We start from the raw sequence: 54762 nt of genomic DNA, 5'->3' as shown, positions 1-54762 counted from the left end.
GACGGCGCACTTCAGCGAGCCTCTGGCGCTGGCGTGCGGTCGTTCGTTGCCGGCCTATGACCTGATTTACGAAACTTACGGTCAGCTCAACGCCGCACGCAGCAATGCCGTGCTGATCTGCCACGCGCTGTCCGGGCATCACCATGCTGCAGGCTTCCACAGCGCCGATGACCGCAAACCGGGCTGGTGGGACAGTTGCATCGGCCCTGGCAAGCCTATCGACACCAACACGTTCTTCGTCGTCAGCCTCAACAACCTGGGCGGCTGCAACGGCTCTACCGGCCCGAGCAGTATCGACCCGGACACCGGCAAGCCGTTTGGCGCCAACTTCCCGGTGGTGACCGTGGAAGACTGGGTCAACAGTCAGGCCCGGCTGGCGGATCTGCTCGGCATCGACACGTGGGCAGCGGTCATTGGCGGCAGTCTGGGTGGCATGCAGGCACTGCAATGGACCATCAGCTACCCGGATCGCGTGCGCCATTGCCTGGCAATCGCCTCGGCCCCCAAGCTGTCGGCACAGAACATCGCGTTCAACGAGGTGGCACGTCAGGCCATTCTCACCGACCCTGAATTCCACGGTGGCTCGTTTCAGGAGCGCGGTGTGATCCCCAAACGCGGCCTGATGCTGGCACGGATGGTCGGGCACATCACCTACCTGTCGGATGACTCGATGGGCGAGAAATTCGGCCGTGGTCTGAAGAGCGAAAAACTCAACTACGACTTCCACAGCGTCGAGTTTCAGGTCGAGAGCTACCTGCGTTATCAGGGTGAAGAATTTTCCGGGCGTTTCGACGCCAATACCTACCTGTTGATGACCAAAGCGCTGGACTACTTCGACCCTGCCGCCAACTTCAACGATGATCTGGCAAAGACCTTCGCCAATGCCACCGCCAAATTCTGCGTGATGTCGTTTACTACCGACTGGCGCTTCTCGCCGGCCCGCTCGCGGGAACTGGTTGACGCACTGATGGCCGCGCGCAAGGACGTCTGCTATCTGGAAATCGACGCACCTCAAGGCCACGACGCCTTTCTGATCCCGATTCCGCGCTACTTGCAGGCTTTCGGTAATTACATGAACCGAATTTCGTTGTGAGGACGTCATGAGAGCCGATCTGGAAATCATTCAGGAATGGATTCCCGCGGGCAGCCGCGTGCTCGACCTTGGCTGCGGTGACGGCGAATTGCTGACCTGGCTGCGTGACCACAAGCAGGTCACCGGTTACGGACTGGAAAACGACGCTGCCAACATTGCCGAGTGTGTCGCCAAGGGCATCAACGTCATCGAGCAGGACCTCGACAAAGGGCTGGGCAACTTTGCCAGCAACAGCTTCGATGTCGTGGTCATGACCCAGGCCCTGCAAGCTGTGCATTACCCGGACCGAATCCTCGACGAGATGCTGCGCGTCGGGCGTCAGTGCATCATCACCTTTCCGAACTTCGGTCACTGGCGCTGCCGCTGGTATCTGGCGAGCAAGGGCCGCATGCCGGTGTCCGAATTCCTGCCGTATACCTGGTACAACACGCCGAACATCCACTTCTGCACCTTCGGCGATTTCGAAGAACTGTGCCGTGAACGCGATGCAAAGGTGCTCGACAGGCTGGCCGTCGATCAACAGCATCGCCACGGCTGGGCTAGCAAACTCTGGCCCAACCTGCTCGGTGAAATCGGCATCTACCGGGTCACCAGCCCAGGGCTGACGGACCACAGGATTGCCGTTTAACCGACCGTTTTCAAGCACCACGACAGGCCAACCATGAACCTCACACAACTCGTACTGGCCAGCCACAATGGCGGCAAACTCAAGGAACTCCAGGCCATGCTCGGCGGCAGCGTAACGCTGCGCTCGGTCAGTGAGTTCAGCCTGGTAGAGCCGGAAGAAACCGGCCTGTCATTCGTCGAGAATGCAATCCTCAAGGCACGCAACGCCGCGCGTCTGTCCGGCCTGCCTGCGCTGGCCGACGACTCGGGGCTGGCGGTGGACTTTCTCGACGGTGCGCCGGGTATCTATTCCGCACGCTACGCCGAGGGCAAGGGCGATGCCGCCAACAACGCCAAGCTGCTGGAAGCGCTCAAAGACGTGCCGGACGAGCAGCGTGGCGCACAATTTGTCTGCGTATTGGCACTGGTGCGTCACGCCGACGACCCGCTGCCGATTCTGTGTGAAGGCCTGTGGCATGGGCGCATCCTGCACGCAGCCAGCGGCGAACACGGTTTTGGCTACGATCCGCTGTTTTGGGTACCGGAGCGCAATTGCTCCAGCGCCGAACTCGGCCCGAGCGAGAAAAACCAGCTCAGCCATCGCGCTCGCGCCATGGTCCTGTTGCGGCAACGCCTGGGTCTGCAATGACCCACGATTCGCCTGCGCAGCCGCTGTTTCTCGGCGAGAGCGGTTTCTCGTCAGAAAGCCCACGCCCTGCGCTGCCGCACCTGCCACCGCTGTCGCTGTACATCCATATTCCGTGGTGCGTGCGCAAATGCCCGTACTGCGACTTCAACTCGCACACTGCCAGCCCGGTGCTGCCGGAACAGGAATACGTCGACGCCCTGCTCGCCGACCTGGACCTGGACCTGCCGCACGTCTACGGCCGCGAGCTGCAATCGATCTTCTTTGGTGGCGGTACGCCGAGCCTGTTCAGCGCCGATGCGCTGGGGCGCCTGCTGCAAGGCGTCGAACAGCGCATCCGCTTTGCCAGCGATATCGAGATCACGCTGGAAGCCAACCCCGGCACCTTCGAGCAGGTCAAGTTCAGCGCCTATCGCGGCCTGGGCATCAATCGACTGTCGATCGGCATTCAGAGCTTTCAGGAATCCAAACTCAAGGCGCTGGGCCGCATTCACAATGGCGACGAAGCAATTCGTGCCGCCGATATGGCGCGTCAGGCTGGTTTCGACAACTTCAACCTGGACCTGATGCACGGCCTGCCGGATCAGTCCCAGGACGAGGCGCTGGCCGATCTGCGCCAGGCCATTGCCCTCGCGCCGACCCACCTGTCCTGGTATCAACTGACCCTGGAGCCCAACACGGTGTTCTGGAATCAGCCACCGGTGCTGCCCGAAGACGACATTCTTTGGGACATTCAGGAAACCGGACAGCAGTTGCTGGCCACTCATGGCTACGCGCAGTACGAAGTGTCAGCTTATGCACAGCCCGGAAAACCGGCGCGGCATAACCTCAACTATTGGGCGTTCGGTGATTTCATCGGCATCGGCGCAGGTGCACACGGCAAGCTGAGCCACCCGGACGGGCGCATCATGCGCACCTGGAAAACCCGGCTGCCCAAGGATTACCTGAACCCGGACAAGCCGTTTCAGGCCGGTTCCAAGCTGTTGCCGCTGGATGAATTGCCGTTCGAATTCCTGATGAACGCACTGCGACTGACAAATGGTGTGGACGCTGCGTTATTTCGCGAAAGAACCGGTCTAAGCCTCGATTCGCTGGCCGAGGCGCGTCGACAGGCTGAACAAAAGGGGTTGCTGCACCAGGACCCGACACGCCTGATCGCCACGCCACAAGGCCAGCTGTTCCTCAACGACCTGCTGCAATACTTTCTGATCTAAGGACCCTGCATGGATTTCGTACTCGATTTGCTCGCCACCGTCTCGCGCTGGAGCCGCAGCAATCTCTCGGAAATCGCGCTCGCGCTGGTGGGCTGCCTGCTGGTGCTGTTCGGCTCGGACATCAAAGGCTGGCTGGAACAGCGAATCAGCGGCATTACCGGTGCCCTGCGCATCCCGCTCATCGCCCTGCTGTGCGCCGTGGGCAGCGGCGCGGCGCTGATCTATGCCACGCCTTGGGTAGTGCGCGGCCTGAGCCAGTTCAACAACTACAGCCTGGCACCGGTGCTGTTGGTGGTGCTGGTGCTGATCGGGGTAATTGCGGACCGCAAGTAAGCGCTGCTTTTTCAAACGCAGCAAAAAGCCCGGCATCTCTGCCGGGCTTTTTAGTGTTGCCGATGCAGATCAAGGCACCAGTTTGTCCAGCAACGCCTTGTCACGCACCGCGCCCTTGTCAGCGCTGGTCGCCAGCAGGGCGTAGGCCTTGAGGGCGGTGGTCACTTTGCGTGGACGCGACTCGACAGGTTTCCAGCCTTTCTTGTCCTGTTCGGCGCGGCGCTCGGCCATTTCCGCATCGTCGATCAGCAGGTTGATCGAGCGGTTGGGGATGTCGATCAGCACTTTGTCGCCATCGCGCACCAGACCGATCGCTCCGCCTGCCGCCGCTTCCGGTGAGGCGTGACCGATGGACAGGCCGGACGTACCGCCCGAGAAGCGGCCGTCAGTCAGCAGTGCGCAATCCTTGCCCAGCCCTTTGGACTTCAGGTACGACGTCGGGTAGAGCATTTCCTGCATGCCCGGACCGCCTTTCGGGCCTTCGTAACGGATGATGACGATATCGCCAGCCTTCACTTCGTCAGCAAGAATCCCGCGTACTGCGCTGTCTTGGCTTTCGAAGATTTTGGCGTTGCCTTCGAAAACGTGAATCGACTCGTCGACACCGGCAGTTTTCACTACGCAGCCATCCAGCGCGATGTTGCCGTACAACACGGCCAGGCCGCCTTCTTGCGAATAAGCGTGCTCTACGCTGCGGATGCAGCCGTTTTCACGGTCATCATCCAGACTGTCCCAACGGGTCGACTGGCTGAACGCGGTCTGCGTCGGGATGCCCGCCGGGCCTGCCTTGAAGAAGGTGTGCACGGCCTCGTCGTCAGTCTGGGTGATGTCCCATTTGGCGATGCCTTCGGCCAGGGTCTTGCTGTGCACGGTCGGCAGGTCGGTGTGCAGCAGGCCGCCACGGGCCAGCTCGCCAAGGATGCTGAAGATCCCGCCAGCGCGATGCACGTCTTCCATGTGGTACTTCTGGATGTTCGGCGCGACCTTGCACAGCTGTGGCACCTTGCGCGACAGACGGTCGATGTGGCGCAGGTCGAAATCGATCTCGGCTTCCTGAGCGGCGGCCAGCAAGTGCAGGATGGTGTTGGTCGAGCCGCCCATGGCGATGTCCAGCGTCATGGCGTTTTCGAACGCCTTGAAGTTGGCGATGTTGCGCGGCAACACCGAATCGTCGTTTTCCTTGTAGTACTGACGGCACAGGTCAACGATGGTGCGGCCAGCCTGCAGGAACAGTTGCTCGCGGTCGCTGTGGGTGGCGAGAGCCGAGCCATTGCCCGGCAACGCCAGGCCCAGTGCTTCGGTCAGGCAGTTCATCGAGTTGGCGGTGAACATGCCGGAACACGACCCGCAGGTCGGACAGGCGCTGCGCTCGTACTCGGCGACTTTTTCGTCACTGGCGGTCGAGTCAGCAGCGATGACCATCGCATCGACCAGATCCAGGCCGTGGCTGGCCAGTTTGGTCTTGCCCGCTTCCATTGGCCCGCCGGAGACGAAGATCACCGGAATGTTCAGGCGCAACGACGCCATCAGCATGCCCGGGGTGATCTTGTCGCAGTTGGAAATGCACACGATGGCGTCGGCGCAATGCGCATTGACCATGTACTCGACGGAGTCGGCAATGATCTCGCGGCTCGGCAGCGAATAGAGCATGCCGTCGTGGCCCATGGCGATGCCATCGTCGACCGCAATGGTGTTGAATTCCTTGGCCACGCCACCGGCGCGCTCGACTTCACGCGCGACCAGCTGGCCCATGTCCTTGAGGTGGACGTGGCCGGGTACGAACTGGGTGAAGGAGTTGGCGATGGCGATGATCGGTTTCTTGAAGTCTTCGTCCTTCATGCCCGTGGCGCGCCACAGGGCACGGGCGCCGGCCATGTTGCGGCCGTGGGTGGACGTTTTCGAGCGGTAATCAGGCATTGAAACACTCCGGCAAAAATAAGGCTGATCAGGAAGGGAGTGAGCTTCTATTGACGTCGCGAACGAGCGGCAGTGACCGCAGGCAGCGAAGAAACCGAACACCACGGGATCACCGTGTATTCGGCCTGAGCTCATAAACCCGCCGGGGATGACTGGCGATGAATAGCGCCGATTCTACACCGCCGGGTGGTTTGATGGGGTCCGAATATCGCCATCGGTGCCGCGCTGCAAATCCCGATGGACAAAATGCTATCAGGGCATTTATCTTCCTCGGCAGGCCGCCTCATGTGGCCACGTCGCTCGGACGGTTCCGGGCGCTTACGTTTGCGAGATACTCATGGCTGACCAAGGTTCGCCGCGCCGCTTTGCGCGCATCGATCGACTCCCCCCTTATGTGTTCAACATCACCGCCGAGCTGAAAATGGCTGCTCGTCGTCGTGGTGAGGACATTATCGACCTGAGCATGGGCAACCCCGACGGGGCCACACCGCCGCACATTGTCGAAAAACTGATCACCGTCGCCCAGCGCGAAGACACCCACGGTTACTCCACCTCGCGGGGCATTCCGCGCCTGCGCCGGGCCATTTCCAACTGGTACAAGAAGCGCTACGAGGTCGACATCGACCCTGAAAGCGAAGCGATCGTGACCATTGGTTCCAAGGAAGGCCTGGCCCACCTGATGCTCGCCACGCTGGATCAGGGCGACACGGTGCTGGTGCCCAACCCCAGTTACCCGATCCACATCTACGGTGCCGTGATTGCCGGCGCCCAGGTGCGATCGGTGCCGCTGGTGCCAGGCGTGGACTTCTTCGACGAGCTGGAAAAAGCCATTCGCGGCTCGATTCCCAAGCCGAAGATGATGATTCTGGGCTTTCCGTCCAACCCGACTGCGCAATGTGTGGAGCTGGATTTCTTCGAGCGCGTGGTGGCGCTGGCCAAACAGTACGACGTGCTGGTGGTGCATGACCTGGCGTACGCCGACATCGTCTACGATGGCTGGAAAGCCCCGTCGATCATGCAGGTGCCCGGCGCCAAGGACATTGCCGTGGAGTTCTTCACCTTGTCCAAGAGCTACAACATGGCAGGCTGGCGGATTGGCTTCATGGTCGGCAACCCCGAACTGGTGAATGCACTGGCGCGGATCAAGAGTTACCACGACTACGGCACCTTCACGCCACTGCAGGTGGCGGCGATTGCCGCGCTGGAAGGCGATCAGCAGTGCGTGCTCGACATTGCCGAGCAGTATCGCCAGCGCCGCAACGTACTGGTCAAAGGCCTGCACGAACTGGGCTGGATGGTCGAAAACCCCAAGGCGTCGATGTACGTCTGGGCGAAGATTCCCGAAGCCTACGCGCATCTGGGCTCGCTGGAGTTCGCCAAGAAGCTGCTGGCCGAAGCCAAGGTGTGTGTCTCGCCGGGCATCGGTTTCGGTGAGTACGGCGACGATCACGTGCGCTTCGCGCTGATCGAGAATCAGGACCGCATCCGTCAGGCCGTGCGCGGCATCCGCAGCATGTTCAGGGCTGACGACAAGCTCAAGTCCTGAGTTCCTTCTGAGACACCGCGCCTGCTGACCGACTGCGCTCGGCAGGCGTGGACGCTGCAACCAACCGCCTCTCCACACCTGACCGACAGTCGCCTCGGCAATTTTTGATTTCTGCAAATCGCTGCAGACCGGTATGATCGCGCGCCCCGATACACCCGGAAGCCTGACCTAAAATGAAACCCACCTTGATCGCCGCCGCAGAACTCGATCGTATCGACACCTGGGCCAAATACTCCAGCCACATGTGCGGGGGCTGCGTGTCCAGTTGCTGCACGTTGCCGGTAGAAGTGAAGATCAAGGACCTGATCCGCATCGGCATCGTCGATGAGTTCGAACGCGGCGACCCGGCCAAGAACATCGCCAAACGTCTGCAGAAAGAAGGCATCGTCGAGCGTTACAACCAGAAGTCGGAAATCTTCACGTTGCAGCGCATGAGCAACAACGACTGCCTGTACCTGGACCGTAAAAGCCGCCTGTGCACCATCTATGACAAGCGCCCGGACACCTGCCGCAACCACCCGAAAGTCGGACCGCGTCCCGGTTATTGCGCGTACAAGCCCAAAGAAGTCGTGCGTCAGGAAAGCGGCTCACTGAGAAACGCCACCAGCGCGCCAGTGCCGAAGTTCTGACCCCTTGAAGGGCTGCGCAACGCGCAGAATATCGGCTCACATCAATCAAGCCCCGCACAGGGGCTTTTTTGTGGGCGATGGAAAAAGCCTATCGATGTTAATTTTTGTGAAAAATAAAAATACTTCACATTATTTACTCATTGATTCACTATCCGATTCACAGATCAGAACAATAACGCTCGAATGCCAGCGACACAGGCATCGGCACTGACTTTGAGGATTACTGCATGACCAGCAAAAACGTTGGCGTTATCGGCCTGGGTGCGATGGGTCTGGGCATTGCCCGCTCGTTGCTGCGTAGCGGCTTCACTGTGCATGCCTGCGATGTGCGCAGCAGCGTGACCGAAGCGTTTGCCCAGGAAGGCGGCGTTGCCTGCCAATCCCCAGCCAGCATGGCCGCTGCCTGCGATGTGATCATTACCGTCGTGGTCAATGCCGAGCAGACCGAAACCGTCCTGTTTGGTGAAAACGGCGCGGTCGCGGCGCTGCGTCCGGGCAGTCTGGTCATCGGTTGCGCCACTGTCGCACCGACCTTCGCCGTCGAACTGGGCGAGCGTCTGGCCGCACAGAACCTGCTGTACCTCGATGCACCGATCTCCGGCGGCGCCGCCAAGGCCGCCGCTGGCCAGATGACCATGATGACCTCCGGCCCGGCCGAGTCTTACGCCAAGGCCGAAGCCATCCTCAATGGCATGGCCGGCAAGGTCTATCGCCTGGGTGACGTCCACGGGCTGGGCTCGAAAGTCAAAATCATCAATCAGTTGCTCGCTGGCGTACACATCGCCGCCAGCGCCGAAGCCATGGCCCTCGGCCTGCGTGAAGGCGTCGATGCTGACGCGCTGTACGAAGTGATCACCAACAGTGCCGGTAACTCGTGGATGTTCGAAAACCGCGTGCCGCACATCCTCAATGCCGATTACACGCCGCTGTCGGCTGTGGATATCTTCGTCAAAGACCTCGGCCTGGTACTGGATACCGCACGCAGCAGCAAATTCCCGCTGCCGCTGTCGGCCACCGCACACCAGATGTTCATGCAGGCCTCCAGCGCCGGTTTCGGCCGCGAGGATGACTCGGCGGTGATCAAGATTTTCCCGGGCATCGAGTTGCCGAAAGCCAAGCCAGAAAAAGCCTGAGGAGCGACTGATGAGCCTGAACAACGCTCGCCCGCTGCTGGGCTGCATTGCCGATGACTTCACCGGCGCGACCGACCTTGCCAACATGCTGGTGCGCGGCGGTATGCGCACCGTGCAGAGCATCGGCATCCCCAGCGCCGAAATGGCTGCCGGCCTGGACGCCGACGCGATTGTCATCGCCCTGAAATCGCGTACCACACCAAGCGCCGACGCGGTGGCTGAATCCCTCGCTGCGCTGGAATGGCTGCGCGAGCGCGGCTGCGAGCAGATCTTCTTCAAATACTGCTCGACCTTCGATTCCACCGCCGCGGGTAACATCGGCCAGGTCAGCGAAGCACTGCTGGAGCAACTGGACAGCGACTTCACCCTCGCCTGCCCGGCCTTCCCGGAAAATGGCCGCACGATTTTCCGTGGTCATCTGTTCGTACAGGACCAGTTACTCAATGAATCGGGCATGCAGAACCACCCGCTGACGCCCATGACCGACGCCAATCTGGTGCGTGTGCTGCAAGCGCAGACCCGCCACAAGGTCGGCCTGTTGCGCTATGACAGCATTGCCCAGGGCGTCGAAGGCGTGCGCAACAGAATTGCCGAGCTGCGCGCCGAAGGTGTGAGCATGGCGATCGCCGATGCCCTGTCGGATGCCGATCTGTACACCTTGGGCGAAGCCTGCGCCGACTTGCCGCTGCTGACCGGTGGCTCGGGTCTGGCGCTGGGCCTGCCGGGTAACTTTCGCAAGGCAGGCAAGCTGCGCGATATCGATGCCGCCAAACAGGTCGCCATCAGTGGCGGCGAAGTGGTGTTGGCGGGCAGCGCTTCGGTTGCCACCAATGGCCAGGTCGCGGCCTGGCTGGAAGACAATCGCCCTGCACTGCGCATCAATCCGCTGGATCTGGCCGCAGGCAAGCCGGTGGTCGAGCAGGCGCTGGCCTTTGCCAGAGACGCCGGGCAGACCGTATTGATCTACGCCACCAGCACGCCGGATGAAGTCAAAGCCGTGCAGAAAGAGCTGGGTGTTGAACGCTCCGGTGCAATGGTCGAAGCCGCGTTGGGCGAGATCGCCAAAGGGCTGCTGAACGCTGGTGTGCGCCGCTTTGTGGTCGCCGGTGGCGAAACCTCCGGTGCCGTGGTTCAGGCGCTGGGCGTGCAACTGTTGCAGATCGGCGCACAGATTGATCCGGGCGTTCCGGCCACGGTGAGCAGCGGCGCACAACCGCTGGCTCTGGCCCTCAAATCCGGCAATTTCGGTGCGCGCGACTTCTTCGCCAAGGCGCTCAAGCAACTGGCGGGGGCGGCTTGATGATCGACGAAAACGCATTGCGTCAGGAAATCTGCGACGTCGGCCGTCTGCTGTATGGCCGTGGCTATACGGTGGGCAGCGCCGGCAACATCAGCGCACGACTCGACGACGGCTGGCTGATTACCCCGACCGACGCCTGCCTGGGCCGCATGGACCCGGCCGATATCGCCAAGGTCAATCTGGCCGGTGAATGGGTGTCCGGCAGCAAGCCGTCCAAGACCCTGGCCCTGCACCGCGAAGTCTACGACCGCAACCCGCAGGTCGGCGGCGTGGTGCATACGCACTCGACGCATCTGGTCGCCCTGACCCTGGCCGGAGTGTGGCAGGAGGACGACATTCTGCCGCCGCTGACGCCGTATCAGGTCATGAAGGTCGGGCATATCCCGCTGATCCCTTACGAGCGTCCGGGCTCGCCGAAAGTCGCCGAGCGCGTGGCGGAGCTGGCCAACAGCGTGCGCGGCGTGATGCTCGAGCGGCTCGGCCCGGTGGTCTGGGAAAGTTCGGTGGCCAAGGCCTGCTACGCACTGGAAGAGCTGGAAGAAACAGCGCGTCTGTGGCTGATGAGCAATCCCAAACCTGCGCCGCTGGACCCGGCGGCGCTTGAAGAACTGCGTCAGGTGTTCGGCGCGAAGTGGTAACGGACACACATTGATCGGGGGGCGCGCTGCGCCTCCCGGACGAAAAACAATAACAACAGGAATCGAGAGCATGACTCACCCCTATCCCGCTGTTTCGTTGTTCCTCTTTACCACCATCGACCGGAGTGCACGGGCATGACGCCGCTCATGTTGATGATCGTGGCCGGTGCGGGCATCGCACTGCTGTTGTTCCTGGTGCTCAAGTACAAATTCCAGCCCTTTGTCGCCCTGATGCTGGTCAGCATTATCGTGGCGCTGGTCGCCGGTGTTAAACCGGCCGATCTGGTTACCACCATTGAAGGCGGCATGGGCAAGACCCTTGGCCACATCGCGATCATCATCGCTTTGGGCGCGATGATCGGACGCATCATCGAGCTGTCCGGCGGGGCCGAGGCGCTGGCCAAAACCCTGATCAACCGCTTCGGTAACAGACGCACGCCACTGGCGCTGACCGTTGCAGGCTTCATGGTCGGTATTCCGGTGTTCTTCGAAGTCGGCGTGATCATCCTCATGCCGTTGGCATACGGTGTGGCACGGGCGGCACGCAAGCCGCTGCTGATCTTCGCGCTGCCAATGTGTGCAGCCTTGCTTGCCGTGCACGCGTTCCTGCCGCCGCATCCCGGCGCGGTAGCCGCTGCCAGCCAGTTGGGCGCGGACCTTGGCCGGGTGCTGATGCTGGGCATTCCGATCGTTGCTGTACTGTGCATGATCGGCTATTTCGTCGCGGGGCGCATGACCCGCAAGACCTACCCGATGACCGACGATATTCGCGCCGAAGTCTACGGCCCGCACGTTACCAACGAAGACCTGGAAGCCTGGGCGCGCAACGATTATTCCGCTGTGCGTGAAGCCACTGAAACCAGAACAATGGGCATCGAAGAAAGCGCCAGCAGCCTGGCGAGCAAACTGCCGCCAGCACCTGCACCGGGTTTCGGGCTGATCATCGCGCTCATTCTGTTGCCGATCGTGCTGATTCTGATGGGCACCCTGGCCACCACCATGCTGCCAGCCACGTCCACGCTGCGTGCAGTGCTGACCGTTCTCGGTGCGCCGCTTGTGGCATTGCTGATCGATACCCTGCTGTGCGCCTGGCTGTTGGGCTCGCGTCGTGGCTGGAGCCGCACTCAGGTGTCCGATGTGATCGGCTCGGCCTTGCCGGGTGTGGCGATGGTGATCCTGATTGCCGGCGCCGGTGGCGTATTCGGCAAGGTGCTGGTCGACACCGGCATTGGTGCAGTGGTCTCCGAGGCGCTGCGTAACACCGGTCTGCCGGTACTCGCGCTGGGCTTCCTGCTGACCCTGCTGCTGCGCGCTGTTCAGGGTTCGACCACCGTTGCACTGGTGACCACTGCAGGCATTCTCAGCCCGCTGATCGCAACGCTGGACCTGAGCGCCAACCACCTGGCTCTATTGTGCCTGGCGATGGGCGGTGGCGGTCTGGCCATGTCGCACATCAATGATGCCGGTTACTGGATGTTCACCAAGCTGGCAGGCCTCAACGTCGCCGACGGCTTGCGCACCTGGACCGTACTGGTCACGCTGCTCGGCACACTGGGCTTCGTGATCACCCTGCTGCTTTGGCCATTCGTCTGACCCTTTGAAGACTGGAGTTAACATGCCTCGTTTTGCCGCCAACCTCAGCATGCTGTACCCGCAGCATGACTTTCTTGAGCGCTTTGCCGCAGCCGCTGCCGATGGTTTCGGCGCGGTCGAGTACCTGTTCCCCTACGCCTACAGCACTCAGGAACTCAAGCAGCGCCTGAGCGACAACGGTCTGGTGCAGGCGCTGTTCAACGCCCCGCCAGGCGACTGGGAGGCAGGCGAGCGAGGCATTGCCACGCTGCCGGGCCGTGAAGCGGAATTTCGCAGCGGTATCGAGCAGGCGTTGGAATATGCGCAGGTGCTGGGCAATGACCGAGTGCATGTCATGGCTGGCTTGCTGGCCGATGAAAGCTTGCGTGAGCGTCATCAGGCGGTCTATCTGGAAAACCTCGCGTTCGCGGCTGAGCAAGCCAAGGGCGCAGGCGTCACGATTCTGATCGAGCCGATCAACACCCGCGACATGCCGGGCTTCTTCCTCAATCGTCAGGATCAGGCACAGGACATCTGCAAGCTGGTGGGTGCCGACAACCTGAAGGTGCAGTTCGACTGCTACCACTGCCAGATCGTCGAAGGTGACCTGACCAGCAAGCTGCGTCGCGACTTTGCGGGCATTGGTCATATTCAGATCGCCGGGGTACCGGATCGCCATGAGCCGGACTTGGGCGAACTGAACTACGAGCACCTGTTCAACGTCATCGACGAGCTGGGCTACAGCGGCTGGATCGGCTGCGAATACCGCCCCAAAGGCGATACCAGCGTGGGTCTGGCGTGGTTGCGCAAGCTACAAGCCAAGAGCTGAAAAACGCGGGATAGACGACGCGGAGCGTGAGGAACGATCACTCTGTAACTGTCGTGCCCAGGCACGCCAGGCTTGCGCAAGAACACTATCGTGCGACGCTCCGCGTCGCATGCCGTTCTGGACGCTCTGCGTCCGATCTTGAAGAGGTATCAGTCCTCTAAGTCGAACTGGTCCTTTATATAGCGGATTTCAGTCCGGCCATGCGGCGCTGGCTGGCCGTCTTCGTCGAGGTTGACGAAGACGATCTTGTCGACAGTCAAAATGCTTTTGCGGGTTATCTTGTTGCGCACCTGGCACTTGAGGGTGATCGAGGTGCGGCCGAATTCTGTGGCGGTGATGCCTAGCTCAATGATGTCGCCCTGACGCGAGGCGCTGACAAAGTTGATTTCAGAGATGTACTTGGTCACCACCCGCTGATTACCCAGTTGAACGATCGCGTAGATCGCCGCTTCTTCATCGATCCAGCGCAGCAGGCTACCGCCGAACAACGTGCCGTTGGGGTTGAGGTCTTCGGGCTTGACCCACTTGCGGGTGTGGAAATTCATGTTCACTCCTGAGCGTCTGGCCGGTAGAGACGTGCATGATGGCAGAGCCGACGGCCCGCGCCCATGCCTGTGTCATAGCGAATGTGCATCGACTCGATTACAGACAGATGGCAATTGTATGGCCCTTAAACCGACAGAAAGCCTTGGGAAGAATCGCGAGCGCAGCTATACTGCCCAACGTTTCAAAACGGTCATCCACGCTTGATACCGTTCCCGCCACCTGTCCGAGGGGCGCTGCAGCAGGTTTTCCCTGTCAGGCTCGGATGGGGCGTTGTTTGCCAGGACGATCCTCGACCGGCAAACCTTAAACGCACAACGGCGCCCATTCGCATTTTTATGGAATGGAGACTCTCAATGAGTGCTGTAATCACGCCCGCAGAATTTAATGACTACAAGGTTGCCGACATTTCCCTGGCCGCCTGGGGTCGTCGCGAAACCATCATTGCCGAATCCGAAATGCCTGCCCTGATGGGTCTGCGCCGCAAATACGCCGGTGACCAGCCGCTCAAGGGCGCGAAAATTCTCGGCTGCATCCACATGACCATTCAGACCGCCGTGCTGATCGAAACCCTGGTTGCCCTGGGTGCCGAGGTTCGCTGGTCGTCGTGCAACATTTTCTCCACTCAGGACCAGGCCGCCGCTGCCATTGCCGCTGCCGGCATTCCTGTGTTCGCCTGGAAGGGCGAAACCGAAGAAGAATACGAGTGGTGCATCGAGCAGACCATCCTCAAGGATGGCCAGCCATGGGACGCCAACATGATTCTCGACGACGGCGGCGACCTGACCGAGATCATCCACAAGAAATACCCGGCGATGCTGGACAAGATCCACGGCGTTACCGAAGAAACCACCACGGGTGTTCACCGCCTGCTGGACATGCTGGCCAAGGGCGAGCTGAAAATCCCGGCCATCAACGTCAACGACTCGGTGACCAAGAGCAAGAACGACAACAAGTACGGCTGCCGTCACAGCCTGAACGACGCCATCAAGCGCGGCACCGACCACTTGCTGTCCGGCAAGCAGGCACTGGTGATCGGCTACGGTGACGTGGGCAAGGGCTCGGCTCAGTCGCTGCGTCAGGAAGGCATGATCGTCAAAGTGACCGAAGTCGACCCGATCTGCGCCATGCAGGCCTGCATGGACGGTTTCGAGCTGGTTTCGCCGTTCATCGACGGTGAGAACGACGGCACCGAAGCGAGCATCGACAAGGCACTGTTGGGCAAGATCGACCTGATCGTGACCACCACCGGTAACGTCAACGTTTGTGATTCGAACATGCTCAAAGCGCTGAAAAAACGCGCTGTGGTGTGCAACATCGGTCACTTCGACAACGAAATCGACACCGCTTTCATGCGCAAGAACTGGGCATGGGAAGAAGTGAAGCCACAGGTTCACAAGATCCATCGCACCGGCCCAGGCTCGTTCGACGCACAGAACGACGACTACCTGATCCTGCTGGCCGAAGGCCGTCTGGTAAACCTGGGTAACGCCACTGGCCACCCAAGCCGCATCATGGATGGCTCGTTCGCCAACCAGGTTCTGGCGCAGATCTTCCTCTTCGAGCAGAAGTACGCTGACCTGGCACCGGCCAAAAAGGCCGAGCGTCTGACCGTTGAAGTGCTGCCGAAGAAACTCGACGAAGAAGTGGCCCTGGAAATGGTCCGCGGCTTCGGCGGCGTTGTGACCAAGCTGACCAAGACCCAGGCCGATTACATCGGCGTGACCGTCGAAGGTCCGTTCAAGCCGCACGCTTATCGCTACTGATTGATCTTCTGTGAAGAGTGCGCGGCGTTCCTGACGCCTCTCACTCTCTCAGTTGGCAATTATCTGTGGGAGCGGACTTGTCCGCGAAGGGGCCTGTGCATTCAATCAAGATGCAGCGTCTGAAATAAAGCCTTCGCGGACAAGTCCGCTCCTACAAAGTATGTGTTCGTTTCTATATCGAGATCGGCCTCCATGAGCCAAGAACGCCGCTTCAGCTTCGAGTTCTTTCCTACCAAGACCGACGCTGGACATGAAAAGCTGCTGACCGTTGCTCGTCAGCTCGCTACGTACAACCCCGATTTTTTCTCCTGCACCTATGGTGCCGGTGGCTCGACCCGCGACCGCACGCTCAATACCGTGCTGCAGCTGGAAAACGAGATCAAAGTCCCTGCTGCGCCGCATTTGTCCTGCGTGGGCGACAGCAAGGACGACCTGCGCAACCTGTTGGCGCAGTACAAGGATGCGGGCATCAAACGCATCGTGGCACTGCGCGGCGACCTGCCTTCCGGCATGGGTATGGCCAGCGGTGAGTTGCGTCACGCCAATGACCTGGTGAGCTTCATTCGCCAGGAAAGCGGCAGCCATTTCCACATCGAAGTCGCCGCCTACCCGGAAATGCATCCGCAGGCGCGCAACTTCGAGGACGACCTCAAGCACTTCGTCAACAAGGCCAACGCCGGCGCCGACAGTGCAATCACGCAGTACTTCTTCAACGCCGACAGCTATTTCAACTTCGTCGAGCGGGTCGAGAAAATGGGCGTCAGCATTCCGATCGTGCCGGGCATCATGCCGATCACCAACTACAGCAAGCTGGCGCGTTTCTCGGATGCCTGCGGTGCGGAAATCCCGCGCTGGATCCGTAAACAGCTGGAAGCCTACGGCGATGACGTGCAAAGCATCCAGGCGTTTGGCGAAGAAGTCATCACGCAGATGTGCGAACGACTGCTGCAAGGCGGCGCCCCCGGTCTGCATTTCTACACGCTGAACCAGGCAGAACCGAGCCTGGCGGTGTGGAACAACCTGCAACTGCCACGCTGAAAACGGCTGCGGCACCGCGGTCCGACCGGTAATTTCCGGGGGATCGCGGCCTCATACACCGTTGGGCAGCAGGAAAGCGGCGTATTGCGCTCGCTCTGTTATACTCCAGCCTTCCCGCCAGGCTTACGCCCGGACGCCCGGTCTTGCAATCGTCATCCGTTCACGCCAACAGCGCAATTTTCATCAAGCGCAGGCGTCACGGAATGCACTGAAGACCCGGCAGGACCGGACGGGATCGCGTTGTCTTTACACGCCATTCGCGCCAGGCAAGACATCCCTTGAGCTTAAGCTCCAACAGAACAGGATTACTCATGTCCTTTGCTTCCCTCGGTCTCTCCGAGGCTTTAGTCCGCGCCATCGAGGCAGCGGGCTATACCCAGCCTACCCCCGTGCAACAGCGGGCCATTCCCGCCGTGTTGCAAGGTCGCGACCTGATGGTTGCGGCACAGACCGGTACTGGTAAAACCGGCGGTTTCGCCCTCCCAATTCTGGAGCGGCTGTTTCCCAATGGTGTTCCGGACAAATCCCAGCGTCATGGCCCGCGTCAACCACGCGTTCTGGTCCTGACCCCGACCCGCGAACTGGCCGCACAGGTGCACGAGAGCTTCAAGCTCTATGCCCGCGACCTGAAGTTCGTCAGCGCCTGCATCTTCGGCGGCGTCGGCATGAACCCTCAGGTTCAGGCCATGTCCCGTGGCGTGGACGTCCTGGTGGCCTGCCCCGGCCGCCTGCTCGACCTGGCCGGTCAAGGCAGTGTCGACCTGTCCCACGTCGAAATCCTGGTGCTCGATGAAGCAGACCGGATGCTCGACATGGGCTTCGTCCATGACGTCAAGAAGGTCCTCGCGCGTCTGCCGGCCAAGCGCCAGAACCTGCTGTTCTCAGCTACCTTCTCCAATGACATCACGTCATTGGCCGGCAAGCTGCTGCACAACCCCGAGCGCATCGAAGTCACGCCGCCGAACACCACGGTCGAGCGTATCGAGCAACGGGTTTTCCGCCTTGCCGCCAATCACAAGCGTTCGCTGCTGGCGCATTTGATTACCGTCGGTGCCTGGGAACAGGTACTGGTCTTTACCCGCACCAAGCATGGCGCCAACCGCCTGGCCGAGTACCTGGACAAGCACGGCCTCGCGGCGGTCGCGATCCACGGCAACAAGAGCCAGAACGCCCGTACCAAGGCTCTGGCCGACTTCAAGGCAGGTGATGTACGCATCATGGTCGCGACCGATATCGCCGCACGCGGCCTGGATATCGACCAGCTGCCGCATGTCGTCAACTTCGAGCTGCCAAACGTCGATGAAGACTACGTTCACCGTATCGGTCGTACCGGCCGGGCCGGTCGTTCGGGCGAAGCCATTTCCCTGGTTGCGCCGGACGAAGAGAAGCTGCTCAAAAGCATTGAGCGCATGACTAAACAGAAGATCGCCGATGGCGACCTGATGGGCTTCGACATCACCGCAGTCGAGGCTGAAAAACCGGAAGTGCGTGAGCGTCCGGATGTTCGCAACTCTCGTGGTGCACGTCCTGCCGGCGACAAGAACAACGGCGGTCGTCGCGACAAGGGCAAGGACAAAGGCAAGGAAAAACCTGCCACTGCAGCCGCCACTGGCGAACGCCCTGCAAGGCAGCCACGCGAAAAAAAACCTCGTGAGGGCACGCCTCGCAGCGAACAGCGTGCATCGCAGCCATCCATACCGCGCCCGGCAGCCGATCGTGCGCCGGACGAGTTCCGCGATGATGAAGTAGACAACTTCGGCAATCGTGCTGACTACGTCAGTCCTTATCAGGGCAAAGGCCAGAACCGTGGTCGTCGTCCTGCTGCTGCGCCCGGTGCAGCACCGGCTGCTGGCGGCGCAGCTCGCCCAGCCAATTCGGGTCGACCTGCGGGCGGCGCTCGTAACGGCTCCGGTACTGGTGCGCCAAAGCGCAACGGTTCGGGTTCGTCGGCTCCGCGTTCGCGTGATGGCCAGCCGCGCGGTCGTCGCCCGGCACGTGAAGATCAGCCCTTGCCGCGTGAAGGTCAGGAGCCAGCCGTGCGTGCCCCGCGCGACGGTCAGCCTCAGCCGAAGATCGTGCACAAGGAATCCAAGATCGACCGTTTCCCGTCTGCCGAGCAACTGGACCAGTTGCCAACACGCCCACGCGGTGAAAAACCGGCCCTGCTGACCCGCAATCGCGACAGCTGATAGCCACGCAACACTAAAAACGCCCCGACCTGCTCGGGGCGTTTTTGTTTGTGGCCCTGGAGGATGTTGATCATCGCTCCCACGCTCCGCGTGGTAGCGCAGTTCTGGACGCTCTGCGCCCTCTTTGTGGCGCTCCGCGTCACACAAGGGCTCTGCGATGTCAGTTAAATATATTCCAGACTCAAGCCCCCTTTTCGCCCCTCGGCGACCTACTTTGATGGGGCCAAAGTAGGCAAACCCCCTCGCTCCTGTTTCCGGCCCGACTTCGTCGGGTTCCTTCGCCCTGTCACTGATCCGGGGGCCCGCCGCAACGGGCCATCCATGGCCCGGTGCGGCTTGCTCGGCGTCCTGCCGAGCATCCCCCGGATCAGCGTCAGGACTCAGCCGTCACTAAGGTCGCAATCTGAGTCGTCAGTGCCATTGTGATAAAAAAGCGCTTTATCCATCTCCACGCTCTGCGTGGTAGCGCAGTCCTGGACGCTCCGCGTCCGATCTTGAGACGGCAGCGCGGCGCCGATCTGTGACGCAGAGCGTCACGAACTGCATGCCAACGCAGAGCATTGGCACGATAGTCATCCCAAGACGTTTCATCGCACCAACAAAAACGCCGACCCAAGGGTCGGCGTTTTTTCGATCAAGCGTGCAATTACTTCTTCTGTACGCCTTCGAAGCTGATGTCCAGATCCAGCGTCTGCGACGTCGGGCCTGGGCCCTTGATGCCGAAGTCGTTCAGGTTCAGCGTCGAAGTACCGTTGAAGCCGGCACGGTAGCCGCCCCACGGATCCTTGCCTTCGCCGTTGAAGGTTGCCTTGATGACGATTGGCTTGGTCACGCCGTGCAGGGTCAGGTCGCCAGTGACGTCAGCCGTTTTCTCGCCAGTCGACTTGACTGCGGTGGAAACGAATTTGGCTTCCGGGTATTTGGCAACGTCCAGGAAATCCTTGCTGGAGATGTGTTTGTCGCGCTCGGCGTGGTTGGTGAACAGGCTGGCGGTTTTCAGCTCGACATTGATTTTGCTGGCTTCAGGCTTGGCAGCGTCGAAGCTGAACGTGCCGTCCCAGTCCTTGAAGGTACCGTGAATGAAGCTGTAGCCCAGGTGGCTGATCTTGAAGTCAACGAATGCGTGTTGACCTTCCTTGTCGATAACGTAGTCGGCGGCCATGGCCTGGCCAGCAGACAACAGTGCGGTACCCAGAGCCAGAGCGGCGAGAGACTTCTTCAACATGCTTTTATTCCCGTTTTGGTTGAACAATCAATTACGACCCAGCATGCGCTTGAGGGTCACATCGCGATCGATGAAGTGGTGTTTCAATGCAGCAAGACCATGGAGCCCCGCGAATATCACGATGACCCAGGCCAGATACAGGTGAATCCAGCCCGCCGTTTCTGCCTGATCAGGAAGGCCCGAAACCAGCGCGGGCACATCGAACAGGCCGAATACCGGAATCCCCACGCCGTCGGCGGTGGAAATGAGATACCCGGCGAACATCACGGCAAACAGTGCGACGTACAAAAACAGATGGCCGAATGCAGCACCGATGCGCGTCAACTTACTGTAGCTGGTCAACGGCGGCGGTGGCGGACTGAGCAGACGCCAGACCACGCGGATCAGCATGATCGCAAACAGCGTGATGCCGATGCTCTTGTGCAGATCAGGGCCCGCCTTGCGCCACGTATCGTAGTAATCCAGCCCGACCATCCACAGCCCCAGCGCAAACATTCCAAACACGACAGCAGCCACACCCCAGTGCAGCACCATGCTGACCAGACCGTAGCGAGAGGATGAATTACGTAGCTGCATTACCAGTACCTTGTCAGAAGTGTTACCAGACTAGCTTTTTATCTATCGAATGAAAGCGCAAAATTTCGCTCGGACGTATCGAACAATACGATAGGTCTGCTTGACCTTTCGTACGCCGGTTCTGCTGGTTACACCAACACCTGACAGGCTTTACAGCATCTCAGGCTGTCCTCGCTGCGGCAGCATCTCGATAATTTGCCGTCAGTAATACTTTGCAATGACCATCGGCCGTTCGATACCGATGAACGGCATGATCCGCTCAGATATCCCCAGCCCACACAGACAGAACGAATTCAGCGCGCATAAAAAAAGGACGCGGCATACACCGCGTCCTCTTTCGCTCAGCTATTGCCCGGTCAGTTGTTAACGTCTGCGGGCGCTGTTTCAGCAGGGGTTTTGGCAGGAGCCGGTTTGCTCTGAGCCTTTTTCGCAGCTTCCTTTTTTGCTGCTTCTTTCTTCGCCGCTTCTTTTTTGGCGGCTTCCTTGCTCTGCGGCTTTTTCGCAGGCTCAGCCTTGGTCGCCGGTTTCTTCGCAGGCTCGGCTTTTACCGGCGGCTTGGCAGGCTGGACAACCGGCGCAACCACGGGTGCTGGCGCGGTAACAGGTGCTGGAGCTGCAGCCGGTTCCGGGGCCTTCTCTACCGGAGCAGGTGCCGGGGCCGGTTCTTCACCACCACCAAACATGCGCGAGAAGAAACCCGGCTTGTCGGCCTGCGGCTTGGCAGGTTCAGCCGGTTTGTCGGACGAACCACCGAACAGGTTGCTGAAGAAATTGCCTTCTGACTTCTGCGAAGCCGGGGCCGGTGCTTTCGGCGGTGCAACCTTGACCGGTTCGAACGACTTGCCAGCCGCCAGATCCTGGACCTGACCGGCCGCACGCTGACCGCTGCGCAAGGCACCTTCCAGAGTGCCCGGGTACAAGGTGTCGGTGTGCTCGCCAGCAAAAGCTACGCGCAGAATCGGCCGCTCCCACAGACGCCAGTATTTACTGATCTGGCCGGGACCGAATGCCAGGTAGGAACCACCCGTGGACGGGTCGACGCTGTAACGGCGGATTTCATAGCCGGTGTAAGCGCCACGTGCTTCAGGGTAGAACGCATGCAGACGGATCAATACCTGATCAACCATCTGCTTGTCGCCGAAGGCCTGCATGATGCGTGCGTTGTCGCCGGACAGGTTGATCACCACGTTGGCGCCGCCCTTGAGCGCGGGCTCTACCCACAACATGCCCAGACCGGTGTTGCTGAACACTTCACCGGACATGCGTGCCTTGCTGTCCCAGACCGGGGTCTTGAACTTGAGCATGATCTGGTCGCGCCAGCCGTAGTTGGTGCTCTTGATCGCGCCCATGTGCTGAGCGTCCAGCGCAGGCGTCATCTGGATTTTGCCCAGCGAGCGCAGCGGTACGGCCATGACCACGTAATCTGCGGTGTAGCTGGTTGCGCCAGCCTTGACGGTGACCTTGTCCTTCTCCTGAACGACTGCCGTCACCGGCGAATTGGTCTTGACGGTCTTGAGCTGCTTGACGAACGCCTGGGTCAGCACCGCGCTGCCACCGGGCAGGCGCGCAGCACGCAAGTCACGCTCGTCGACCGAGCGATAAACCCGCGATTGCTGGGCGAGGTACAGCAACGACAGGCGCGAAGGCTCATCGTAGCGGGTGCGGATCTGCTGGTTGATCAACTGACGCGCCGTGGCAGGCAGGTTCAGGCGGTCCAGCCAGTTGGCGACGTTGATCTGGTCCAGCGCGAACAAGGTGCTGTTGGACGCCGGGTTTTCCGGGTCGTCAACCGAGCGCGCGAGGTTGTCCAGCGTGTCGTTGTAGCGCTTGATGGCTTCGGCGGTCGCAGGCTGTTTGACGGCCAGGTCAGCCTGGGTGAAGTACACACCGTCGATCAAGTAGCTGGGCGTGCGAACAAATTCAGGCGCAGGCACGGTAGGCAGCTTGAAGCTGTCCAGGTAGCGGTTCAGCACTGGCTGAGCCTTGGTGTTGCCGATCCACTCGCTGGTCGCCAGACCGGAACGTCCGCCCAGGCTGGGCTTGGCTTCCAGTAGCGTCACCTGCCAGCCTTTGGCCTGCAGTTCATAGGCAGCGGTCAAGCCTGCCAGACCACCACCGACGACAATGGCGGTTCGTTGTTTTTCATCGGCGAGCGTAGAAACGCTGACCAACCCTGCCACTATCAGCGCACAGGCGCGCAGCCACCCAGAAAGCATTCGGCGAACTCCAGAAAACATAGGGAAGATTGGGCAAGTCAGCCCGGCATATCGACTTGCTGCGCAGGATACGCGAGCCATCAAATAGCCGCCAGCAATGTCCATCAGCTGTTAAAACTGCATCAAAGGTTGTTCCGCAGCCGGGCATTGCATAGGCTTGCGCGATTGTTCGTCCTCGCATCAGGCGAGTCGCTACCCGGAGATTGAAAATGGGCCTCAATGACCAGTGGATGCAACGTGACCTGAAGGTCCTGTGGCACCCCTGCACCCAGATGAAAGACCACGAAAATCTGCCGTTGATACCGATCAAGCGCGGTGAAGGCGTATGGCTTGAAGACTTCGAAGGCAAGCGTTATCTGGACGCTGTCAGCTCCTGGTGGGTCAACGTTTTCGGACACGCCAACCCGCGCATCAACCAGCGCATCAAGGATCAGGTCGACCAACTGGAGCACGTGATTCTTGCCGGTTTCAGTCATCAGCCGGTCATCGAGCTGTCCGAACGGCTGGTCAAACTGACCCCTGAAGGCCTCAACCGCTGCTTCTACGCCGACAATGGCTCATCGTGCATTGAAGTCGCGCTGAAGATGAGCTTTCACTACTGGCTCAATCGCGGCCAGCCGGACAAGAAACGCTTCGTCACCCTGACCAACAGCTACCACGGCGAGACCATGGCGGCGATGTCGGTCGGTGACGTACCGCTGTTCACCGAAACCTACAAGGCGCTGCTGCTCGACACCATCAAGGTGCCGAGCCCCGACTGCTATCACCGCCCGGAAGGCATGAGCTGGGAAGAGCATTCGCGCAACATGTTCGCCGCCATGGAGCAGACCCTCGCCGAACACCACGCCAGCGTTGCGGCAGTGATCGTCGAACCGCTGATTCAGGGCGCAGGCGGCATGCGCATGTATCACCCGGTCTACCTCAAGCTGCTGCGCGACGCCTGCGACCGCTATGGCGTGCACCTGATCCACGATGAAATCGCCGTAGGTTTCGGCCGCACCGGAACCATGTTCGCCTGTGAACAAGCGGGTATCCGTCCGGATTTCCTCTGCCTGTCCAAGGCACTGACCGGTGGCTACCTGCCGCTGGCGGCCTGCCTGACCACCGATGATGTGTACGACGCGTTCTACGACGACTACCCAACGCTGCGCGCGTTTCTGCACTCACACAGTTACACCGGCAACCCGCTGGCCTGTGCGGCGGCGCTGGCGACACTGGATATCTTCGAGCAGGACAACGTCATCGAAAACAACAAGGCACTGGCGCAGCGTATGGCGACAGCCACGGCGCATCTGGTGGACCATCCACATGTGGCGGAAGTGCGTCAGACCGGCATGGCCATCGCTATCGAAATGGTTCAGGACAAAGCCAACAAGACCGCCTACCCGTGGCAGGAACGGCGTGGCATGAAGGTCTTTCAGCATGCGCTGGAGCGCGGTGCATTGCTGCGACCACTGGGCAGTGTGGTGTATTTTCTGCCGCCGTACGTGATTACCCCGGAGCAGATCGACTTTCTGGCCGAGGTGGCCACCGAGGGCATTGATATCGCTACGCGCAGCAGTGTCAGTGTTGCCGTGCGCGAGAACTTTCATCCGGATTTCAGGGATCCGGGCTAGGGCTGGAATTTGCGGCGCCGCGACTGACGCCTTCGCGGACAAGTCCGCTCCCACGAGCGGACCGGGCAACACCGCATTAATGTGGGAGCGGACTTGTCCGCGAAAGGGCCATCACAAAACAACACCGGAACCGAGACACACCATGAGACTCTCCCGCTTTTTTACTGAAGCGCCGCTTAGCCTGGGCGAGCACGAACTGCCCGAGGCCCAGGCGCATTACATCAGCCGCGTGCTGCGCATGACCGAAGGTGACGCGCTGCAACTGTTCGACGGATCGGGCCAGGAGTTTCGCGGCACCTTGCTGGAAGTCGGCAAGAAGCGCGTGCATGTGCAACTGACCGAAAGCTTTGCCGGGCAAGTCGAGTCAGGGCTGCGTATTCATCTGGGCCAGGGCCTGTCGCGTGGTGAACGCATGGACTGGGCTATTCAGAAGGCTACCGAGCTGGGCGTCAGCGAAATTACCCCGATTGTCAGCGAGCGCTGTGAGGTGCGTCTCAAGGACGAGCGCGCCGAGAAGCGCCAGGCGCATTGGCAACAGATCGCTATCAGCGCCTGCGAGCAGTGCGGTCGCTCGGTGGTGCCGGTGATTCATGCGCCGATGCCGCTGGCCGAGTGGATCAAGCATACCGAGGCCGACCTGAAACTGGTCCTGCACCCGGTGGCCGAGCCGCTGACCAGCCATGACAAGCCAGCCAGCCTGGCCTTCCTGATTGGTCCGGAAGGCGGCTTGAACGACGCAGAAGTCGATCAGGCGCAAGCCGCTGGATTCCACGCCGCGCGCCTCGGCCCGCGCGTTCTGCGCACTGAAACCGCCCCGGTGGTCGCGCTCAGCGTGGCGCAACAGCTGTGGGGCGATTTCTGACTACTGATGCTCGTCCCCTCCTCACAGCACATAAAAACAAATCGCCACGAAGTGCATCAAACTGCCGCCGATGACGAACAGGTGCCAGATGCCGTGAAAGTGGCGGATCTGGTCGTAGGCGAAGAACAGAATGCCGACGGTGTAAAGCACGCCGCCGCCGGCCAGCCAGATGAAGCCCGCCAGGCCGAGCGCAGCAATCAGTGGTTTGACCGCCACGAGGACGATCCAGCCCATCACGGCGTAGATCACGATGGACATGATTCGCGCTTCAGAGCGGGGTTTTATCTCCTGCACAATGCCGATCAGCGCCAGCCCCCAGACGATACCGAACAGGGTCCAGCCCCACGCGCCGCGCAATGTCACAAGACAGAACGGCGTGTAGCTGCCCGCAATCATCAGGTAGATCGAAAAGTGATCGACCTTCTGCATGATCGATTTCGAACGGCCCTTGACGCTGTGGTAGATCGTCGAAACGCTGTACAGCGTGACCAGACAGGCGCCATAGATCGCAATGCTGACCACCTTCCAGACATCGCCGTGCAGACTCGCCATCACCAATAGCCAGATTGCGCCGACACCTGCCAGTACTGCACCCACCAGGTGGGACCAGGCGTTGAATTTTTCTCCGTAATACATCCGCTCAATACCCTCTTGTGGCAAAACACTGGGAGCAGAGGCTCGCGGTTATTGAAACAAATCGCAACACCCTGTTTCAGTGACGGATATTTTAAGCAGCTATCGGCGCACGACTTGTGCACAATCAGCGCACATCAATAACCAGCGCCACGACATGCAGATCGATGACGAACTGACGCTCAAGAAACTGGAAATATTCCTGGCCTTCATGCGCACCGGCAATCTGGCGCGGGCGGCGGAGGAGTTGCAGACCAGCAACGTCAGCGTGCACCGCGCCATTCACTCGTTGGAAAGCGCCCTGCGTTGCCCGCTGTTCAAACACGAAGGCCGCAACCTTACGCCGCTGGAAAGCGCGTATGTGCTGGAAGAGCGTGCGCAGAAGCTGGTGCAGGATGTGCTCGCCACCGTAGAGCTGACCCGTCAGGCGGCAGGCTTTTCGGCGGCACGCTTCCGCCTTGGGGCTTTGTATTCACTGACCGTCAAGACGGTGCCGCAGCTGATCATGGGCCTGAAAATCCGCCGCAGCGAGCTGAATATCGATCTGATTCTGGGTTCGAACATGGACCTGCTGTACAAGCTCAAGAACATGGAAGTCGACGCCATGCTGGTGTCGCTGGATGAAAGCACCCATGACCCGGACTGCGAGCAGTTGGCGTTGTTTTCCGACGATATCTTCCTGGCTGTGCCCACCGACTCGCCGTTTGCCGAGCACAGCGAGGTGGATCTCAGCGACCTGCGTGAAGCGACATTTATCACCCTCACCCAAGGCTTTGCCACTCATCGCGATGGCATACGGGTGTTTCAGCAGGCCGGGTTCGAGCCCAAAGTGGCGATGCAGGTCAATGACATCTTCACCCTGCTGAGCATGGTCAGTTCCGGCGTCGGCTATGCGCTGCTGCCGGGGCGCATAGCCGCAGTGTATGAAAACCGCGTGCGGCTGATTCCATTGCAGAGCCGCTACCGGATGCAGCAACACATCGGCATGGTCTTTCTCAAGTCCAGAGAGCGAGACCCTAACCTGCTGGCGCTGCTGGCCGAGTGTCGGATGTATGCGAATCGCCTGCTGGAGCAGGCGACCTGATCGAAGGGATCTAACCGACGATTGCGCGCACGATGAAATACAGCACCGACGGCCCCAGCAGACAGCCCAGTCCGGTATGAAAAGTGGCGGTCAGCGCACCATAAGGCACCAGACGCCGATCCGTTGCCGCCAGCCCTGCGGTAACGCCGCTGACAGTACCCGCCAGACCACCGAAAACCATCGCCGAACGCGGGTTGTCCAGCCCCATCCAGCGCGCCGCCATGGGCGTACCGACCATCACCAGAATCGCCTTGATCAGGCCGGTGGCAATCGACAGGGCCATCACGTCAGAGGTCGCACCCAACGCAGCACCGGTCACCGGGCCGACGATGTAGGTCACAGCACCCGCGCCAATGGTGGTCATGCTGATTGCATCGCGGTAGCCAAACACCCAGGCAATGCTCGCGCCCACGATAAACGGCAGAATCGTGCCCAACAGCAAGGCAATTGCTCCGATCAGCCCGGCCTTGCGTGCTTCGGTGGCCTGCACTTCAAAGGCAGTCGCCACGATGGCGAAGTCACGCAGCATCGCCCCGCCCATCAGGCCGATGCCTGAGAACAGCGCCATATCGGCAAGCCCCTTCTGGCCGCCGGTCAACGTGCCGCCGACCCAGGCCAGAATCAGCCCGATGACAATCGCGATGGCCGAGCCATGCACCCGGCCGAAGGTCAGGCGCTTTGAAAGCACCACCGAGACCCACATGATGATACCGACGAAGGCAAATGCGGTGATCAGGCCGTTGTGTTCAAGTCCTTTCTCGATGAGGTCCCACATATCAGCGACCTCCAGCCGGGGCTATTTCAGGCTTGATCACAGGCGTCAGCAGCGGCTCTTCCTTGGGTAAAGGCTCGCCGCGATTGGTGCGGCTGATCACTGCGATGGTGCAGGCGCAGAGCACCACTGAACCGACAGCGGCCAATACCGCCACCGGCCCGCCCTTGAGTGCGGTCACAACGTTTTGTTGCGCGGCCATCGCCACCACGACCGGTATGTACAGCGCGCCCCAGAAACCCACGCCCATTTCGCAGTCCTTGGTCATGCCGCCGTGTTTCTGCATCCACAGGCGTGCGCAGATCAACAGGATCATGGCGATCCCGACCCCGCCCACATTGGATTTCACGCCCAGCAGAACGCCGAGCATGTCACCGAGAATCACGCCCGCGAGCGTGCAGATAGCCAGTAGTGCAACACCATAGATAATCATTGTTGTTATTCCTCTGTTTGCATTGCTGAAGTTGTTGTTTTTGTCCTTCGTAGCAGCTGCACGGCGGCTCTATGGAGTGCGGCGACCCTCCTCGTGCGACAGCGCGATCAGGCTGTCCAGACGCGCAGCCTGAAAGGCCAGCGCTGTTCCTTGCTGAAAGACTTTGCGCGCCAGCCCGGTCAGCACGGCACCGGGCGGCAATTCGATGTGCAGGCGCACGCCTCGCTCCCAGGCAGTTTCCACGGTGCTGCGCCAATCGATGACCCGGCACATGTTGAAGGCCAGGTCGTCACGCAGTTTTTCGGCATTCAGCAGCGGACGCGCCGTACTGCCGCTGAGGTAACGTATCTTCGGTGCCTGCAACGCAATCCTTGAAAAGGCTTCTGCCAGTTGCTGCGCGGGAGCTTCCAGCAAGGCGCAATGCGACGGCACGCTGACCGCAAGACGCTTGACCGCCGCGGCCCCCGACGCCTTGGCCAAATGACTGACCTGCTGCATCGCCTCGACGCTGCCCGAGATCACCATCTGGTTGTCGGCGTTGATATTGGCGAGAAACACCGGCATTTGCGGGCTGTGTACTTGCCTGATCAACGCCTCGACCTGTGTCTGGTCCAGACCGATCACCGCAGTCATGCCATAACCTTCGGGCCAGGCGCTCTGCATCAACTCGCCGCGCAACGCCACCAGACGCACGGCATCGGCGAAGGCCAGCGCCCCGGAAATCACCGCTGCCGGATAAGCGCCGATGGACAACCCTGCAACGTAGTCCGGCACACAGTCGCGCGCCTGCAACAGGCGGGCGCAGGCGACACCGGCGATCAACAGGCAAAGCTGGACGGCGCGGGTCGCTTGCAGCGCCTGAGTGCTGTCCAGCGCCAGTACGTCTTCGCCCAGAGCATCGGCAGCTTCCTGCAGGCAATCGTGGACGACAGGGTCGTCGGGTAATTGATGCAGCATGCCGGCCTGCTGCGCGCCCTGACCGGGAAACACCCACAGGCTGCTCATGCGCACGCCCCGATCAGATGCCACGGATCTGCAACCAGCCGCGCCCCTGCTGCGGTCTTGAGCAACACCCGCCCCGCTGGGCGCGCCCATTCACGCAACGCCACAGCGCCATGATCGAGTTGCAGCTGCACATCGACCCGGCAGACCGATGTTTCCAGCGCCTCGACCAATTCGGCTGCGCAACTGCGACTTAACGGCTCAGGCGTGCGCAAAATCAGGTCCAGATCGCTGTCCTGATTCAACGCCGCAATACCACTGGCCAATTCGAACCCGGCGCTGCCGCCAACGCCCCAGACCAGTTCCAGCGCATCCATCACCGGGCGGACCTGACGCAAGGCACGCAATGCGGGCCAGTCCTGAATATTCTCGACCGGGCACAAGACCAGTTGTTCGGGGGTTACCCGCCGATAGACATCCGCCAACAGCATGCTCGCGGCATAGCGCTGCTCACGACCGTAGCCGCGCAACCCTACGGCCACCTGACCGGCTGGCATGGCCTGCCGACGCACCACGACCGGCTGCCCGGCCAGCACCGTTTCAACCGCCCATTTGGGCGCATCGTCCGACAAGGCAGACAGTGGCATGCCCCACAGCAAATCATGGGGCAGTACTGCGCAAGCGCTGTCGATCACCATTGCGCCCGCAGCAACTGGCGCACGGTAGCCGATGCCGCACGATTGCTCGCGCCCAGACGGCTGCTCAGGTCGACCCCGCTGGCCTGCACGTCGTTGATCGCACTGCTCAGAACATTGCGGACCTGAGTCAGGTCGTCCGCAGTGGGCTGCTCGATCTGGCTGACCGAGAGGGTTTCCCACAGCAGACCAAGGCTGGCATAGCTGTCAATGTCGTAGGCCATTGGCGGAATGCTGGCGGCGAGCTTTTCCAGGTCTTCGACACTGCGCAGTGTTACCCGAGCGGCGGAAGCCTTGCCCATCGCATGCACCATCACGCCGGGATCACGCAGTGCAATCAGCCGATTGGCCTGATACCCATGGGCCAGAAACGCGCCGGACATAGCCTTGCCAACCAGCAGACCAATCACCGCATGCCCGGCAAGACGCGCCCGTGCATAGCTGTCCACCGCCCCAGCCAGCGCCTGATGAATGCCCAGCGCTTCTTCGCGGCGGCCATAGGCCTGGCTCGGCACATCGACAATCGCAATCAATGCACGCTTTTCGGCGCGGTCGCGGTCCTGCTCGATGGCATCATCCACAGCTTTGGCCAGGCCCCAGCCTTCCAGCAGACCGACCTCGCCCTGACGCGCCCGAGGGAAACGATTGCCGGTATCGGCAACCACCGCCACAAAGCGCACCGGCTGCTCGCCCAGCAAGCCATCGGCGACCTTGAGCGAGGCAGGCAGACCGTCAACTTGCGTAGCACCTGCGCTCAATGCGTTGAACCAGTGCAAACCCCGTTGTGAATAGCTCATGACCGGGCTCCTTGATAAAGGGTACGTACACTCTGCGGATCGATTTGCGCTCCGGTGTCGAGGCTGGCGAGGCGCTGCAAAAACAGTTCGTACTGGCTGCTGCGATGCGCTGCCGGTACGCCCTGCTTGAGCCAGCCGCTGACCTGCTGCCGGACATCGGCCACATCGTCTGCGGCAAAACCGTCCACCAGATCACTGGCAAACCGCTGTTCGCCACCGGTCAGGCTCCAGATAAACGGGCGGTCACGGGAGTCGTATTCTTCGATGCCGGCTTCCTGCTCGATCACCTGCGGGCCGTTCAGGCCCAAGCGGGCTTCCTGGGTCACCAGTAGATAACTGCACAAGCCCGCAGCGATGGACATCCCGCCAAAACAGCCGACGCTGCCTGCAACCACGCCGATCACTGGCTGGTACTGACGCAAGTCGACCATCGCGGCATGAATCTCGGCAATCGCCGCCAGGCCCAGATTGGCTTCCTGCAAACGCACACCGCCGGTTTCCAACAGCACGATGGCAGCGGTGGGAATACCGTTGCGGTTGTCTTCGGCAGCCAGCTCCAGCGCGCCTGCCATTTTTGCGCCGCCGACTTCGCCCATGCTGCCGCCCTGAAACGAGCCTTCAATGGCCGCAATGACTACCGGCCGCCCATCAACAGTGCCCTTGGCAACCACCACGCCATCGTCGGCTTGAGGGACAACGCCTTGTCTGGCAAGCCAGGGCGACATGACGCGATCAAACGGGCCAAGCAATTCGCGGAAACTGTCGGCATCCAGCAGAGCGCGGGCGCGCTGCCGTGCACCGAGCTCGATGAAACTGTGCTGGCTCAGCAAACGTGCGTTATCAGTCATGACCGATCTCCTCGAAGCCCTGCTCCAGACGCAAGCGCACCACGCCGGGCGTGGCCCCGAAGTCGTGGATGTCGATGCTCAGCGCAGGCGGGGTCTGGCCGTCGAACATGCGCTCGAAAAGATGTTTCCAACGCAGCGAAGCACCGTTGACCGAGGTCACCACCTGAATTGATAGCTTGCCTGGCGAACCGGGCTCCAGCAGCACTTCCAGATCGCCCGAGCCAACCACACCTACCAGCGCGCGGCCTTTGGGCGGCTGTCCGGCAGGGAATTCAAAAGACAGGGTTTCCATTTCAGACACTCCTCGAAACACGGCCGAGCGCAGGCTCCAGGCCGTCGATAAACAGGCAGGCAGCCAGCAGATCAGCCGCGCCGCCAGGCGAAGCATTCAGCGCCAGCAGTTGCTGATCCAGTTGGTTCAGTGCGCGGCGCCCGGCAAGGCTGGCACTGCCGCCAACGTCCAGCACGTGCTGAGCGCCGCGCTGCATGGTGTGCAAGCCTTCGATACCGGCACGATGCAGCACGCAGGTGTCGGACAGGGTGGTCATGATCGCCAGCAGCGCATCCAGCCGGGCGTTCTGCTCGCCACTGCCCGCCGCGCGACTGCGTTGCAGTTGCGGCAAGGCGAAATCCCTGACTGCCGGGAAGCCTTGCTGCGCCTGTTCCCGGGCGCCCATTACACCGTAACGGCGAACCACTTCATTACCGTGACTGCCTTGCACGAGCACCTGGCGGTCCTTGATCTGCGCCAGGCTGGCAGCCCGCGCGAAGACGGCTTCGGGTGCGCAGTTGCGGGCATCCAGCGCGGCAGCTGTCACCAGCAGGCCCAGCGCCCAGATCGCACCTCGATGAGTATTCACGCCCAGGGTGGTGCGCAGCATCGTCGCTTCACCTTCGCGACCGAGACGGCCGAGCGCCTCACGTAATGGCTGGCCCACTGTGTTGAATTGCCCGGCGGCGTCAGCCATCAACTTGAAGGTCGGCCACAGTGACAGCGCCGAGGAATGCATCAGGCCCAGGTGCAGGTCGGTGTGTGCGCCGCTACCACGCCGGTCCACCAGTGCAGGTTTGGGCGACAGGTCGGCTTCGGCGATCAGGGCATCGACGGCCAGATCGGCCAGTCGCTCGGCAAGCGAAGCAGCTTGCGGTGTCAATTGAAGTGCGCTCATCACCAACTCCTGAATTTGGCAGGCGGGCTGTACAGACCACCGGACCACTGAACCAGATCGGCAATGCTCTTGGCCGCAAGCAGTTCACGGCTGGCATCGGTGCGCCGGATGCCGAGGTCTTCCGGCAGCGCGATCAGCCCTTCACGACGCATACGTGCAGTGTCTTTCGGGTTATGGCGCAAGCCGATCACGGTCACGCCCGCCACGGCGGCGATCATCGCCTGACGCTCTTCCAGGCTGCGCGCCTTGTAGAGGTAGGCGATGCCTTCTTCGGTCAACAAATGGGTGACGTCGTCGCCGTAGATCATGATCGGTGCCAGCGGCATGCCGCTTTTCTTCGCCACTTCTACAGCGTCCAGCGTTTCAACGAAGGTCGGCTTGCCGCCCTCCTGAAACGTCTCGACCATCTGCACCACGAGCTTTTTGCCGCGCTCCAGATAGGCATCCGGGCCGCTCTCGTTCTGTTGGCGCATGTCCAGCCATGCCGGGGTGGCATGACGTCTGCCGCGCGGATCATGGCCCATGTTCGGTGCGCCGCCAAAACCTGCCAGCCTGCCACGGGTGACGGTCGAGGAATGCCCGTCTCCATCCACCTGCAGGGTCGCGCCGATAAACAGGTCAACGGCATATTGGCCAGCCAGCTGACAGAGTTGGCGATTGGAACGCAGCGAGCCGTCGCGTCCGGTAAAGAACACATCCGGGCGCGCAGCGATGTAGTTTTCCATGCCCAGTTCGGTGCCGAAGCAATGCACGCTCTCGACCCAGCCGCTTTCGATGGCCGGGATCAGCGTAGGATGCGGGTTAAGTGTCCAGTTACGGCAGATCTTGCCCTTGAGGCCCAGCGACTCGCCGTAAGTCGGCAGAATCAGTTCAATGGCTGCGGTATTGAAACCAATGCCGTGGTTCAGCGACTGAACGTTGTGTTTTTCGTAGATGCCGCGAATCGCCATCATCGCCATCAATACGTGCACTGGCTTGATGTGCCGCGGGTCGCGGGTGAACAGCGGCTCGATGTAGAACGGCTTGTCGGCCACCACCACAAAATCGACCCACGAGGCCGGAATGTCCACCCGAGGCAGTTCGCTGACGTCATCCACCAATTGATTGACCTGAACGATGACGATGCCATCGCTGAATGCGGCCGGCTCGATCAGCGCCGGGGTGTCCTCGGTGCTCGGGCCGGTGTAGATGTTGCCTGCCCGGTCGGCCATGAAGCCTGCGGCCAGCACCACGTTGGGGATCAGGTCCACCACCAGCCGCGAATACAGTTCGATGTAGGTGTGGATCGCACCGATTTCCAGCAGGCCGTCTTCCAGCAACTGGCTGATGCGCAGGCTCTGCGTGCCAGCAAACGAGAAGTCCAGTTTGCGTGCGATGCCTTGCTCGAAAAGGTCCAGATGCTCGGCGCGGCCAACGCTTGGCATGATCATGTGCAGGTCATGGACCTTGCCCGGATCGACTTTGGCCAGCGCGCGAGACAGGAAGTCCGCCTGTTTCTGGTTATTACCCTCAAGCACCACCCGATCACCGGAAACCAGCAAGGCCTCCAGCGCCGCGACAATCTTGTCGGTCGGCAGCACTACGCCATCGGCCAACGCCCGCACCTGCTCCAGACGCCGCTGCTTCTCGGTGCGACGACGTGTCCAGCGTGCGTCGGGGGAAGTTGTTGTTGTCATGATCGCTCCACGATTTTGCTGTCGTGGGCCACCTTAGGAGCGATAGGGACAAGCATCAATCAAGCAGCGAGGTGAATCGTTACGGCTGGAGTAACGATAGTAGAAGTGATCATTTTTTGATCACCTTTATTGATGCGCGTAACATCCGCGAAACGCTCTGCTGATCTTTGCGTAGGACCGGTCTTTAACAGGGATTCTGCGCACCTGAGTAGCGGTTTTACGCCTAGCCTTCAGGCTTCCAGAACTCAGAGGAAGCACTGCCATGTCGTTCATAGTCAGGGAAGGCGATCCAACCACCACCGGCGGGTTTGTGCTGAGCGGCTCGTCAAGCGAAGTCATCGACCAGCGCCGCGTTGCCCGCATGGGCGACCCCGTGTGGTGCCCGGCGTGCACCCGCATCGGTTTCATTGCTCAGGGCAACCCGACGTATGTCGACGATCTGGTGGCGGTTGCCACGCAGGGACATGCAGTGGAGTGCGGCTGCAAACCCGGCAGCAACCGCCTGAGCGCCTCGCAGGAACACGTTCAGGCCGACATGGACGCTGCTGTCACCATCTCCACCGAACTGGCCTCGGCCGCGCGGCTGCATGCAGAGCACCTGGCCTGCTCATTGAGAGACGGCAGCTATACGCCCGAGGTGCTCCGGCCGCGATGATTTCTGTGTCTGAGCGTTATGCATAAGTCTTGAGATGCTCACAGATTGGCTTCTGCCCGCAGGGCGTGGGAGCGAACTTGTTCGCGAATACGGTAGTTCAGACGATACATTTTCTGTGACTATACCGGCCCTTTCGTGAACAAGTTCACTCCCACGGCCTTCGGCCAGAATCAAAAGCGGACTTGTGTGCGAAGCTGGGTGCTAAGCGTGGTGCATACCCATCACGGATGGGCATTGGTCTCCAGCAAGTGATGCAGGTCAACGAACTGCTGCGTCAGCTTGTGACGGGGGTCCAGGTGGATCAGCGGCAGGCTGGCCTGATGCGACTCGCGCATTTTCACCGATGCGCCCAGGTAGACCGGCAACACCGGCAGCCCCTCGGCTATCAGCTCGTCGAGCATCTGCTGCGGCAGGCTGGCTCGGGGCTGGAACTGGTTGACGATGATGCCTTCAACCTGAAGATCTTCGTTGTGATCCTCTTTCAGCTCCTCGATCTCGCGCATCAGTCCGTACAGCGCCTGTCGGGAAAAGCTGTCGCAGTCGAACGGAATCAATACACGATCAGACGCAATAAGCGCCGAAACCGCATAAAAGTTCAGTGCTGGCGGCGTATCCAGATAAATCCGCTCGTAATCCTCACTCAGTTCGTCGAGCAGTTTGCGCAGCTTGTTGATCTTGTGCTTTGCCTCAAGTTTGGGCTGCAAGTCGGCAAGCTCGGCAGTGGCCGTGACCACATGCAGGTTATCGAAAGGTGTTTCATAGATATCAACGTGGTTTTTCTTAGCGAACGGTGCTGCTGACAATGTGTTCTTGAAGAACTCGGCAATACCCATCGGAATATCCTGACCGGTAAGGCCGGTGAGGTACTGAGTCGAGTTGGCCTGGGCATCGAGATCGATCAACAACGTCCGATAGCCTTCGTGAGCGCTGACTGCAGCCAGATTGCAGGCGATGCTCGATTTGCCTACACCGCCCTTCTGATTGAATACCACGCGACGCATGCTTTGGGTTCCTTGAAAGATGAAGAAACAGCAGGTGTGGCCGATAACGACCTTAAGAGGTGTAGAGTCTAGGCAGTACATATGACAACAGCGAGCTTATCGCAAAACGGCACGTACCTGCCTGTCATCCTAAAGCCAGACTTGAACTTTAAAATACACGTCTGTAAACGATTTTTATGTAACAAATTTGCTAGTAATGACCCCCATCGGGATAATGCGCGCACTCGGTCAAATTACCGCACCCAGGCTGATATCTACCTGATATCGATGTAGCGAGAAACAAGCCCGCAGGGGCGGGAAGAGAAGTCTTGATCACCTTCAACATTGCACGATGGCACGCCTGGGCTCCGGGCCTGGCGAGCGCGGACGACTGGCTGCAATGGAGCCGCAATCCGACGCTACTGGAAACCAGTGATGCCGCGCCAGACGTGTCTTTCCTGCCTGCCATGCAACGTCGCCGCCTGGGCCGCATGGCCAGAATGGCATTTGCCGTCGGCTGGCCATTGACTGAAGGTTTGGGGCGCGTACCGCTGGTGTTTGTCTCGCGCCACGGAGAAACCCCGAGAACGTTTGAAATTCTGCGCGATCTGGCTGCGAACGAGCCGGTTTCACCGACCCAGTTCAGCCTTTCAGTGCATAACGCAGTGATTGGCCTGTGGTCGATCATGCGCGGTGAAACAAGTGAGATGACAGCCCTGGCCGCCGCAGGCGACGGGCTGGAGTATGGAGCGTTCGAGGCCGCAGCGTTGCTGGCCGAGGGTGCAGAAGCAGTATTGCTTGTGGTGACTGAAGAGCAGCCACCACACGCTTATGCACAATGGATTGATGACGTGCCCTTTCCCTACGCGGTCGGCTTGCTGCTGACGCCCGGCAACGAGTGGGAATTGTCTTTGCACAGCGACACACAAGGGAACCCGCAGACTCGATGGCCCCACGCATTGAATCTGCTGCAAGCCTTGCACACTGATCAATCCGTCTGCCTGCACCCCTGGAATAACCGGTTATGGAACTGGCAACGCAAGAACTGAAAAAACGTCAGGATGCTTATTACTGGCGTTTGCTGGCAACCGCCTTCAGCTTTGCCCTCTTCGGGCTCAGCGGCCTGTGCCTGCGCTTGTTCGTTTTTCCGGTACTGAGTTGCCTGCCCGGCAGTGTAGCCAGTCATCAGCGCCGCGCCAGGCGGACCATCAGCCGCCTGTTCTGGCTGTTCATCCGCATCATGGCGCGCATGGGCGTGTTGACCTACGAGGTACAGGGTGCCGAAAAGCTTGGCCGCCCCGGGCAGATGATCATTGCCAACCACCCGTCATTGATCGACGTGGTGTTCCTGATCGGGCTGGTGCGTGACGCCAATTGCGTGGTCAAGCGCAGCCTGTGGGAAAACCCGTTCACCCGTGGCCCGGTGCGCTCCACAGGTTACATCAGCAACGACGGCAGCATGGACATGCTCGATGCCGCCGTGGAGCGCCTGCAAAGCGGCCAGACACTGATTACTTTCCCCGAAGGCACCCGCACCCAGCCGGGTCAGCCGCCGGTCTTTCACCGGGGCGCGGCCGCCATTGCACTGCGTGGCGCGAGCATGATCACTCCGGTGACCATCAAGGTCCAGCCGACCACTCTGACCAAGGCCGAGCCCTGGTATCGCATCGCACAACGCCGCGTGCACTTCAGTTTGCGCGTCGGTGCCGATATAGACCCCACCGCCTTCAGTTCGCTGGGTCCGCCGCCCGTGGCGTCCCGCAAGCTCAACGATTACCTGCATGACTATTTCACCAAGGAGCTCGCCTCAGATGAGCGATCTGCACCAGGACATTAAATTGTTGATCATCGATGCCCTGGGCCTCGAAGACATCACCCCGGAAGATATCGGCAACGATATGACGCTGTTCGGCGAAGGACTGGGACTGGACTCGGTGGATGCGCTCGAACTGGGCCTGGCCATCCAGAAGCGCTATGGCATCAAGATCGATGCCGATGCAAAGGACACCCGTAACCATTTCGCCAGCGTCGACAGCCTTGCGGCCTTCGTCAGCGCCAGACAACCGGCCTGAGAATTGAACATGCAAACCCGTGAAGACATCTTCGAAATCCTGCGCGCCGCAATGGTGGAACTGTTCGAACTGGAGCCTGAGAGGGTCACACTTGAAGCCAACCTGTATCAGGACCTGGAAATCGACAGCATCGATGCCGTGGACCTGATCGACCACATCAAACGCAAGACCGGCAAGAAGATTGCCGCTGAAGAGTTCAAGTCAGTCAGAACCGTGAACGACGTGGTAGAGGCCGTCTACAAACTGGTCAACACGGCCGAATGAAGCGGCTGATTGGCCTGATTCTGGTGCTGGCCGGTGTGCTGTATCCGTTTGCCGTCTACTGGGGAACCGAACACTTCGCCCCGTGGCAGTTCGCGCTGCTGCTGGGCAGCCTGTGGCTGGCGCGCGCACTGACCGGCGAGCGCAAGCCCGGCAGCCTGGCGATGGCGCTCGTCGCCCTGGTTTTTTGCGTGGCGCTGGGCGTAATCGACAGCCACCTGATGCTGCGCTGGTATCCGGTACTGGTCAGCGCGTTCATGCTCGGCCTGTTCGGTTCAAGCCTGATATACGGCCCGCCTATCGTAGAAAGAATGGCGCGCATAAACCGCCCTGAACTGCCCGAGTCCGGCATCCGCTACACCCGTAAAGTCACACAGATCTGGTGCCTGTTCTTCCTCGCCAATGGCCTCACGGCAGCCATACTGACGCTCTGGGCACCGTTGTCCTGGTGGACGCTGTACACCGGCCTGGTTTCCTACGGATTGATGGGCCTGTTGTTCGCTGTTGAATGGATCGTCCGCCCACCCTCTGCGGGCGGCAAATGAAATGGATCGCATGAACTGGTTGAACCTTGAACACCTGCTGCTCGACGCCCTGCCCGACCGGCCGCTGACACTGGCCCCGACCCTGGACCACGCGCAATTTCGTGATCAGGCATTGAGTGTGGCCGCAGGACTGCAAGCCCGTGGTGTCAAAAACCTCGCGGTACACCTTGAAGATGCCGCTGACCTGGCCGTCGCCTTGTTCGGCGCCTGGCGCGCCGGTGTGCATGTGTTGCTGCCCGCTGACTTGCAAGGCCAGACCCGCGAGCGCTGGGCCAATCGGGTCGACCTGTGGCTGACCGACCTAGCGCACGACACGCATTTAAGCGATCTGCACGCCGCGCAGCTGGCTCCGGCAGCGCTCGACCTTGACCAGTGCCGATTGAGCCTGTGCACCTCGGGTTCCAGCGGCGAGCCCAAACTGATTGAAAAACGCCTGCGCCAGCTGGCCAACGAAGTCTGCGGGCTGGAACAGCTGTGGGGCGCGCAGCTTGGTTCGGCATGCATGATCGGCAGCGTTGCGACGCAACATATTTATGGGCTGCTGTTCCGTTTGCTATGGCCGATGTGCGCCGCACGCCCGTTCGTGCGCCGCCAGTTGCCGTTTGCCGAAGACCTGCAACGCGCCAGCCGCGAATACCCGTCCTTTGCCTGGGTCGCCAGCCCGGCACTGCTCAAGCGCATGGGCGACAACCTCGACTGGAGCAGCCTCAGTGCCGTGCGCCGGGTGTTTTCATCCGGCGGCGCATTGCCAGCCGAAGCGGCGCAAAGTCTGCAACAACGTCTTGGCCAGTGGCCGACGGAAATTCTCGGCAGTTCGGAAACCGGAGGCATCGCCTGGCGGCAGGGCGAACAACACTGGCAAGCCTTCGACGGCGTAGAACTGAGTCAGAACAACGAAGGGGCGCTGTGCATCAGCTCGCCCTATCTGCCGCCCGGTCACGTAGAGCAGACCGCCGATGCCGTGCAGATTGGCAATGATGGGCGACTCGAACTGCTGGGCAGGCTGGACCGCATCGTCAAGCTTGAAGAAAAGCGCGTGTCGTTGCCGCTGATCGAGCAGGCCCTTACGACTCACGAATGGGTAAATGAAGCGCGCCTTGGCGTGGTTCAGGAAAACCGTGCGTCGCTTGGCGCGCTGCTGGTGCTGAGCGATGCGGGCTTGCTGGCCCTGCGCAATCAGGGCCGTCGAGCCCTTACCGAAGCCTTGCGCCAGTATCTGCGACCGCACTGCGAAACCATCGCCCTGCCGCGGCGCTGGCGTCTGCTGCGGCAGATGCCCCTCAATGCCCAGGGCAAACTGGCGCAGATGGACGTGCAGAACCTGCTCATGGCCTCACGCCCCAGGCAACCGCAAGTGCTTGACCAACAGACGGTCGACGGCGAATTGCACCTGCAACTGATGGTCCCGCCAGATCTGGCATTTTTCAGCGGCCACTTTCCCAAGGCACCGGTCTTGCCCGGCGTGGTTCAGGTCGAATGGGCGATCAGTCTGGGGCAGCGCCTGTTGAATCTGCCAACCGACTTTGCTGGCATGGAAGTGCTCAAGTTTCAGCAACTGGTGCGCCCCGGCGACCGCCTGAAACTGACCCTGCGCTTCGATGCCGCTCGCTCAAAGCTGCATTTCGCCTTTCACAACAGCGAAAACGCACCCTGCTCCAGCGGCCGGATTGTGCTGGAGGGAGATCATGCATAAGCCTTGCGTGATCATTCCGGTGTTCGACCACGAACTGGCCGTGCCCAACGTGGTCAAGGCCGTCCGCAATGCAGGCTTGCCCTGCATACTGGTGGACGATGCCAGCAGCCCGGCTTGCGCCGCGGTGTTACAGCAACTGGCGCAGGGTGAGGATATTTACCTGTTGCGCCTGCCGGTCAATCAAGGCAAGGGCGGCGCGGTCATGGCCGGGTTTCGCGAGGCGGCACGCCTGGGTTTCAGCCATGCGCTGCAGGTCGATGCCGATGGTCAGCATGACCTGAGCGATATTCCGGTGTTTCTGGAGCAGTCACGCCAGTATCCGCAAGCGTTGATCTGTGGCTATCCGCAGTACGACGAAAGCGTGCCCAAAGGCCGCCTGTACGCCCGTTATCTCACCCACGTCTGGGTATGGATCAACACCCTGTCACTGCATATTCGCGATTCCATGTGCGGCTTTCGGCTCTACCCGCTGGCCCCGGTTCTGGCGCTGATCGACAGCGTGCAGATCGGCAGACGCATGGACTTCGACTCGGAAATTCTCGTGCGCCTGTCATGGCGCGGCCAGGCGATGCGCTGGCTGCCGACCCGCGTTCACTATCCGCAGGACGGCCTGTCGCATTTCCGCCTGTTTCACGACAACGCCCTGATCTCGAAAATGCACGCCAAGCTGTTCTTCGGCATGCTGATGCGTCTGCCGGTGATCCTCTGGCGGCGGTGGCGCTCATGACCATTGAAAAATCGCCCAAGGAACATTGGGCCAGTCACGAAGAGCGTGGCAGCTTCCTGCTCATGAAGCTTACCGCCTGGGGCATGCGCGTGCTCGGTCGTCGCCTGCTCAGCCCGGTGCTGTATGGCATCGTTCTATATTTCTTCGCCTTCGGCCGCCGTGCCCGACACAGCATCTGGGAATACCAGCAGCGCCTGGCGGACTGGAGCGCCAGACCCGAACTGCGCCCCAGCCAGCGGAGCGTGTTTGGCCAGTTCATGGCCTTCGCCGAGGCACTGCTCGACAAGCTTGACGTATGGAACGGCAAGCTGGGCATCGAACAGATCGAGATCATCGACCCTGCCCTGCTGCGTCACAACCTGCGCGGCGAGCGCGGACAAATGCTGGTCGGGGCACATCTGGGCAACCTTGAGGTGTGCCGCGCACTGGCCGAACTCGGCGAAAAAGTCACCATGAACGTGCTGGTGCACACCAAGCACGCCGAACGCTTCAATCGCCTGCTCGGTGAAGCCGGAGCGACTAACCTGCGGCTGATTCAGGTCAGCGAACTGGACCCGGCGATCATGCTGCAACTCAGCCAGCGTCTGGACGAAGGCGAGTGGCTGGCCATCGCCGGTGACCGCGTTGCCCTGCACGGCGGGCGCAATGTGCGGGCCGACTTTCTGGGCAAGCCCGCGACGTTTCCGCAAGGCCCGTGGCTGCTGGCCGGTCTGCTCAAGTGCCCGGTCAATCTGTTTTTCTGCCTTAAAGGCCAGAACGGCTATCGGGTGATTCTCGAACCGTTCTCCGACGCCATCGAATGGCGACGCAGCGACCGGGCACAGGTCATCGCCCACTGGGCCACGCGTTATGCCGAGCGTCTTGGGCACTACTGCCTGGAAGCCCCGCAGCAGTGGTTCAATTTCTACCCATTCTGGAAGTCCGATGATGATTCAAGCTCCTGACCCGATCATTTTCGGCGAGCGCGCTCTGTGTATCGAAGACGTGCTGGCCCTGGCCAATCGTCAAGCGCCGAGTGCGTTGCAAGGCGACGCTGAATTTCGCGCACGCATTGCCAGGGGCGCGCAGTTTCTCGATTCGTTACTGAACAAGGAAGGCGTGATCTACGGCGTCACCACCGGCTACGGCGACTCCTGCGTGGTGGCCGTGCCATTGGAGCATGTCGAGGCGCTGCCGCAGCATTTGTACACGTTTCACGGCTGCGGGCTGGGCAAGCTGCTGGACGCCCAAGCCACCCGCGCAGTGCTGGCGGCACGTTTGCAGTCACTGTGTCAGGGCGTTTCCGGGGTGCGCGTCGAACTGCTTGAGCGTTTGCAGGCGTTTATCGATCAGGACGTGCTGCCGCTGATCCCGGAAGAGGGCTCGGTGGGTGCCAGCGGTGATCTGACCCCACTGTCTTACGTGGCCGCGACCCTGTCCGGCGAGCGCGACGTGATGTTCCGTGGCGAGCGCCGTCCGGCCAGCGACGTGCACCGCGAACTGGGCTGGACGCCGCTGGTGCTGCGCCCCAAGGAAGCGCTGGCGCTGATGAACGGCACCGCCGTCATGACCGGCATCGCGTGCCTGGCGTTCGCCCGCGCCGATTACCTGTTGCAACTGGCGACCCGTATCACCGCCATGAACGTGGTGGCGCTGCAAGGCAACCCGGAGCACTTCGACGAGCGCCTGTTCGCCGCCAAGCCGCATCCGGGCCAGATGCAGGTAGCCGCGTGGTTGCGTCAGGACCTGGCCATCGACGCGCCAACCGCCCCACTGCATCGTTTGCAGGACCGCTATTCGCTGCGCTGCGCACCGCATGTGCTGGGCGTGCTGGCCGACAGCCTGAACTGGCTGCGCTCGTTCATCGAGATCGAGCTGAACAGCGCCAACGACAACCCGATCATCGATGCCGAAGCAGAGCGCGTGTTGCACGGCGGGCATTTCTACGGCGGGCACATTGCTTTTGCCATGGACAGCCTGAAAACGCTGGTGGCCAATGTCGCAGACCTGCTCGACCGGCAATTGGCGCTGCTGGTCGACGAACGTTACAACCACGGCTTGCCGAGCAATCTGTCAGGGGCCAGCGCCGAGCGGGCCATGCTCAATCACGGTTTCAAGGCGGTGCAGATAGGCACCAGCGCATGGACCGCCGAAGCACTGAAAAACACCATGCCGGCCAGCGTATTCTCGCGCTCTACCGAATGCCACAATCAGGACAAGGTGAGCATGGGCACCATCGCTGCGCGTGACGCCATTCGGGTGCTGGAGCTGACCGAGCAGGTTGCCGCCGCCACGCTGATCGCCGCCAACCAGGGTATATGGCTGCGCAGCAAGGCTGCCGATGCGCGCCCGCTGCCACCGGCACTGGCGGCCATGCACCAACAGCTGGGCGAGGACTTTGCCCCTGTCATCGAAGACCGGGCGCTGGAGAATGAACTGCGCCTGTGCCTGAAACATATTGCCAACCGCCGCTGGAGCTTGCATGCGCAGTAAGGGTTTTCTGCACGTCGACACCGAAATCGTGGTGCCGTTTTTCGACGTCGACATGATGAACATCGTCTGGCACGGGCATTACGTCAAATACCTGGAAGTCGCACGCTGCGCATTGCTCGACCACATTGGTCATAACTACATGCAGATGCTCGAATCCGGTTATGGTTGGCCGGTGATCGACCTGCAACTGCGCTACGTGCGCAGCGCGGTATTCGGCCAGACACTGAACGTACGCGCCAGTCTGGTGGAGTGGGAGAACCGTCTGAAGATCAACTACCTGATCACCGACGCACACACCGGCGAACGCTTGACCCGCGCCAGCACCGTGCAGGTTGCGGTCGACAGCCAGAGCCGGGAAATGCAACTGGCATCGCCCCAGGTCTTTATCGATGCAGTGAAGAGAGCTTTGCCATGAACCGTCCGTTTCGCGCCTTGCTGCTACTGGGGTTGCTGTGCCTGTCTTCACTGGCGCAGGCTTTCGATCTACAACAACTGAGTGATCAGCTCGCTAAACCTGCGGTGGTGCAAGGGCGCTTCATTCAGGAAAAACACCTGCGCGCCCTGCCGCAACCACTGCTCAGCAAAGGCCGCTTCGTGCTCGCCAGGGATTTCGGGCTGCTCTGGCTGCTGGAAACGCCGCTGAAACAGGATTACCGCATCAATGCCAGCGGCATTTCCCGCCGCGAAAGCGTGGGCGACGTCAGCACCTGGAAGCCCGTACCAAACAAAAATGCCGGGGCCGAGCAGAACCGCTTGTTCCTTGCTGTACTGCTGGGCGACAGCAGCGGCCTGCAACGGGATTTCGACTTGCAGCTCAAGGGCGACGCGAACGCCTGGCAACTCACGCTCACGCCGCGCTCGATGCTGCTGCAACAAGTGTTCAAACAGATCAACATCGATGGCGGAGAACTGGTCCAGCGTATCGAGTTGCTGGAAACCCAGGGCGACAGTACCGTCCTGAAAATGATCGACAGCAGCAGTGCTTCCTCCCTGACCGATGCGCAGCGCAATGACTTCAACGACTGAGCGGCTATTGCCGCGACTGTTCCTGCTGATTCTGGCAAGCGTGCTGGCGCTGGCCGGCTGGCAGTGGCACGACCGCTCGCCGCTGTCGGCCAACCTCATGGAACTGGTGCCAGGCACTGACAACGACGAACTGGTGGTGAGCGCCGAAAAGCGCATGCAGGAACCGCTCAATCGCGAAATGCTTGTGCTCGTGGGTCACACCGACCGCCAGCAGGCTGTGGAGCTGGCTCGCACGCTGGCGGAGCAATGGCAAGCGAGCGGCCTGTTCGAGAAGGTTCAGTGGTCGCTGCAAGCCGATCTGCCCGGGTTGCGCACCCAGTTGCTGCAAGGGCGAATCGCGATGTTGCCGGCAGCGGATCGCGCTCTGTTGATCGATGAGCCGAAGACTTTCATCGAGCAGCGCGTACAAACTCTCTTCGACCCGTTTGCCGGGTTCAGCCTGGTGCCGGGTCAGGATGACTGGCTGGGGCTGACCGGACGTATCCAGAACGGCTTGCCGAAACAGGGCTCGGTCGAGGCGGATCTGGCCAGCGGCGCGCTGATCGCCAGCGCCGAGGGCAAAAGCTGGGTACTGCTGCGTTCGCGAACCCGAACCGATGCTTTCGATCTGCACCTGCCCGGTCAGGTCGCCGACCTGCTGGCGAAAGCGCGGGGGCAGGCGCAGCAGGCCGGTGGGCAATTGCTCGCCGCCAGCGGCCTGCTGTACGCCGCCGACGGGCAGAAGCAGGCCAGCCGGGAAATCACCTGGGTCGGCGGGGGCGCCACGCTCGGTATTCTGTTGCTGCTGTTGCTGGCATTCCGACGCTGGAGCGTGCTGCTGGCGTTTGTACCGGTGGTAGTCGGCATGCTCTTCGGTGCAGTGGCTTGCGTGGCGCTGTTTGGCAGCATGCACGTCATGACGCTGGTGCTGGGTTCCAGCCTGATTGGTGTGGCGGTGGATTACCCACTGCATTACCTGTCCAAGAGCTGGAGCCTGAAACCCTGGCGCAGTTGGCCCGCCTTGCGCCTGACCCTGCCGGGCCTGACGCTGAGCCTGATCACCAGTTGTATCGGCTATCTCGCCCTGGCCTGGACGCCGTTCCCGGCGCTGACACAAATTGCCGTGTTCTCCGCCGCTGGCCTGATCGGCGCTTACCTGACTGCGGTGTGTCTGCTGCCTGCGCTGCTTGCAAAGGTCGAGATCAGCCCCGCGCAATGGCCGCTGAAACTGGCGCAACTGATGCTTGATTGCCGCGCTGCGCTGTTGCAGCGCATCAGCACGCCGATTCTGCTGGCGCTACTGTTGGCCTTCTACGGCGGCGGGCTCTGGCACCTGACCACCAAGAACGATATTCGCCAATGGGTCTCGGCACCTCAGGCATTGACCGACGAAGCCCAGGCTATCGCGCGGATCACCGGTTATCAGCCCACCAGCCAGTTCTTCCTGGTGCGCGGCAAGGATCAACAGCAGTTGCTGGATCGGCAGTCGGCGCTGACTCAGCGGCTCGATCAACTGATCAGCATGGACAAGCTGCAGGGTTACATGGCCCTCAACCAGTTGCTGGATTCGCCTGCCGAGCAGCAACTGACCCGTGATGCGCTGGGCAAATTGCCGCAACACTGGCCACCACTGGTGCAGCTTGGCGTCCCGGCCAACGCGCTGAAGACCGAACTCTCTCAATTGCAGGCACTGCCAACGCAAGACATTGATCAGGCGCTTCAAGGCCCGCTCAGCGAACCGTGGCGCACGCTCTGGCTAGGCGCCAGCGAAGATGCCGAAGGCGACGCTCAGGTAGCCAGCATCGTCAGCCTGCGTGGCATGAACAGCATTGCGTTGCTGCGCGTGCAGGCCATCGGACTGGAGGGCGTGCAACTGGTCGACCGCCTGGGTGAGCTCAACGAGGTGTTTGCCCACACGCAGATCAGCGCGGCAGAATTGAAGCTGGCTTCATGTGTGCTGATCGTCCTGCTGCTGATTGTCCCATTTGGTTTCAACGGCGCGCTGCGCATCGTCGCCCTGCCCCTGCTGGCGGCCCTGTGCAGCCTCGCCAGCCTGGGCTGGCTCGGTCAGCCGCTGACTCTGTTCAGCCTGTTCGGCCTGTTGCTGGTAACGGCGATCAGCGTCGATTACGCCATCCTGATGCGCGAGCAGATAGGCGGCGCGGCGGTCAGCCTGCTGGGCACGCTGCTGGCAGCGGTCACCACTTGGCTGTCGTTCGGCCTGCTGGCCGTTTCCAGCACTCCGGCGATCAGCAACTTCGGCCTGTCGGTCAGCCTGGGGCTGGCCTTCAGCTTTCTTTTGGCACCGTGGGCCAGCCCGCGTAAAGCGCTTCATTCGCCAGCCAATGCTGAAGGGCCACACGCATGAGTCTTGCAGCGTTGTCGTCACTCCCTGCCACCGCCCAATCGGAAAGGAATACCTGTGCCCATCACTGATAGGGAAATTCGTCAGGTCGTCGTCATCGGTGCCGGCCCGGCCGGTTGCATTGCGGCAGCCCTGCTCAAACGCCAGGGCCATGACGTGCTGATTATCGAGCGTCAGCTGTTCCCGCGCTTCTCCATCGGCGAAAGTCTGCTGTGCCATTGCCTGGACTTCGTCGAAGAAGCCGGGATGCTCGACGCCGTGCAGGCGGCCGGTTTCCAGCTCAAGAACGGTGCTGCCTTTGCGCGCGGCGAGCAATACAGCGATTTCGACTTCAGCGATACGTTCAGCAACGGCAAGCCGACGACCTTTCAGGTGCAGCGCAGCGAGTTCGACAAACTGCTCGCCGATCAGGCTGCGCTGCAAGGCGTGGACATCCGCTATCAGGAAGAGATCGTCAGCGCCGACTTCGATGGCCCGCAGCCGGTTTTGCGTGTGAGGCGTGAGGACGGCAGCGAATACAGCGTACAGGCGACCTTCGTACTCGACGCCAGCGGCTATGGCCGCGTGTTGCCGCGCCTGCTGGACCTGGAAGCGCCGTCGGGCTTTCCGGTGCGCCAGGCGGTGTTTACCCATATCGAAGACCATATCGAAAGCCCGCCCTTTGACCGCCAGAAGATCCTGGTCAGCATCCATCCGCAGCACAGCGATGTGTGGTTCTGGTCGATCCCGTTCAGCGAAGGCCGCTGTTCGATAGGCGTCGTGGCCTCGGCCGAGCGCTTCAAAGACAAGCCCGATGACCTGGACGCCTGCCTGCGCGCCTTTATCGATGAAACACCGCAACTGGCCAGCGTGCTGAAAAATGCGGTCTGGGATACACCGGCAAGGACCATCGGCGGCTACTCGGCGAACGTCACAACCCTGCATGGAAAGGGCTTTGCGCTGCTGGGCAATGCAGCAGAATTCCTCGACCCGGTGTTTTCATCTGGCGTGACCATCGCCATGCGTTCGGCGAGCATGGCCGCTGGCGTGCTGAATCGACAATTGCAGGGTGAAAGCGTGGACTGGGAAACCGAGTTCGCCGTTCCGCTGAAGCGTGGCGTCGATACCTTCCGGGCCTATGTCGAAGGCTGGTACGACGGCTCGTTCCAGAGCGTCATTTTCTACCCGGGAAGCGCGCCGGATATCCGCCGCATGATCAGCGCCATTCTGGCCGGCTATGCCTGGGACGAGCGCAATCCGTTTGTCAGCGAGCCCAAACGCCGCTTGCGCACGCTCTCGGAAATCTGCGCGGACGGTGACTCATGAATCGACCGTTCCTGAGTGACAGCTATGTCGAGGAAACCCGCTTCGGCCTGTGGTTTCTGCGCAGCCACACCTGGCAGTACCGCGTATTGCGTGTGGCGATAGACGATTTGCGCAGCCTGTTCGATAGCGCGCTTCCGGCCGCACCGGTTTTGCTCGACGCCGGTTGCGGGCAGGGCAAGTCGTTTCAGCACCTGAGCAGGGTTTTTCAGCCTTCAAGGCTGATTGGTGTCGATGCCGACCTGCACAGCCTGGAGATGAGCCGTCAGGAGGCGCGCGCCAGAGGCATAGAGGTCGAGCTGATCGGCAGTGACTGCGCGGCGCTGCAAGTGCCGGACGCCAGCGTCGATCTGCTGTTCTGTCATCAGACCTTTCATCATCTGGTCGAGCAGGAGCAGGCGCTGGGCGAGTTTTATCGCGTACTCAAGCCAGGCGGCTACCTGCTGTTCGCCGAGTCCACCGAGGCGTACATCGACACCTGGGTGATTCGCTGGCTGTTCCGCCACCCCATGCACGTTCAGAAAAGCGCGGCTCAGTATCTGCAGATGATCCGCGACCAGGGTTTCAAGTTCGGCGCACAGCATGTTTCGTACCCTTACCTGTGGTGGAGCCGCGCCAGGGATTTCGGCCTGCTCGAAGCCTTGAAACTGCAAAAACCCAGGCCGTTCGGGCAACGGGAAGAAACGCTGGTCAATGTCGTGGCCCGCAAACCGCTACAAGGTGGCGCATTATGATCCGGGTATTATTTCTGGCCTTTCTGCTGCTGGGCGGCTGCGCTGCACAGGCACCGCTGCCGACTACCGCACCGACGATGCAATTGCCGATGCAGCTGCACATCGAACGCCGACAGGCTGATCAGCGGCAAGACTGGATGCTGGTCATCCAGCGCGAAAACGCCGGGTTGCGCTGGTCGATGATGGACCCGCTGGGTATCCCCCAGGCTCGCCAGTTGCTGATCAACGGACAATGGCAAGCCGACGGTCTGCTGCCCCCCAACCCCGAAGCACGCGAGCTGTTTGCGGCAATAATGTTCGCCATGACCTCGGATCTGGAAATGCATGGCCGCTACCCCACGGCGTACCGCCAGGGCATGCAGCGGCGTCTGGATGATCGCTGGCTGGTCGAATATCAGTCAGCCAACGCCTACACCATTCGTCTCAAGGACGGGTTGAGCTACAGGGTTACACCGCTGAACGACGAGAGCATGCCATGACTGCCTATCTCAATGCGCTGGGCCTGATCTGCTCGCTGGGCGACAGCCGTGAAGAGGTGTCGCGCAGACTGTTCGCAGGCGACAGCTCGGGCATGGTGTTCGAAAGCGGCTGGGTGCCGGAACGCGCATTGCCGGTCGGCGCGGTCAAATCCGCATTGCCGCCCATTCCGCCCGCCATGCAATCGCAGCGCAGCCGCAACAACCAGTTGCTGCTGGCCGCGGCCTTGCAGATCGAAGATGACATTCGTCAGGCTATCGCGCGCTACGGAGCCGGGCGGATTGGCGTGATCGTCGGCACCAGCACCTCGGGTATCGATGAAGCAAGCGAGAGCATGGCAAGCTGGCTGCGTGATAAGACCTTCCCCGACGATTACGATTATCGCCAACAGGAACTGGGCGCACCGGCGAACTTCCTGGCCAGCTGGCTGCAATTGAGCGGCCCGGCCTATGTGATTTCTACAGCCTGCACGTCCAGCGCGCGGGCGCTGCTCAGCGCACGACGGGCGCTGGACATAGGCCTGTGCGATGCGGTGCTGTGCGGCGGCGTCGACAGCCTGTGCAGGTTGACCCTCAATGGGTTCTCGGCGCTTGAAGCCATGTCGCCACAACTGTGCAATCCGTTTTCAAGTCACCGCAACGGGATAAACATCGGCGAGGCGGCAGCGCTGTTTCTGATGACCCGCGAAGCTGGCAACAGCCACTCGATTGCCCTGCTGGGCGCGGGTGCCAGTTGCGACGCCCACCACATCTCGGCCCCCGAACCTACCGGCCGGGGTGCGCAGGATGCCATGCTGCAAGCGTTGACCAACGCCCGGCTCGATGCCGCACAGATCGGTTACCTGAACCTGCATGGCACCGCTACGCCACATAACGATGCGATGGAAAGCCTGGCCGTGCAGGCGGTATTCCCGAACGGTGTGCCTTGCTCGTCGACAAAGCCGCTCAGCGGCCACACGCTGGGTGCCGCTGGAGCGCTGGAAGTGGCGTTTTGCTGGTTGAGCCTGGCACCGGACAACAGCGAACAGGCCCTGCCCCCGCACCTGTGGGACGGCGAAGCTGACCCGCTATTGCCTGCACTGCAATGGACACTGCCAGGTTCGCGCCTGGCACCTGCAAATGCTCGTTACATGATGAGCAATTCGTTTGCCTTCGGTGGCAACAACATCAGCCTGATTATCGGAGATGCCCCATGACCGAGTGGTCGCTCGCCGAACTCATACCCCATGCTGGCGACATGATTCTCATCGATCAGGTGCTGAGTTTTGACCAAGAGCAGATTCGAACCTGCCTGACCGTACGCGCCGACGGCCTGTTCAATCAAGCCGACGGCAGCCTGCCCTCCTGGCTTGGCATAGAGCTGATGGCCCAGAGCGTCGCGGCCTATGCCGGTTGCCAGGCGCGCACCAAGGGTGAAGCGGTCAAGCTGGGGTTTCTGCTCGGCAGCCGCAAGTTCGAATGCAACGTAGCGCGCTTCCCGCTGGGCAGCGAACTGCATATCCATGCCGTGCGCTCCTTGCAGGATGACAGCGGCATGGGCGTGTTCGAATGCACCCTGACCGGACCGGATATCAAGGCTTTTGCCCGACTCAATGTATATTGCCCGCCCAACACTGCTGACTATCTGGCTGAAGGAGCCCCGGCATGACTGAATCGATACTGGTCACCGGCTCCAGCCGTGGCATCGGCCGCGCCATCGCTTTGCGTCTGGCCCAGGCCGGATACGACCTGATCCTGCATTGCCGCACCGGCCGCAGCGAGGCCGAAGCCGTGCAGGCCGAAGTCGTTGCCCTGGGCCGTCAGGCACGCGTGCTGCAATTCGATGTCTCGGACCGTGCCGCCTGCAAGGCAATTCTGGAACAGGATGTGGAGACGCACGGCGCCTATTACGGCGTGGTACTCAACGCCGGGCTGACCCGCGACGGCGCGTTTCCGGCACTCAGCGATGATGACTGGGATCAGGTGCTGCGCACCAATCTGGACGGTTTTTATAACGTTCTGCACCCGCTGACCATGCCGATGATTCGCCGTCGTGCGGCGGGCCGTATTGTCTGCATCACCTCGGTTTCCGGCCTTATCGGCAACCGTGGCCAAGTCAATTACAGCGCCTCCAAGGCAGGCCTGATCGGTGCCGCCAAGGCCTTGGCCATCGAACTGGGCAAACGCAAAATCACTGTCAACTGCGTCGCGCCAGGTTTGATCGACACCGCAATGCTCGACGAGAACGTGCCAGTCGACGAACTGCTGAAAATGATCCCGGCGCAACGCATGGGCACGCCCGAGGAAGTGGCGGGTGCCGTGAATTTCCTGATGTCGGCCGAAGCAAGCTACATCACTCGTCAGGTGCTGGCCGTCAACGGAGGGCTGTGTTGATGAAGCGTGTGGTCGTCACCGGGATGTCCGGCATTACCTCGGTGGGCAGCGACTGGCCGACTATCGATGCGAGCTTCACCGCCAATCGCAGCGGCATTCGCCGAATGGACGAGTGGAACCGTTTCGCCGAACTGAATACCCGACTGGCTGGCCCCATCGACGATTTCGCCGTGCCCGCACACTGGACACGCAAGCAACTGCGCAGCATGGGCCGCGTATCGAGACTGGCAGTGGCTGCTGCGGAACAGGCGCTGATCGACGCCGGGCTGCTGAATGATCCGCTCATTCGCGATGGGCGCATGGGCACCGCCTGCGGCTCGTCAACCGGCAGCACCGACGAGATCAAGGCTTTCGGCAACATGCTGATCAACTCGGTGGCAGTAGGCCTGAACGCCAACTCCTACGTACGAATGATGCCGCACACCACCGCCGCCAACATCAGCATTTTCTTCGGCCTGACCGGACGCCTGATTCCGACTTCCAGCGCCTGTACCAGTGGCAGCCAAGGCATTGGCTACGCCTACGAGGCGATCAAGTTTGGCCGTCTGCCGCTGATGCTGGCGGGCGGGGCCGAAGAGCTGTGCCCGACCGAGGCGATGGTGTTCGACGCGCTGTACGCCACCAGCCTCAAGAATGACGCGCCACACACCACGCCACGCCCCTACGACAGCGGGCGAGACGGACTGGTGATCGGTGAAGGCGGCGGCATGCTGGTGCTCGAAGAACTTGAGCACGCTCAGGCACGTGGCGCACACATCTACGCCGAAATCGTCGGCTTCGGCAGCAATGCCGACGGCGCCCACAGCACTCGTCCCGAGCAGGCCACCATGCGTCGCGCCATGGAACTGGCCCTGGAAGATGCCAACCTGCCTCCCGAAGCCATCGGCTACGTCAATGGCCATGGCACCGCCACCGAACAGGGCGACATCGCCGAAACCCTGGCCACCAGCAGCCTGTTCGGCCCGCGCATGCCGCTCAGCTCGCAGAAAAGCTTCCTCGGCCACACGCTGGGAGCCTGCGGCGCGCTGGAGTCATGGTTCAGCATCGAAATGCTCAACAGCGACCGCTACATTCATACGCTGAATCTGGTCGACATCGATACCCAATGCGGCGAACTGGACTACATCGTCGGCGAACCCCGGTGGATGAGTAACGAATATGTGATGAACAACAACTTTGCCTTTGGCGGTGTCAATACGTCATTGATATTCAAGCGCTGGGGGTGAGGCCACGCACGTCTCAACTCTCGTACGTCGCTCCACGTCGCATGCCGTTCTGGACGTTCTGCGTCCGGTCTTGAGTCTGCGGCGCGGCGCAGATTTGTGACGCAGAGCGTCACGACAGGCATTCCCACGCGGAGCGTGCGGAACGATAATCTCAACTATCGTGCGACATTGCGCGTTAAAAGCTCGGTAAACGCCTTGGCCATCGGTGACTGTTCGTCCTTGCGCTGTACCAGCCACACCGCGCTTGTCGCGCCGGGGTCGAGGACATTGCGATAGACCACGCCGTCGATGCGCATTCGGCGGTAGGACGCTGGCAGCACGGTGACGCCCAGTCCAGCCGCCACCAGGCCGATGATGGTCATCACTTCACCCGCTTCCTGAGTGATCAGCGGGCTGAAACCCGCGGCGCGCGCCAGACTCAGAACCTGCGCGTAAATGCCGCTGCCATAAGTGCGCGGGAAGAACACGAACGGCTCAGCGGCCAGGGCCGACATATAGATCCCGTTTTCGCTTTCTGCCGCCAGTGGATGGTCAGCACGCATGATCGCCACCAGCGGCTCGTTCAGCAGCTCAAACACCACCAATGAGTCGGGTAACGCCAACGGGCGCATGATGCCGACCTGAATGGTCTTGTCCTCAAGCCCTGCTGCCACTTCCTGGCTGGTGATTTCGGTCAGAGTCAGGTGCACATCCGGATAAGCCTGACGGAAGGCAAAAATCGCCTGTGGAATGCTGGAAGTGAACGGTGCCGACGAAGTAAAGCCAATCTTCAGCTCGCCGATTTCACCCAGTTGCGCACGCCGGGCAACATCAGTGGCTTTATCGACCTGCGCCAGCACCAGACGCGCCTCATCGAGAAAAAGCCTCCCGGATTCACTCAGTTCGACACGCCGGTTGGTGCGGTCAAACAGACGCGTGCCCAGCTCCTGCTCCAGCGTCTGGATCTGCTGACTCAGCGGCGGCTGGGAGATACCCAGCGCCTGTGCCGCACGACCGAAATGCAGCTCTTCGGCAACCGCGATGAAGTAACGCAGATGACGCAATTCCATGCGGCCTCCATTAAGTCGTTTTACCTATCAAACAGGTCGAACAATATATTGGATGGAATGATTGTCGGGCTATATGATTTTTTCATTGCCTGCCCAATCGTGCTCCGAGGTCTCCTTTGAATCCTGCCGTCGCCCCGCCCACCACAGACTTGAATGCCTCCGCTAAACCGTCTGGCGACACTTACATCGAGAAAAACACGCCGCTTTTCAAACGCACTGCACTGGCGCTGTTCGCTGGCGGGTTCTCGACATTCACCCTGCTGTATTGCGTTCAGCCGATGATGCCAACGC

56 protein-coding genes and 1 riboswitch (2 of these 57 running past the window's edge) are annotated in these 54762 nt (G+C 61.0%); of the genes, 39 read left to right on the top strand and 17 right to left on the bottom strand.

What is annotated here, in order from left to right; all coding sequences use genetic code 11:
- The 5 genes in view from RYA97_RS00500 to RYA97_RS00480 are tightly spaced (at most 33 nt apart) and all read left to right on the top strand, a layout consistent with a single transcriptional unit that may run on beyond the window.
- A protein-coding gene (locus tag RYA97_RS00500) for a homoserine O-succinyltransferase MetX (protein ID WP_002551724.1) crosses the window boundary here: on the top strand, positions 1-1093 show its 3' portion. The gene continues 47 nt to the left of window position 1, outside the view; 1093 of the gene's 1140 nt are visible here — the last part of the coding sequence; its start codon lies beyond the left edge, outside the window; the stop codon is at positions 1091-1093.
- A 7-nt stretch (positions 1094-1100) separates the two neighbouring features.
- Complete coding sequence (gene metW, locus RYA97_RS00495; RefSeq protein ID WP_002551723.1) at positions 1101-1721, top strand: methionine biosynthesis protein MetW; 621 nt, start codon at positions 1101-1103, stop codon at positions 1719-1721.
- Between the two features lie 33 nt (positions 1722-1754).
- Positions 1755-2348 carry an RdgB/HAM1 family non-canonical purine NTP pyrophosphatase gene (gene rdgB, locus RYA97_RS00490; protein ID WP_005743064.1) on the top strand — a complete coding sequence of 198 codons (594 nt, stop codon included), beginning with the start codon at positions 1755-1757 and terminating at the stop codon, positions 2346-2348.
- Complete coding sequence (gene hemW / locus RYA97_RS00485) at positions 2345-3559, top strand: radical SAM family heme chaperone HemW (protein ID WP_003366127.1); 1215 nt, start codon at positions 2345-2347, stop codon at positions 3557-3559. Before rdgB ends, hemW begins: the two co-directional genes overlap by 4 nt.
- Before the next feature lie 9 nt (positions 3560-3568).
- Entirely contained in the window at positions 3569-3892 is a 324-nt protein-coding gene (locus tag RYA97_RS00480; RefSeq protein WP_002551720.1) for a DUF3392 domain-containing protein, read from the top strand.
- Between the two features lie 69 nt (positions 3893-3961).
- Here the strand turns inward: RYA97_RS00480 and ilvD are convergent, their stop codons facing one another.
- Positions 3962-5809, bottom strand: a complete 1848-nt coding sequence (gene ilvD, locus RYA97_RS00475) for a dihydroxy-acid dehydratase (RefSeq protein ID WP_003422455.1) — start codon at positions 5807-5809, stop codon at positions 3962-3964.
- A 337-nt stretch (positions 5810-6146) separates the two neighbouring features.
- On the opposite strand from ilvD, the gene alaC reads away from it, so the two are divergent.
- From alaC to otnI, 7 genes are all read left to right on the top strand, one after another.
- A complete protein-coding gene (alaC, locus tag RYA97_RS00470) occupies positions 6147-7355 on the top strand; it encodes an alanine transaminase (RefSeq protein WP_002551718.1) in 1209 nt (402 codons plus the stop codon).
- A gap of 173 nt (positions 7356-7528) precedes the next feature.
- Complete coding sequence (locus tag RYA97_RS00465; RefSeq protein WP_002551717.1) at positions 7529-7984, top strand: YkgJ family cysteine cluster protein; 456 nt, start codon at positions 7529-7531, stop codon at positions 7982-7984.
- Positions 7985-8211: 227 nt separating this feature from the next.
- Entirely contained in the window at positions 8212-9117 is a 906-nt protein-coding gene (gene ltnD, locus RYA97_RS00460; RefSeq protein ID WP_005778759.1) for an L-threonate dehydrogenase, read from the top strand.
- A 10-nt stretch (positions 9118-9127) separates the two neighbouring features.
- A complete protein-coding gene (gene otnK / locus RYA97_RS00455; protein ID WP_117140115.1) occupies positions 9128-10417 on the top strand; it encodes a 3-oxo-tetronate kinase in 1290 nt (429 codons plus the stop codon).
- The gene (locus tag RYA97_RS00450; RefSeq protein ID WP_005778755.1) at positions 10417-11055 is read left to right on the top strand and encodes an aldolase; all 639 of its coding nucleotides are present in this window, start codon (positions 10417-10419) and stop codon (positions 11053-11055) included. The genes otnK and RYA97_RS00450 overlap by 1 nt, the downstream gene beginning before the upstream one ends.
- 135 nt (positions 11056-11190) lie before the next feature.
- Positions 11191-12648, top strand: coding sequence for an SLC13 family permease (locus RYA97_RS00445; protein WP_005743069.1), 1458 nt, complete (start codon positions 11191-11193; stop codon positions 12646-12648).
- Positions 12649-12670: 22 nt separating this feature from the next.
- Positions 12671-13456 (top strand): 2-oxo-tetronate isomerase, encoded by a 786-nt coding sequence (gene otnI / locus RYA97_RS00440; RefSeq protein WP_005743070.1) that lies wholly within the window; start codon positions 12671-12673, stop codon positions 13454-13456.
- A gap of 149 nt (positions 13457-13605) precedes the next feature.
- On the opposite strand, the gene RYA97_RS00435 is transcribed toward otnI, so the two are convergent.
- On the bottom strand, positions 13606-14001 hold the full coding sequence (locus RYA97_RS00435; RefSeq protein ID WP_005778753.1) for an acyl-CoA thioesterase: 396 nt from the start codon (positions 13999-14001) through the stop codon (positions 13606-13608).
- A 220-nt stretch (positions 14002-14221) separates the two neighbouring features.
- Positions 14222-14332: riboswitch (S-adenosyl-L-homocysteine riboswitch) on the top strand.
- Between the two features lie 23 nt (positions 14333-14355).
- Here RYA97_RS00435 and ahcY point away from each other — a divergent pair.
- From ahcY to RYA97_RS00420, 3 genes are all read left to right on the top strand, one after another.
- Positions 14356-15765 carry an adenosylhomocysteinase gene (gene ahcY / locus RYA97_RS00430; RefSeq protein ID WP_002551710.1) on the top strand — a complete coding sequence of 470 codons (1410 nt, stop codon included), beginning with the start codon at positions 14356-14358 and terminating at the stop codon, positions 15763-15765.
- A gap of 192 nt (positions 15766-15957) precedes the next feature.
- Positions 15958-16803 (top strand): methylenetetrahydrofolate reductase [NAD(P)H], encoded by an 846-nt coding sequence (gene metF / locus RYA97_RS00425; RefSeq protein ID WP_003346344.1) that lies wholly within the window; start codon positions 15958-15960, stop codon positions 16801-16803.
- Between the two features lie 311 nt (positions 16804-17114).
- The gene (locus tag RYA97_RS00420) at positions 17115-18992 is read left to right on the top strand and encodes a DEAD/DEAH box helicase (RefSeq protein WP_005743072.1); all 1878 of its coding nucleotides are present in this window, start codon (positions 17115-17117) and stop codon (positions 18990-18992) included.
- Positions 18993-19638: 646 nt separating this feature from the next.
- On the opposite strand, the gene RYA97_RS00415 is transcribed toward RYA97_RS00420, so the two are convergent.
- The 3 genes from RYA97_RS00415 to RYA97_RS00405 form a co-directional block, all read right to left on the bottom strand.
- Positions 19639-20217: a YceI family protein gene (locus RYA97_RS00415; protein ID WP_002551707.1), complete on the bottom strand. Its 579-nt coding sequence runs from the start codon at positions 20215-20217 to the stop codon at positions 19639-19641.
- A gap of 27 nt (positions 20218-20244) precedes the next feature.
- Positions 20245-20793, bottom strand: coding sequence for a cytochrome b (locus tag RYA97_RS00410; protein WP_002551706.1), 549 nt, complete (start codon positions 20791-20793; stop codon positions 20245-20247).
- Positions 20794-21149: 356 nt separating this feature from the next.
- Entirely contained in the window at positions 21150-23009 is a 1860-nt protein-coding gene (locus tag RYA97_RS00405) for a flavin monoamine oxidase family protein (RefSeq protein ID WP_117140334.1), read from the bottom strand.
- Between the two features lie 209 nt (positions 23010-23218).
- Between RYA97_RS00405 and RYA97_RS00400 the strand changes: the two genes are divergently transcribed.
- Together RYA97_RS00400 and RYA97_RS00395 are read left to right on the top strand one after the other, a co-directional pair.
- On the top strand, positions 23219-24625 hold the full coding sequence (locus RYA97_RS00400; protein WP_005778744.1) for an adenosylmethionine--8-amino-7-oxononanoate transaminase: 1407 nt from the start codon (positions 23219-23221) through the stop codon (positions 24623-24625).
- Positions 24626-24767: 142 nt separating this feature from the next.
- A complete protein-coding gene (locus tag RYA97_RS00395) occupies positions 24768-25487 on the top strand; it encodes a 16S rRNA (uracil(1498)-N(3))-methyltransferase (protein ID WP_005743076.1) in 720 nt (239 codons plus the stop codon).
- 21 nt (positions 25488-25508) lie between these two features.
- Here RYA97_RS00395 and trhA read toward each other — a convergent pair whose 3' ends face one another.
- Positions 25509-26123, bottom strand: a complete 615-nt coding sequence (gene trhA, locus RYA97_RS00390; RefSeq protein WP_002551702.1) for a PAQR family membrane homeostasis protein TrhA — start codon at positions 26121-26123, stop codon at positions 25509-25511.
- Between the two features lie 154 nt (positions 26124-26277).
- Between trhA and RYA97_RS00385 the strand changes: the two genes are divergently transcribed.
- Positions 26278-27204 (top strand): LysR substrate-binding domain-containing protein, encoded by a 927-nt coding sequence (locus RYA97_RS00385; protein ID WP_005731031.1) that lies wholly within the window; start codon positions 26278-26280, stop codon positions 27202-27204.
- Positions 27205-27214: 10 nt separating this feature from the next.
- Here the strand turns inward: RYA97_RS00385 and madM are convergent, their stop codons facing one another.
- From madM to mdcA, 9 genes are all read right to left on the bottom strand, one after another.
- The gene (gene madM, locus RYA97_RS00380) at positions 27215-27979 is read right to left on the bottom strand and encodes a malonate transporter subunit MadM (protein ID WP_004666470.1); all 765 of its coding nucleotides are present in this window, start codon (positions 27977-27979) and stop codon (positions 27215-27217) included.
- Position 27980: 1 nt separating this feature from the next.
- Positions 27981-28409, bottom strand: a complete 429-nt coding sequence (gene madL / locus RYA97_RS00375) for a malonate transporter subunit MadL (protein ID WP_002551699.1) — start codon at positions 28407-28409, stop codon at positions 27981-27983.
- A gap of 69 nt (positions 28410-28478) precedes the next feature.
- Positions 28479-29414: a malonate decarboxylase subunit epsilon gene (mdcH, locus tag RYA97_RS00370; RefSeq protein WP_005778739.1), complete on the bottom strand. Its 936-nt coding sequence runs from the start codon at positions 29412-29414 to the stop codon at positions 28479-28481.
- Entirely contained in the window at positions 29411-30049 is a 639-nt protein-coding gene (locus RYA97_RS00365) for a malonate decarboxylase holo-ACP synthase (RefSeq protein WP_005743079.1), read from the bottom strand. The genes mdcH and RYA97_RS00365 overlap by 4 nt, the downstream gene beginning before the upstream one ends.
- Entirely contained in the window at positions 30043-30843 is an 801-nt protein-coding gene (gene mdcE / locus RYA97_RS00360) for a biotin-independent malonate decarboxylase subunit gamma (RefSeq protein WP_117140333.1), read from the bottom strand. The genes RYA97_RS00365 and mdcE overlap by 7 nt, the downstream gene beginning before the upstream one ends.
- Positions 30840-31691 carry a biotin-independent malonate decarboxylase subunit beta gene (locus RYA97_RS00355; protein ID WP_005743081.1) on the bottom strand — a complete coding sequence of 284 codons (852 nt, stop codon included), beginning with the start codon at positions 31689-31691 and terminating at the stop codon, positions 30840-30842. The genes mdcE and RYA97_RS00355 overlap by 4 nt, the downstream gene beginning before the upstream one ends.
- Complete coding sequence (locus tag RYA97_RS00350; protein ID WP_004654333.1) at positions 31684-31983, bottom strand: malonate decarboxylase subunit delta; 300 nt, start codon at positions 31981-31983, stop codon at positions 31684-31686. The genes RYA97_RS00355 and RYA97_RS00350 overlap by 8 nt, the downstream gene beginning before the upstream one ends.
- Position 31984: 1 nt before the next feature.
- Entirely contained in the window at positions 31985-32860 is an 876-nt protein-coding gene (locus RYA97_RS00345; RefSeq protein ID WP_057404827.1) for a triphosphoribosyl-dephospho-CoA synthase, read from the bottom strand.
- Positions 32860-34536 carry a malonate decarboxylase subunit alpha gene (mdcA, locus tag RYA97_RS00340; RefSeq protein ID WP_044320361.1) on the bottom strand — a complete coding sequence of 559 codons (1677 nt, stop codon included), beginning with the start codon at positions 34534-34536 and terminating at the stop codon, positions 32860-32862. The genes RYA97_RS00345 and mdcA overlap by 1 nt, the downstream gene beginning before the upstream one ends.
- A gap of 262 nt (positions 34537-34798) precedes the next feature.
- On the opposite strand from mdcA, the gene RYA97_RS00335 reads away from it, so the two are divergent.
- Positions 34799-35191 (top strand): PAAR domain-containing protein, encoded by a 393-nt coding sequence (locus tag RYA97_RS00335; RefSeq protein WP_005752607.1) that lies wholly within the window; start codon positions 34799-34801, stop codon positions 35189-35191.
- Positions 35192-35412: 221 nt separating this feature from the next.
- Here the strand turns inward: RYA97_RS00335 and RYA97_RS00330 are convergent, their stop codons facing one another.
- The gene (locus tag RYA97_RS00330; RefSeq protein WP_004654324.1) at positions 35413-36192 is read right to left on the bottom strand and encodes a ParA family protein; all 780 of its coding nucleotides are present in this window, start codon (positions 36190-36192) and stop codon (positions 35413-35415) included.
- Between the two features lie 308 nt (positions 36193-36500).
- Between RYA97_RS00330 and RYA97_RS00325 the strand changes: the two genes are divergently transcribed.
- Genes RYA97_RS00325 through RYA97_RS00235 form a run of 19 tightly spaced genes read left to right on the top strand, consistent with a single transcriptional unit; the run spans position 36501 to position 53422 of the window.
- Positions 36501-37220 (top strand): beta-ketoacyl synthase chain length factor, encoded by a 720-nt coding sequence (locus RYA97_RS00325; protein ID WP_002551689.1) that lies wholly within the window; start codon positions 36501-36503, stop codon positions 37218-37220.
- Entirely contained in the window at positions 37196-38008 is an 813-nt protein-coding gene (locus tag RYA97_RS00320) for a lysophospholipid acyltransferase family protein (protein WP_316891662.1), read from the top strand. Before RYA97_RS00325 ends, RYA97_RS00320 begins: the two co-directional genes overlap by 25 nt.
- The gene (locus RYA97_RS00315; protein WP_002551687.1) at positions 37983-38243 is read left to right on the top strand and encodes a phosphopantetheine-binding protein; all 261 of its coding nucleotides are present in this window, start codon (positions 37983-37985) and stop codon (positions 38241-38243) included. Before RYA97_RS00320 ends, RYA97_RS00315 begins: the two co-directional genes overlap by 26 nt.
- 9 nt (positions 38244-38252) lie before the next feature.
- Positions 38253-38507, top strand: coding sequence for an acyl carrier protein (locus RYA97_RS00310; protein WP_002551686.1), 255 nt, complete (start codon positions 38253-38255; stop codon positions 38505-38507).
- Positions 38504-39049, top strand: coding sequence for a membrane protein (locus tag RYA97_RS00305; RefSeq protein ID WP_004654313.1), 546 nt, complete (start codon positions 38504-38506; stop codon positions 39047-39049). The genes RYA97_RS00310 and RYA97_RS00305 overlap by 4 nt, the downstream gene beginning before the upstream one ends.
- Positions 39050-39059: 10 nt before the next feature.
- Positions 39060-40742 carry an acyl-CoA synthetase family protein gene (locus tag RYA97_RS00300; RefSeq protein WP_010195535.1) on the top strand — a complete coding sequence of 561 codons (1683 nt, stop codon included), beginning with the start codon at positions 39060-39062 and terminating at the stop codon, positions 40740-40742.
- Complete coding sequence (locus RYA97_RS00295; protein ID WP_005778726.1) at positions 40735-41469, top strand: glycosyltransferase family 2 protein; 735 nt, start codon at positions 40735-40737, stop codon at positions 41467-41469. The genes RYA97_RS00300 and RYA97_RS00295 overlap by 8 nt, the downstream gene beginning before the upstream one ends.
- Positions 41466-42413, top strand: a complete 948-nt coding sequence (locus RYA97_RS00290) for a glycosyl transferase (RefSeq protein ID WP_005778725.1) — start codon at positions 41466-41468, stop codon at positions 42411-42413. Before RYA97_RS00295 ends, RYA97_RS00290 begins: the two co-directional genes overlap by 4 nt.
- Positions 42394-43941 carry a histidine ammonia-lyase gene (gene hutH / locus RYA97_RS00285; RefSeq protein WP_039847343.1) on the top strand — a complete coding sequence of 516 codons (1548 nt, stop codon included), beginning with the start codon at positions 42394-42396 and terminating at the stop codon, positions 43939-43941. The genes RYA97_RS00290 and hutH overlap by 20 nt, the downstream gene beginning before the upstream one ends.
- Positions 43931-44356 (top strand): acyl-CoA thioesterase, encoded by a 426-nt coding sequence (locus RYA97_RS00280; protein WP_002551680.1) that lies wholly within the window; start codon positions 43931-43933, stop codon positions 44354-44356. Before hutH ends, RYA97_RS00280 begins: the two co-directional genes overlap by 11 nt.
- On the top strand, positions 44353-44967 hold the full coding sequence (locus RYA97_RS00275; protein WP_316891657.1) for an outer membrane lipoprotein carrier protein LolA: 615 nt from the start codon (positions 44353-44355) through the stop codon (positions 44965-44967). Before RYA97_RS00280 ends, RYA97_RS00275 begins: the two co-directional genes overlap by 4 nt.
- Positions 44951-47314, top strand: a complete 2364-nt coding sequence (locus RYA97_RS00270) for an MMPL family transporter (RefSeq protein WP_046832722.1) — start codon at positions 44951-44953, stop codon at positions 47312-47314. Before RYA97_RS00275 ends, RYA97_RS00270 begins: the two co-directional genes overlap by 17 nt.
- A 54-nt stretch (positions 47315-47368) precedes the next feature.
- Entirely contained in the window at positions 47369-48616 is a 1248-nt protein-coding gene (locus RYA97_RS00265) for an NAD(P)/FAD-dependent oxidoreductase (RefSeq protein WP_005778717.1), read from the top strand.
- Positions 48613-49347, top strand: a complete 735-nt coding sequence (locus RYA97_RS00260; RefSeq protein WP_005778714.1) for a class I SAM-dependent methyltransferase — start codon at positions 48613-48615, stop codon at positions 49345-49347. The genes RYA97_RS00265 and RYA97_RS00260 overlap by 4 nt, the downstream gene beginning before the upstream one ends.
- Positions 49344-49826 carry a hypothetical protein gene (locus tag RYA97_RS00255; protein WP_002551675.1) on the top strand — a complete coding sequence of 161 codons (483 nt, stop codon included), beginning with the start codon at positions 49344-49346 and terminating at the stop codon, positions 49824-49826. Before RYA97_RS00260 ends, RYA97_RS00255 begins: the two co-directional genes overlap by 4 nt.
- Positions 49823-51019, top strand: a complete 1197-nt coding sequence (locus tag RYA97_RS00250) for a beta-ketoacyl-[acyl-carrier-protein] synthase family protein (RefSeq protein WP_005778711.1) — start codon at positions 49823-49825, stop codon at positions 51017-51019. Before RYA97_RS00255 ends, RYA97_RS00250 begins: the two co-directional genes overlap by 4 nt.
- A complete protein-coding gene (locus RYA97_RS00245) occupies positions 51016-51471 on the top strand; it encodes a hotdog family protein (RefSeq protein WP_005778710.1) in 456 nt (151 codons plus the stop codon). The genes RYA97_RS00250 and RYA97_RS00245 overlap by 4 nt, the downstream gene beginning before the upstream one ends.
- Complete coding sequence (gene fabG / locus RYA97_RS00240; RefSeq protein WP_005743101.1) at positions 51468-52196, top strand: 3-oxoacyl-ACP reductase FabG; 729 nt, start codon at positions 51468-51470, stop codon at positions 52194-52196. The genes RYA97_RS00245 and fabG overlap by 4 nt, the downstream gene beginning before the upstream one ends.
- The gene (locus RYA97_RS00235; RefSeq protein ID WP_010195526.1) at positions 52196-53422 is read left to right on the top strand and encodes a beta-ketoacyl-ACP synthase; all 1227 of its coding nucleotides are present in this window, start codon (positions 52196-52198) and stop codon (positions 53420-53422) included. The genes fabG and RYA97_RS00235 overlap by 1 nt, the downstream gene beginning before the upstream one ends.
- Positions 53423-53577: 155 nt before the next feature.
- Here RYA97_RS00235 and RYA97_RS00230 read toward each other — a convergent pair whose 3' ends face one another.
- Positions 53578-54471: a LysR family transcriptional regulator gene (locus RYA97_RS00230; protein WP_005731006.1), complete on the bottom strand. Its 894-nt coding sequence runs from the start codon at positions 54469-54471 to the stop codon at positions 53578-53580.
- Positions 54472-54587: 116 nt separating this feature from the next.
- Between RYA97_RS00230 and RYA97_RS00225 the strand changes: the two genes are divergently transcribed.
- A protein-coding gene (locus RYA97_RS00225) for an MFS transporter (RefSeq protein WP_054072307.1) crosses the window boundary here: on the top strand, positions 54588-54762 show its beginning. It continues 1082 nt past the right edge of the window; only the first 175 of its 1257 coding nucleotides appear in the window; the start codon lies at positions 54588-54590; its stop codon lies off the right edge, out of view.

The organism is Pseudomonas syringae group sp. 26L6 (assembly GCF_032587815.1).
GTDB classification, from domain to species: Bacteria; Pseudomonadota; Gammaproteobacteria; order Pseudomonadales; family Pseudomonadaceae; genus Aquipseudomonas; species Aquipseudomonas amygdali.
Note: the sequence above shows the minus strand (reverse complement) of the source record. Positions and strands in the feature narration are given on the sequence as shown.

What these genes read in the sequence shown, in the direction of transcription:
- madL (WP_002551699.1), bottom strand. Translation starts at nt 28,409, where the DNA reads ATGATTATCTATGGTGTTGCACTACTGGCTATCTGCACGCTCGCGGGC.
- RYA97_RS00420 (WP_005743072.1), top strand. Translation starts at nt 17,115, where the DNA reads ATGTCCTTTGCTTCCCTCGGTCTCTCCGAGGCTTTAGTCCGCGCCATC.
- rdgB (WP_005743064.1), top strand. Translation starts at nt 1,755, where the DNA reads ATGAACCTCACACAACTCGTACTGGCCAGCCACAATGGCGGCAAACTC.
- mdcE (WP_117140333.1), bottom strand. Translation starts at nt 30,843, where the DNA reads ATGAGCTATTCACAACGGGGTTTGCACTGGTTCAACGCATTGAGCGCA.
- RYA97_RS00300 (WP_010195535.1), top strand. Translation starts at nt 39,060, where the DNA reads ATGAACTGGTTGAACCTTGAACACCTGCTGCTCGACGCCCTGCCCGAC.
- RYA97_RS00350 (WP_004654333.1), bottom strand. Translation starts at nt 31,983, where the DNA reads ATGGAAACCCTGTCTTTTGAATTCCCTGCCGGACAGCCGCCCAAAGGC.
- RYA97_RS00335 (WP_005752607.1), top strand. Translation starts at nt 34,799, where the DNA reads ATGTCGTTCATAGTCAGGGAAGGCGATCCAACCACCACCGGCGGGTTT.
- RYA97_RS00260 (WP_005778714.1), top strand. Translation starts at nt 48,613, where the DNA reads ATGAATCGACCGTTCCTGAGTGACAGCTATGTCGAGGAAACCCGCTTC.
- RYA97_RS00295 (WP_005778726.1), top strand. Translation starts at nt 40,735, where the DNA reads ATGCATAAGCCTTGCGTGATCATTCCGGTGTTCGACCACGAACTGGCC.
- RYA97_RS00395 (WP_005743076.1), top strand. Translation starts at nt 24,768, where the DNA reads ATGAGACTCTCCCGCTTTTTTACTGAAGCGCCGCTTAGCCTGGGCGAG.
- RYA97_RS00235 (WP_010195526.1), top strand. Translation starts at nt 52,196, where the DNA reads ATGAAGCGTGTGGTCGTCACCGGGATGTCCGGCATTACCTCGGTGGGC.
- ilvD (WP_003422455.1), bottom strand. Translation starts at nt 5,809, where the DNA reads ATGCCTGATTACCGCTCGAAAACGTCCACCCACGGCCGCAACATGGCC.
- mdcH (WP_005778739.1), bottom strand. Translation starts at nt 29,414, where the DNA reads ATGAGCAGCCTGTGGGTGTTTCCCGGTCAGGGCGCGCAGCAGGCCGGC.
- hutH (WP_039847343.1), top strand. Translation starts at nt 42,394, where the DNA reads ATGATGATTCAAGCTCCTGACCCGATCATTTTCGGCGAGCGCGCTCTG.
- RYA97_RS00450 (WP_005778755.1), top strand. Translation starts at nt 10,417, where the DNA reads ATGATCGACGAAAACGCATTGCGTCAGGAAATCTGCGACGTCGGCCGT.
- RYA97_RS00230 (WP_005731006.1), bottom strand. Translation starts at nt 54,471, where the DNA reads ATGGAATTGCGTCATCTGCGTTACTTCATCGCGGTTGCCGAAGAGCTG.
- ltnD (WP_005778759.1), top strand. Translation starts at nt 8,212, where the DNA reads ATGACCAGCAAAAACGTTGGCGTTATCGGCCTGGGTGCGATGGGTCTG.
- hemW (WP_003366127.1), top strand. Translation starts at nt 2,345, where the DNA reads ATGACCCACGATTCGCCTGCGCAGCCGCTGTTTCTCGGCGAGAGCGGT.
- ahcY (WP_002551710.1), top strand. Translation starts at nt 14,356, where the DNA reads ATGAGTGCTGTAATCACGCCCGCAGAATTTAATGACTACAAGGTTGCC.
- trhA (WP_002551702.1), bottom strand. Translation starts at nt 26,123, where the DNA reads ATGTATTACGGAGAAAAATTCAACGCCTGGTCCCACCTGGTGGGTGCA.
- RYA97_RS00245 (WP_005778710.1), top strand. Translation starts at nt 51,016, where the DNA reads ATGACCGAGTGGTCGCTCGCCGAACTCATACCCCATGCTGGCGACATG.
- RYA97_RS00465 (WP_002551717.1), top strand. Translation starts at nt 7,529, where the DNA reads ATGAAACCCACCTTGATCGCCGCCGCAGAACTCGATCGTATCGACACC.
- RYA97_RS00410 (WP_002551706.1), bottom strand. Translation starts at nt 20,793, where the DNA reads ATGCAGCTACGTAATTCATCCTCTCGCTACGGTCTGGTCAGCATGGTG.
- RYA97_RS00250 (WP_005778711.1), top strand. Translation starts at nt 49,823, where the DNA reads ATGACTGCCTATCTCAATGCGCTGGGCCTGATCTGCTCGCTGGGCGAC.
- RYA97_RS00270 (WP_046832722.1), top strand. Translation starts at nt 44,951, where the DNA reads ATGACTTCAACGACTGAGCGGCTATTGCCGCGACTGTTCCTGCTGATT.
- RYA97_RS00355 (WP_005743081.1), bottom strand. Translation starts at nt 31,691, where the DNA reads ATGACTGATAACGCACGTTTGCTGAGCCAGCACAGTTTCATCGAGCTC.
- RYA97_RS00415 (WP_002551707.1), bottom strand. Translation starts at nt 20,217, where the DNA reads ATGTTGAAGAAGTCTCTCGCCGCTCTGGCTCTGGGTACCGCACTGTTG.
- RYA97_RS00365 (WP_005743079.1), bottom strand. Translation starts at nt 30,049, where the DNA reads ATGGTGATCGACAGCGCTTGCGCAGTACTGCCCCATGATTTGCTGTGG.
- RYA97_RS00315 (WP_002551687.1), top strand. Translation starts at nt 37,983, where the DNA reads ATGAGCGATCTGCACCAGGACATTAAATTGTTGATCATCGATGCCCTG.
- RYA97_RS00310 (WP_002551686.1), top strand. Translation starts at nt 38,253, where the DNA reads ATGCAAACCCGTGAAGACATCTTCGAAATCCTGCGCGCCGCAATGGTG.
- RYA97_RS00385 (WP_005731031.1), top strand. Translation starts at nt 26,278, where the DNA reads ATGCAGATCGATGACGAACTGACGCTCAAGAAACTGGAAATATTCCTG.
- otnI (WP_005743070.1), top strand. Translation starts at nt 12,671, where the DNA reads ATGCCTCGTTTTGCCGCCAACCTCAGCATGCTGTACCCGCAGCATGAC.
- RYA97_RS00290 (WP_005778725.1), top strand. Translation starts at nt 41,466, where the DNA reads ATGACCATTGAAAAATCGCCCAAGGAACATTGGGCCAGTCACGAAGAG.
- RYA97_RS00330 (WP_004654324.1), bottom strand. Translation starts at nt 36,192, where the DNA reads ATGCGTCGCGTGGTATTCAATCAGAAGGGCGGTGTAGGCAAATCGAGC.
- RYA97_RS00280 (WP_002551680.1), top strand. Translation starts at nt 43,931, where the DNA reads ATGCGCAGTAAGGGTTTTCTGCACGTCGACACCGAAATCGTGGTGCCG.
- RYA97_RS00255 (WP_002551675.1), top strand. Translation starts at nt 49,344, where the DNA reads ATGATCCGGGTATTATTTCTGGCCTTTCTGCTGCTGGGCGGCTGCGCT.
- RYA97_RS00400 (WP_005778744.1), top strand. Translation starts at nt 23,219, where the DNA reads ATGGGCCTCAATGACCAGTGGATGCAACGTGACCTGAAGGTCCTGTGG.
- otnK (WP_117140115.1), top strand. Translation starts at nt 9,128, where the DNA reads ATGAGCCTGAACAACGCTCGCCCGCTGCTGGGCTGCATTGCCGATGAC.
- mdcA (WP_044320361.1), bottom strand. Translation starts at nt 34,536, where the DNA reads ATGACAACAACAACTTCCCCCGACGCACGCTGGACACGTCGTCGCACC.
- madM (WP_004666470.1), bottom strand. Translation starts at nt 27,979, where the DNA reads ATGTGGGACCTCATCGAGAAAGGACTTGAACACAACGGCCTGATCACC.
- RYA97_RS00305 (WP_004654313.1), top strand. Translation starts at nt 38,504, where the DNA reads ATGAAGCGGCTGATTGGCCTGATTCTGGTGCTGGCCGGTGTGCTGTAT.
- RYA97_RS00345 (WP_057404827.1), bottom strand. Translation starts at nt 32,860, where the DNA reads ATGAGCGCACTTCAATTGACACCGCAAGCTGCTTCGCTTGCCGAGCGA.
- alaC (WP_002551718.1), top strand. Translation starts at nt 6,147, where the DNA reads ATGGCTGACCAAGGTTCGCCGCGCCGCTTTGCGCGCATCGATCGACTC.
- RYA97_RS00480 (WP_002551720.1), top strand. Translation starts at nt 3,569, where the DNA reads ATGGATTTCGTACTCGATTTGCTCGCCACCGTCTCGCGCTGGAGCCGC.
- RYA97_RS00405 (WP_117140334.1), bottom strand. Translation starts at nt 23,009, where the DNA reads ATGCTTTCTGGGTGGCTGCGCGCCTGTGCGCTGATAGTGGCAGGGTTG.
- RYA97_RS00435 (WP_005778753.1), bottom strand. Translation starts at nt 14,001, where the DNA reads ATGAATTTCCACACCCGCAAGTGGGTCAAGCCCGAAGACCTCAACCCC.
- RYA97_RS00445 (WP_005743069.1), top strand. Translation starts at nt 11,191, where the DNA reads ATGACGCCGCTCATGTTGATGATCGTGGCCGGTGCGGGCATCGCACTG.
- metW (WP_002551723.1), top strand. Translation starts at nt 1,101, where the DNA reads ATGAGAGCCGATCTGGAAATCATTCAGGAATGGATTCCCGCGGGCAGC.
- metF (WP_003346344.1), top strand. Translation starts at nt 15,958, where the DNA reads ATGAGCCAAGAACGCCGCTTCAGCTTCGAGTTCTTTCCTACCAAGACC.
- RYA97_RS00275 (WP_316891657.1), top strand. Translation starts at nt 44,353, where the DNA reads ATGAACCGTCCGTTTCGCGCCTTGCTGCTACTGGGGTTGCTGTGCCTG.
- fabG (WP_005743101.1), top strand. Translation starts at nt 51,468, where the DNA reads ATGACTGAATCGATACTGGTCACCGGCTCCAGCCGTGGCATCGGCCGC.
- RYA97_RS00320 (WP_316891662.1), top strand. Translation starts at nt 37,196, where the DNA reads ATGGAACTGGCAACGCAAGAACTGAAAAAACGTCAGGATGCTTATTAC.